Annotated in this window: 53 protein-coding genes, 1 tRNA gene and 1 CRISPR repeat array (1 of these 55 only partly in view); of the genes, 45 read left to right on the top strand and 9 right to left on the bottom strand. The window is 63.1% G+C overall.

Annotation, left to right across the window (positions count from 1 at the left end):
* The 3 genes from glgX to BLW40_RS01725 form a co-directional block, all read left to right on the top strand.
* Positions 1-300 carry the end of a glycogen debranching protein GlgX gene (gene glgX / locus BLW40_RS01735; RefSeq protein WP_074764868.1) on the top strand. It extends 1863 nt beyond the left edge of the window, so 300 of the gene's 2163 nt are visible here — the last part of the coding sequence; its start codon lies off the left edge, out of view; it ends in the stop codon at positions 298-300.
* Entirely contained in the window at positions 297-2504 is a 2208-nt protein-coding gene (malQ, locus tag BLW40_RS01730; RefSeq protein WP_074764866.1) for a 4-alpha-glucanotransferase, read from the top strand. Before glgX ends, malQ begins: the two co-directional genes overlap by 4 nt.
* Positions 2505-2579: 75 nt before the next feature.
* Complete coding sequence (locus BLW40_RS01725) at positions 2580-5036, top strand: glycogen/starch/alpha-glucan phosphorylase (protein WP_074765098.1); 2457 nt, start codon at positions 2580-2582, stop codon at positions 5034-5036.
* A 102-nt stretch (positions 5037-5138) separates the two neighbouring features.
* Here BLW40_RS01725 and BLW40_RS01720 read toward each other — a convergent pair whose 3' ends face one another.
* The gene (locus BLW40_RS01720; RefSeq protein ID WP_083386572.1) at positions 5139-6656 is read right to left on the bottom strand and encodes a TolC family outer membrane protein; all 1518 of its coding nucleotides are present in this window, start codon (positions 6654-6656) and stop codon (positions 5139-5141) included.
* 217 nt (positions 6657-6873) lie between these two features.
* On the opposite strand from BLW40_RS01720, the gene BLW40_RS17840 reads away from it, so the two are divergent.
* Positions 6874-8901 carry a 3'-5' exonuclease gene (locus tag BLW40_RS17840; RefSeq protein WP_244511019.1) on the top strand — a complete coding sequence of 676 codons (2028 nt, stop codon included), beginning with the start codon at positions 6874-6876 and terminating at the stop codon, positions 8899-8901.
* 34 nt (positions 8902-8935) lie between these two features.
* Here BLW40_RS17840 and BLW40_RS01710 read toward each other — a convergent pair whose 3' ends face one another.
* Complete coding sequence (locus tag BLW40_RS01710) at positions 8936-9520, bottom strand: PqiC family protein (RefSeq protein ID WP_139305452.1); 585 nt, start codon at positions 9518-9520, stop codon at positions 8936-8938.
* Positions 9521-9996: 476 nt separating this feature from the next.
* Between BLW40_RS01710 and BLW40_RS01705 the strand changes: the two genes are divergently transcribed.
* The 9 genes from BLW40_RS01705 (at position 9997) to BLW40_RS01665 (ending at position 15511) form a co-directional block, all read left to right on the top strand.
* The gene (locus BLW40_RS01705) at positions 9997-10167 is read left to right on the top strand and encodes a CsbD family protein (RefSeq protein WP_074764861.1); all 171 of its coding nucleotides are present in this window, start codon (positions 9997-9999) and stop codon (positions 10165-10167) included.
* A gap of 142 nt (positions 10168-10309) precedes the next feature.
* On the top strand, positions 10310-11344 hold the full coding sequence (locus BLW40_RS01700; protein ID WP_074764859.1) for a lipid A deacylase LpxR family protein: 1035 nt from the start codon (positions 10310-10312) through the stop codon (positions 11342-11344).
* 47 nt (positions 11345-11391) lie between these two features.
* On the top strand, positions 11392-11880 hold the full coding sequence (locus BLW40_RS01695) for a hypothetical protein (RefSeq protein WP_074764857.1): 489 nt from the start codon (positions 11392-11394) through the stop codon (positions 11878-11880).
* Between the two features lie 369 nt (positions 11881-12249).
* Positions 12250-12567: a BON domain-containing protein gene (locus tag BLW40_RS01690; RefSeq protein ID WP_170834508.1), complete on the top strand. Its 318-nt coding sequence runs from the start codon at positions 12250-12252 to the stop codon at positions 12565-12567.
* Positions 12568-12594: 27 nt separating this feature from the next.
* The gene (locus tag BLW40_RS01685) at positions 12595-12885 is read left to right on the top strand and encodes a hypothetical protein (protein ID WP_074764853.1); all 291 of its coding nucleotides are present in this window, start codon (positions 12595-12597) and stop codon (positions 12883-12885) included.
* Between the two features lie 312 nt (positions 12886-13197).
* Positions 13198-13347 (top strand): DUF3096 domain-containing protein, encoded by a 150-nt coding sequence (locus BLW40_RS01680; protein ID WP_074764851.1) that lies wholly within the window; start codon positions 13198-13200, stop codon positions 13345-13347.
* A 282-nt stretch (positions 13348-13629) separates the two neighbouring features.
* Entirely contained in the window at positions 13630-14052 is a 423-nt protein-coding gene (locus BLW40_RS01675) for an RrF2 family transcriptional regulator (protein ID WP_074765092.1), read from the top strand.
* Between the two features lie 73 nt (positions 14053-14125).
* Complete coding sequence (locus BLW40_RS01670) at positions 14126-14908, top strand: response regulator (RefSeq protein WP_074764849.1); 783 nt, start codon at positions 14126-14128, stop codon at positions 14906-14908.
* A 144-nt stretch (positions 14909-15052) separates the two neighbouring features.
* A complete protein-coding gene (locus BLW40_RS01665) occupies positions 15053-15511 on the top strand; it encodes an Hsp20 family protein (RefSeq protein WP_074765090.1) in 459 nt (152 codons plus the stop codon).
* Positions 15512-15594: 83 nt separating this feature from the next.
* Here the strand turns inward: BLW40_RS01665 and BLW40_RS17570 are convergent, their stop codons facing one another.
* A complete protein-coding gene (locus BLW40_RS17570) occupies positions 15595-15744 on the bottom strand; it encodes a hypothetical protein (protein ID WP_170834507.1) in 150 nt (49 codons plus the stop codon).
* A 338-nt stretch (positions 15745-16082) separates the two neighbouring features.
* Complete coding sequence (locus BLW40_RS01655) at positions 16083-24722, bottom strand: glycoside hydrolase family 94 protein (RefSeq protein ID WP_244511018.1); 8640 nt, start codon at positions 24720-24722, stop codon at positions 16083-16085.
* A gap of 536 nt (positions 24723-25258) precedes the next feature.
* On the opposite strand from BLW40_RS01655, the gene BLW40_RS01650 reads away from it, so the two are divergent.
* Positions 25259-25453: a DUF6898 family protein gene (locus tag BLW40_RS01650; protein WP_074764845.1), complete on the top strand. Its 195-nt coding sequence runs from the start codon at positions 25259-25261 to the stop codon at positions 25451-25453.
* 57 nt (positions 25454-25510) lie between these two features.
* On the opposite strand, the gene BLW40_RS01645 is transcribed toward BLW40_RS01650, so the two are convergent.
* Positions 25511-25972: a Ros/MucR family transcriptional regulator gene (locus BLW40_RS01645; protein ID WP_074765086.1), complete on the bottom strand. Its 462-nt coding sequence runs from the start codon at positions 25970-25972 to the stop codon at positions 25511-25513.
* A gap of 332 nt (positions 25973-26304) precedes the next feature.
* On the opposite strand from BLW40_RS01645, the gene rpiB reads away from it, so the two are divergent.
* From rpiB to BLW40_RS01590, 11 genes are all read left to right on the top strand, one after another.
* Positions 26305-26754 carry a ribose 5-phosphate isomerase B gene (gene rpiB, locus BLW40_RS01640; RefSeq protein WP_074764844.1) on the top strand — a complete coding sequence of 150 codons (450 nt, stop codon included), beginning with the start codon at positions 26305-26307 and terminating at the stop codon, positions 26752-26754.
* Positions 26755-26811: 57 nt separating this feature from the next.
* Complete coding sequence (glyA, locus tag BLW40_RS01635) at positions 26812-28095, top strand: serine hydroxymethyltransferase (protein ID WP_074764842.1); 1284 nt, start codon at positions 26812-26814, stop codon at positions 28093-28095.
* A gap of 60 nt (positions 28096-28155) precedes the next feature.
* Positions 28156-28617, top strand: coding sequence for a transcriptional regulator NrdR (gene nrdR / locus BLW40_RS01630; RefSeq protein ID WP_074764840.1), 462 nt, complete (start codon positions 28156-28158; stop codon positions 28615-28617).
* Positions 28618-28648: 31 nt separating this feature from the next.
* Positions 28649-29725: a bifunctional diaminohydroxyphosphoribosylaminopyrimidine deaminase/5-amino-6-(5-phosphoribosylamino)uracil reductase RibD gene (gene ribD, locus BLW40_RS01625; RefSeq protein ID WP_074765084.1), complete on the top strand. Its 1077-nt coding sequence runs from the start codon at positions 28649-28651 to the stop codon at positions 29723-29725.
* 16 nt (positions 29726-29741) lie between these two features.
* A complete protein-coding gene (locus BLW40_RS01620) occupies positions 29742-30335 on the top strand; it encodes a riboflavin synthase (RefSeq protein WP_074764838.1) in 594 nt (197 codons plus the stop codon).
* Positions 30307-31455: a 3,4-dihydroxy-2-butanone-4-phosphate synthase gene (ribB, locus tag BLW40_RS01615; protein WP_074764836.1), complete on the top strand. Its 1149-nt coding sequence runs from the start codon at positions 30307-30309 to the stop codon at positions 31453-31455. Before BLW40_RS01620 ends, ribB begins: the two co-directional genes overlap by 29 nt.
* A 37-nt stretch (positions 31456-31492) precedes the next feature.
* Positions 31493-31945 (top strand): 6,7-dimethyl-8-ribityllumazine synthase, encoded by a 453-nt coding sequence (gene ribH / locus BLW40_RS01610; RefSeq protein ID WP_074764834.1) that lies wholly within the window; start codon positions 31493-31495, stop codon positions 31943-31945.
* On the top strand, positions 31942-32409 hold the full coding sequence (gene nusB / locus BLW40_RS01605; protein ID WP_074764832.1) for a transcription antitermination factor NusB: 468 nt from the start codon (positions 31942-31944) through the stop codon (positions 32407-32409). The genes ribH and nusB overlap by 4 nt, the downstream gene beginning before the upstream one ends.
* A 7-nt stretch (positions 32410-32416) precedes the next feature.
* Positions 32417-33415 carry a thiamine-phosphate kinase gene (gene thiL / locus BLW40_RS01600; protein WP_074764830.1) on the top strand — a complete coding sequence of 333 codons (999 nt, stop codon included), beginning with the start codon at positions 32417-32419 and terminating at the stop codon, positions 33413-33415.
* Between the two features lie 42 nt (positions 33416-33457).
* Positions 33458-33925 carry a flagellar basal body-associated protein FliL gene (locus tag BLW40_RS01595; protein WP_074764828.1) on the top strand — a complete coding sequence of 156 codons (468 nt, stop codon included), beginning with the start codon at positions 33458-33460 and terminating at the stop codon, positions 33923-33925.
* A 159-nt stretch (positions 33926-34084) separates the two neighbouring features.
* The gene (locus BLW40_RS01590; RefSeq protein ID WP_074764826.1) at positions 34085-36169 is read left to right on the top strand and encodes a sodium-translocating pyrophosphatase; all 2085 of its coding nucleotides are present in this window, start codon (positions 34085-34087) and stop codon (positions 36167-36169) included.
* Positions 36170-36256: 87 nt separating this feature from the next.
* Here the strand turns inward: BLW40_RS01590 and BLW40_RS01585 are convergent, their stop codons facing one another.
* Positions 36257-36712, bottom strand: a complete 456-nt coding sequence (locus BLW40_RS01585; protein ID WP_074764824.1) for an outer membrane protein assembly factor BamE — start codon at positions 36710-36712, stop codon at positions 36257-36259.
* A gap of 129 nt (positions 36713-36841) precedes the next feature.
* Here BLW40_RS01585 and BLW40_RS01580 point away from each other — a divergent pair, with 129 nt between their 5' ends.
* The 10 genes from BLW40_RS01580 (at position 36842) to BLW40_RS01535 (ending at position 43185) form a co-directional block, all read left to right on the top strand.
* Positions 36842-37405 (top strand): ubiquinol-cytochrome C chaperone family protein, encoded by a 564-nt coding sequence (locus BLW40_RS01580; RefSeq protein WP_244511017.1) that lies wholly within the window; start codon positions 36842-36844, stop codon positions 37403-37405.
* On the top strand, positions 37402-37944 hold the full coding sequence (locus BLW40_RS01575) for a YceD family protein (RefSeq protein WP_074764822.1): 543 nt from the start codon (positions 37402-37404) through the stop codon (positions 37942-37944). Before BLW40_RS01580 ends, BLW40_RS01575 begins: the two co-directional genes overlap by 4 nt.
* A gap of 82 nt (positions 37945-38026) precedes the next feature.
* Complete coding sequence (gene rpmF / locus BLW40_RS01570; protein WP_074764820.1) at positions 38027-38209, top strand: 50S ribosomal protein L32; 183 nt, start codon at positions 38027-38029, stop codon at positions 38207-38209.
* Between the two features lie 36 nt (positions 38210-38245).
* Entirely contained in the window at positions 38246-39301 is a 1056-nt protein-coding gene (gene plsX, locus BLW40_RS01565; protein WP_074764818.1) for a phosphate acyltransferase PlsX, read from the top strand.
* Positions 39302-39308: 7 nt separating this feature from the next.
* A complete protein-coding gene (locus BLW40_RS01560) occupies positions 39309-40280 on the top strand; it encodes a beta-ketoacyl-ACP synthase III (protein WP_170834511.1) in 972 nt (323 codons plus the stop codon).
* Between the two features lie 123 nt (positions 40281-40403).
* Positions 40404-40721 carry an integration host factor subunit alpha gene (locus BLW40_RS01555; RefSeq protein WP_002729778.1) on the top strand — a complete coding sequence of 106 codons (318 nt, stop codon included), beginning with the start codon at positions 40404-40406 and terminating at the stop codon, positions 40719-40721.
* Positions 40721-41344, top strand: a complete 624-nt coding sequence (locus BLW40_RS01550; RefSeq protein WP_074764816.1) for a MerR family transcriptional regulator — start codon at positions 40721-40723, stop codon at positions 41342-41344. Before BLW40_RS01555 ends, BLW40_RS01550 begins: the two co-directional genes overlap by 1 nt.
* Before the next feature lie 163 nt (positions 41345-41507).
* Positions 41508-41584 (top strand) — tRNA-Pro (locus BLW40_RS01545).
* 112 nt (positions 41585-41696) lie between these two features.
* Positions 41697-42599 carry a DMT family transporter gene (locus BLW40_RS01540; RefSeq protein WP_074764814.1) on the top strand — a complete coding sequence of 301 codons (903 nt, stop codon included), beginning with the start codon at positions 41697-41699 and terminating at the stop codon, positions 42597-42599.
* A 73-nt stretch (positions 42600-42672) separates the two neighbouring features.
* Positions 42673-43185, top strand: a complete 513-nt coding sequence (locus BLW40_RS01535) for an outer membrane lipoprotein (protein WP_244511016.1) — start codon at positions 42673-42675, stop codon at positions 43183-43185.
* Positions 43186-43217: 32 nt separating this feature from the next.
* Here the strand turns inward: BLW40_RS01535 and BLW40_RS01530 are convergent, their stop codons facing one another.
* On the bottom strand, positions 43218-43811 hold the full coding sequence (locus tag BLW40_RS01530; RefSeq protein WP_074764812.1) for a YajG family lipoprotein: 594 nt from the start codon (positions 43809-43811) through the stop codon (positions 43218-43220).
* 119 nt (positions 43812-43930) lie between these two features.
* The gene (locus tag BLW40_RS01525) at positions 43931-44944 is read right to left on the bottom strand and encodes a class I SAM-dependent methyltransferase (RefSeq protein ID WP_074764810.1); all 1014 of its coding nucleotides are present in this window, start codon (positions 44942-44944) and stop codon (positions 43931-43933) included.
* A 135-nt stretch (positions 44945-45079) separates the two neighbouring features.
* Here BLW40_RS01525 and BLW40_RS01520 point away from each other — a divergent pair, with 135 nt between their 5' ends.
* Together BLW40_RS01520 and BLW40_RS01515 are read left to right on the top strand one after the other, a co-directional pair.
* A complete protein-coding gene (locus BLW40_RS01520) occupies positions 45080-45781 on the top strand; it encodes a pseudouridine synthase (RefSeq protein WP_074764808.1) in 702 nt (233 codons plus the stop codon).
* A 107-nt stretch (positions 45782-45888) separates the two neighbouring features.
* Positions 45889-46590 (top strand): hypothetical protein, encoded by a 702-nt coding sequence (locus BLW40_RS01515; protein WP_139305451.1) that lies wholly within the window; start codon positions 45889-45891, stop codon positions 46588-46590.
* A 100-nt stretch (positions 46591-46690) separates the two neighbouring features.
* Here BLW40_RS01515 and BLW40_RS01510 read toward each other — a convergent pair.
* Positions 46691-47778, bottom strand: a protein-coding gene (locus tag BLW40_RS01510) for an IS3 family transposase (RefSeq protein WP_139305450.1) whose coding sequence is annotated in 2 segments (ribosomal slippage) — positions 46691-47523 and positions 47523-47778 — 1089 coding nt in all. Because the reading frame shifts where the segments join, the coding sequence is not laid out codon by codon here.
* A gap of 222 nt (positions 47779-48000) precedes the next feature.
* Here BLW40_RS01510 and BLW40_RS01500 point away from each other — a divergent pair.
* The 8 genes from BLW40_RS01500 to cas2e all read left to right on the top strand — a co-directional run bounded on the left by BLW40_RS01500 (position 48001) and on the right by cas2e (position 56842).
* Positions 48001-50598 (top strand): CRISPR-associated helicase/endonuclease Cas3, encoded by a 2598-nt coding sequence (locus tag BLW40_RS01500; RefSeq protein WP_074764801.1) that lies wholly within the window; start codon positions 48001-48003, stop codon positions 50596-50598.
* 284 nt (positions 50599-50882) lie between these two features.
* The gene (locus tag BLW40_RS17835; RefSeq protein ID WP_074764797.1) at positions 50883-52472 is read left to right on the top strand and encodes a CRISPR-associated protein Cse1; all 1590 of its coding nucleotides are present in this window, start codon (positions 50883-50885) and stop codon (positions 52470-52472) included.
* Complete coding sequence (locus BLW40_RS01485) at positions 52462-53040, top strand: hypothetical protein (protein ID WP_074764795.1); 579 nt, start codon at positions 52462-52464, stop codon at positions 53038-53040. The genes BLW40_RS17835 and BLW40_RS01485 overlap by 11 nt, the downstream gene beginning before the upstream one ends.
* The gene (gene cas7e / locus BLW40_RS01480) at positions 53037-54176 is read left to right on the top strand and encodes a type I-E CRISPR-associated protein Cas7/Cse4/CasC (RefSeq protein WP_074764793.1); all 1140 of its coding nucleotides are present in this window, start codon (positions 53037-53039) and stop codon (positions 54174-54176) included. Before BLW40_RS01485 ends, cas7e begins: the two co-directional genes overlap by 4 nt.
* On the top strand, positions 54169-54915 hold the full coding sequence (cas5e, locus tag BLW40_RS01475) for a type I-E CRISPR-associated protein Cas5/CasD (RefSeq protein ID WP_074765076.1): 747 nt from the start codon (positions 54169-54171) through the stop codon (positions 54913-54915). The genes cas7e and cas5e overlap by 8 nt, the downstream gene beginning before the upstream one ends.
* Positions 54912-55631 carry a type I-E CRISPR-associated protein Cas6/Cse3/CasE gene (gene cas6e, locus BLW40_RS01470; RefSeq protein ID WP_074764791.1) on the top strand — a complete coding sequence of 240 codons (720 nt, stop codon included), beginning with the start codon at positions 54912-54914 and terminating at the stop codon, positions 55629-55631. Before cas5e ends, cas6e begins: the two co-directional genes overlap by 4 nt.
* A gap of 11 nt (positions 55632-55642) precedes the next feature.
* The gene (cas1e, locus tag BLW40_RS01465) at positions 55643-56521 is read left to right on the top strand and encodes a type I-E CRISPR-associated endonuclease Cas1e (protein WP_074764789.1); all 879 of its coding nucleotides are present in this window, start codon (positions 55643-55645) and stop codon (positions 56519-56521) included.
* 3 nt (positions 56522-56524) lie between these two features.
* The gene (gene cas2e / locus BLW40_RS01460) at positions 56525-56842 is read left to right on the top strand and encodes a type I-E CRISPR-associated endoribonuclease Cas2e (RefSeq protein ID WP_074764787.1); all 318 of its coding nucleotides are present in this window, start codon (positions 56525-56527) and stop codon (positions 56840-56842) included.
* Positions 56843-56900: 58 nt separating this feature from the next.
* A CRISPR array of direct repeats spans positions 56901-57234; the repeat unit is 29 nt; unit sequence GGCTCCCCCGCAGGCGCGGGGATAGACCC.
* Positions 57235-57236 lie beyond the last annotated feature (2 nt).

The following is a 57236-nucleotide window of genomic DNA, read 5'->3' as shown; positions in this document are numbered from 1 at the left end:
GTCCTGGGCGGTGGCGTGGCCGGGATCGACGAGCCCAAGGGGCTGGAAGAGGCGGGCGACACCTTCCTGGTCCTGATGAACGCCTATCACGAATCGGTTCCCTATATCCTGCCGCCCGCGACGCTGGGGCAGGCGTGGGAGGTGGTGTTCGACACCGCCGAGACTCAGACCGGATTGCCGTCCGGAACCTGGGCCGCTGGAATCACCTATGCGCTGAGGCCGCGGTCGCTTGCCGTGCTGCGCGGCGTCAGCGGCGGACGGGGTTTCGTCCGCGACATACAGGAAGGAAACGGGCCATGACCGGGATTTCAGCCCTCGACCGGCTGGCAAATCTTGCCGGCATCGAGGACGGATGGTGGGACTTCTTCGGTCAGTGGCGGGTGGTTCCGCCCGAGACAAAGCGGGTGTTCCTGGCGGCGATGGGCTTTCCCGCCGCCGACGAGTCCGAGGTCAAAGCCAGCCTGTCCGTGCTGGAAACCCGGCCGTGGCGGCGCTGGATCGACCCGGTCCGGGTGCTGGAGGAAGGCTCGGGCGCGCCATCGCTCGCGGTGGTTCTGCCGGTCGCGGCCGATGGGCAGGTCTTTTCCTGGCGGCTCGAAGAAGAATTGGGGATCGTCCATAGCGGCAGCTTCCGTCCCGCCGACCTCGGCGACGGCGAGGTGCGAAGCGTCGATGGCGTCGTCTTGTGCCGCCGTTTCCTCGCTTTGCCCGCTTTGCCGCCGTCCGGCTATCACCGTCTGGTTCTGACCGGGCCGGAGGGGGCGCGGGCCGAGCAATCGCTGATCGTCGCGCCGTCGCGGGCCTATGTTCCCCCGGTGCTGGCGCAGGCGCCGGGAGCCTGGGGCATCGCCACCCAGATCTACGCTCTGCGCTCGCCGCGCGATTGGGGGTTGGGCGGCTACGAATCGCTGGCCGAACTGGCCGAGGGGGCGGCGAAGCTGGGGGCGTCCTGCATCGGGGTCAATCCGCTCCACGCCCTGTTTCCCAGCCAGCCCGAGCGCTTTAGCCCCTATGCGCCGTCGAGCCGGATGTTCCTCAACACCGCCTATATCGACATCGAATCGATTCCCGAATTCGCCACCTGCCGCGAGGCGCGACGGCTGTATGCCGCCCCGGCGTTCCAGGCGATGCTGGGTCGGGCGCGCGAGCCCGGACTGGTCGATTACGACGCGGCGGCGCGGCTGGCCCGACCGATCCTGGAGGCGCTGTTCCGCGCTTTTCGCCAATCGGACGATCAGGCCGCGTTCGAGGCGTTTCGCCACGCTGGGGGCGAGCGCGCCCGTCAGTTCGCCCTGTTCGAGGCGCTGCACGAGACAATGATCGCGGCGGGGACGCCTTATTGGCGGACGTGGCCCGAGGATCTGCGCCGTCCCGGCGCGGCCGGGGTGGTTCGCTTTGCCGCCGAGCATGAGGACCGGATCGCGTTCTATCACTGGCTGCAATTCGTTGCCGACCGGCAGTTGGAGCGGGCGCATCGCGCCGGAACCGATGCCGGGGCGGCGATCGGGCTCTATCGCGATCTGGCGGTCGGCATCGCCGGAGATGGCGGCGAATCCTGGCTGGAACAAGACAGTCTGGCGCTGGGCGTCTCGGTCGGTGCCCCGCCCGATCCGCTGGCGCTCAAGGGCCAGGATTGGGGCCTGCTGCCGTTCAACCCGCTGGCGCTGCCCGAACGGGCCTATGCCCCGTTCATCGCGGTGATGCGGGCCAACATGCGTCATGCCGGGGCGTTGCGGCTGGACCATGCGATGGCGTTGCAGCGTCTTTATTGGGTGCCGCCGGGCCTCTCCGCCGATCAGGGGGCCTATGTCCGCTATCCGGTCGAGGATCTGTTCCGGTTGGTGGCGCTGGAAAGCCGCCGCAACCGCTGCCTGGTGATCGGCGAGGATCTCGGCACCGTTCCCGACGGATTTCGCGAACGGATGGTGCAGGCTGGCATCTTCGCCTATCGGGTGATGGTGTTCGAGAAGGAAAACGCCGACCGCTTCCGCGCCTCGGATCGCTTCGACGAGCAGGCGCTGGCGATCTTCGCCACGCACGATCTGCCCTCGGCGCGGGCATGGTGGTCGGGTCACGATATCGACCGGCGCGAGGCGCTCGACCTCTATCCCCGTCCGGGGCAGGCCGATGAGGAGCGGGGGCAGCGCGCCCATGACCGCGTCGCCCTGGTCCGGACACTGGCGGGCGAAGGCGTTCTGTCGGGCGATTTTCCGATCGCGGGGGATCTTGCTGACGATCGGGCGGTCGAACTGGCCGCCGCCGCTCACGCCTTTCTCGGGCGGTCGCGGTCGCGGCTCGCGATGGTTCAGATCGAGGACGTCCTCGGACTCGATCTCCAAATGAATTTGCCGGGCACCACGACGGAACATCCGAACTGGCGGCACCGCTATCCGCACGACACCGCCGAGATTCTGGCCGACGAGCATATCCGTTCGTTGGCTCGGGGCTTCGCGGCACGCGACGGACGGCGGCCCCTGTTCCAACCGGGCGGGGACAGCGTATAACCACTCTTGCTCAAATCCGCGATTTCGTGAAGGAATGGCGGGAAAGAGGTTTTTATGGCGGGCGGGAAAAAATCGATGAATAAAGCAGAGCCTGCGGCGGCACATTCGTCACGCGACGATGTCGAGGGGCTGAAGACGGCGATCAGCAGCCATCTTCTCTATACCGTTGGCAAGGAAGCGGTCACCGCGACCGCGCGCGACTGGTTTCTGGCGGCGGCCCATGCGGTGCGCGACCGCGTTACCCAGGGCTGGATGCCGACCCTGAATGGCTATTACCGAGCGGATTCGAAGCGGGTTTATTACCTGTCGATGGAATTCCTGATCGGTCGCACCCTGGTCAACAGCCTGATCAATCTTGGGCTGTACGATGCTGTGCGCGAGGCGCTCGGCGAATTGGGACAGGATTTCGAGGAAGTCGCGGCCTGGGAGGTCGAAGCGGCGCTGGGCAATGGCGGCCTTGGCCGTCTTGCCGCCTGCCTGCTCGATTCGATGGCGACGCTGGGTGTGGCCGGGTTCGGCTATGGCATCCGGTACGATTACGGCATGTTCACCCAGCATATCGAGCATGGCTGGCAGGTCGAAAGCCCGGAAAACTGGCTGCGCTACGGCAATCCATGGGAATTCCCCCGTCCGGGCGTGATCTTCCCGGTCCGCTTCGGCGGTCGGGTGATTCATTTCCGCGATAGCCGGGGCTATAATTGCTCGCAATGGGTCGATGCCGAAGAAGTGATGGCGATGGCCTATGACGTGCCGGTTCCCGGCTTCGGCGGCAAGAGCGTCAACAATCTGCGGCTGTGGTCGGCGAAATCGACCCGCGAGTTCGATCTCAAATACTTCAATGCCGGTAATTATATCGAGGCCGTTCGCGACAAGAACGAGTCCGAGACGCTGTCGAAGGTGCTCTATCCCTCCGACATGACCGAGCGCGGCAAGGAACTGCGGTTCAAGCAGGAATATTTCTTCGTCGCCGCGTCGATCCAGGACATTCTGGCTCGCTTCCGCAAAAGCCATTCCGATTGGGAAAAGCTGCCCGACAAGGTGGCGATCCAGCTCAACGACACCCACCCGGCGATGGTGGTGGCCGAATTGATGCGGGTGCTGGTCGATGAGCACGAACTGCCGTGGGAACGGGCGTGGGAGATCACCCGGGGCTGCTGCGCCTACACCAACCACACCTTGTTGCCCGAGGCGCTGGAGACCTGGTCGGTCGATCTGTTCTCGCGGGTTCTGCCGCGCCATCTCGAAATCGTCTATCAGCTCAATCACGAGTTCCTGCAAGGCGTTCGCTATCGCCATCCCGGCGATGCCGAATTGCTGAACCGGGTGTCGCTGATCGCCGAAGGGGGAGATCGCCGGGTGCGGATGGCCCACTTGGCCGTGATCGGCAGCCACAAGGTCAACGGCGTCGCCGCGATCCATACCGGACTGATGAAGAGCACGATCTTTTCCGATTTCGAGCATCTGTCGCCCGGCAAGATCATCAACCTGACCAACGGCGTCACGCCCCGGCGCTGGATGCTAGCCTCCAATCCGCGTCTGTCGGCGCTGATCACCCAGAAGATCGGCGATGGCTGGTACACCGATCTCGACCAGTTGCGCCGTCTCGAACCCTTTGCCGACGATCCCGAGTTCTGCGCCGCCTTCGCCGAGATCAAGAACGCCAACAAGCGCGATGTCGCGGTGATGATCTCGCAGCGTTTGGGCATCGGGGTCGATCCCACCTCGCTGTTCGACGTTCAGGTCAAGCGTATCCACGAATACAAGCGTCAGCTGCTTAACCTGCTGCACGTCGTGGTCCGCTATTCCCGCATTCGAGCCAATCCGTTGCTGGAATCCCAACCCCGCACCGTGATTATCGGCGGCAAGGCGGCTCCCGGCTATCACCTTGCCAAGCTGATCATCAAGCTGGTCAACGACATCTCCGAAGTGGTCAACAACGACCCGCTGGTCGGTCGGCGGCTGCGGTTGGTGTTCTTGCCCAATTACAACGTCTCGACCGCCGAACTGGTGATGCCCGCGGCCGATCTGTCCGAGCAGATTTCGACCGCCGGAACCGAGGCGTCGGGCACCGGCAACATGAAGATGGCGATGAACGGGGCCTTGACCATCGGCACCTGGGACGGCGCCAATGTCGAGATCTGCGAAGAGGTCGGCGAGGAAAACATGTTCCTGTTCGGGCTGACCGCGCAGGAAGTCGCTCGTTACCGTGTCGATGGCTATGACGCCTGCGCTGCGGTGCGGGCCGACAAGGAACTGGCCTCGGCGCTCGACATGATCGGAACCGGGTTCTTCTCTCCCGACGAGCCCGACCGCTATCGCGCCCTGATCGACACCCTGACGGTGGGCGGCGATCATTATCTGCTCACCGCCGATTTCGCACAGTATCTCGCGGCGCAGGAACGGGCCGACCGTACCTTTGCCGATCCCGATCTGTGGGTTCGCAAGGCGATTTTGAACGTCGCCCGGATGGGGAAATTCTCGTCTGACCGGACTGTTGCGGAATATGCCCGCCAGATCTGGGGAGCCTTGTAGGCGAAAGGTTCGACCGGTCGGGAGGCGAGGCGTTGCCTCTTCTCCCGACCGGAGCCTTCGATCCGGGCGGTCGTCCTGTGAGACTGGGATCGACCGCTTTTTTTATTCCCCGCTATGCCGGAGCATCAGGGTGCGGACCCGCTCCAGCATCGCGGTATTGGCCTCGTTGGCTTGGGCCGTGATCGCTTCGGTGTCGGGAGTAGGCTGCGGCGCTGCGGTCGGACGGGCCAACGGGGCGGTCGTCCGGGGGGCGGGAACCGGAGAGGGCCGGGGCGCGGTCATCGAGGTTCGTTCCAGCGAGGGCGGCAGCGTGTCGCGTTTCAGGCTGTCGATCTCCAGCCGTCCCATCACCGCCAGCAATTCATAGGCGGCCTGATACATGTCGAAATAGGCCCCGGTATAATTGATCCGGGCGTCGTTGATGCGGGTTTCCTCGTCCATCACTTCCTGGACGGTGGCCTTCCCGGCCTCGCGCTTGCGCTTTTGCGCTTCCCACACTTCCTCGGCGATGTTGGCGGCGTTTTCGAGCAGGTCGAGACGCTGGCGGGCGGTTTCCAGCTTGTGCCAGGCGGTGCGGGCCGCCTCGGAGATCTTACGGCTGGTCTGAAGACGGTTGTCGCGGCTGGCGGCGTGGTCCCATGAGGCCTGGGCGACCTGAGCGTTGGTCTTGAAGCCCGAGAACAATTCCCAATTGGCGACCAGCAGCACCGACCAGTCGCGGCGGACCCCGATCACCGCGTTCTTGCCGTTTTCGTAATCGGCCTTGCCGACCAGATCGAGGGTCGGCCAATAGCCTGCCTCGGCCCCGCGCCGCCGCTCGTCGGTCAGTTCGATGCTGCGCGTCGCCGAATCCAGGGTCGGGTTGCCCTTTTCGGCGGCGGCGAGGACGTCGTCGATGCTGTCCGGGATCTGGTCGAGCGGCATCGGCGGATCGGTCAGGGCGGCGACGTCGGGAGCATGGCCGAACACCTGGGTATAGCGGGCGACGGCGGTGTGAAACCCGCCTTCGAAATTGACCCGGCGCTCTTTGGCGATCTGGAGCCGCTGCTTCGCCGCCAGCACGTCCGAGGTGATGCCCGATCCCTTGCGGACCCGTTCGTCTTCGAGATTGAGCTGCTCGGCGACCTTGCGCTCGTTCTCGCGCGACAGCGCGACCAGCCGGGTCTGGCGCAGGATGTCGAGATAGGCGGTGGTCCCTTCAAGCAGGGTGGTCTGGCGGGTGGCGTTCAAGTCCGACGTCGAGATGTCGCGGCCGATCTTGGCCGCATCGACGGCGGATTCCGTCGCGAACCCGTCGAAAATCTTCTGGGTGACGGTCAGGTTGGCAGTCTGGCGCTGGTCGTTGAACGGGCGTCCCTGGACCGAGCGACGATCCGGGCTGTCGATATATTCGTTGCCCTGGTCGCCGCCAGCCCGCACCGTGGGGTAATAGCCCGCCCGCGCGGCACGGATTCCTTCCGTGGCGGAATTGACCGCCTTGGTCTTGGCCTGGATCTGCGGGTGATTGGAGATGATTTCGCTTAACTCATCCTCTAAGGTTGCCGCTCCAGCGGACCACGCGCCTATAAAGAAAAAAAAGGCTAAAAGGGAAATTGACCCCCGACTGCATCCAATAGCCATTGCCCCCCGCCCGGCTAAACCCTTAAACAGGTGGGAATCTATAGCATTCATCGAGACGAAGTCGATAGATATGTCCATGAATCCGTTTATCTATGCGGTTCGGAGATAGGGCGAAGACCCGGTTCGCGGTTATCAACGGGGTTGACGCCGCCGTCTGTAATCGGCGTGATAGAAGAACAGAGATTTCGTTCGCCATCGTTACGAGGAGACGCTGTCGGTGCCGGTCAAGTGGCGGGGCCCCTTTCCTTGGCTTGCAGCGGCTTTTGCCGTCAATGTCGTGGTGATCGTCACCGCGGGGGCGATGCTGTCGCGCGGCCCGCTGGTTTCCGAATCCTTCACCGCGCTGATTCTGGTCACGCTGGCCGGGGCCGCCACCCTGTTCGCGGTATCTTGGAAAATCATCGACTTTCTGGTGATGCGGAGCATCTGCAAGATGGCGGCCGAGGTGCGGGCGATCGCCTATGGCGGTGAGCGGTCCGGTATTGATCCCGAACGCTTCGCGATGATTTCGCCCCTGCCCGAGGCGGTTAACGAGATTTGTGCCCGGATGGTTCGGGCCAGGTCGGACCTGGCCGCCGGTTTGTCGGCCGCCACCCGCCGGTCCGAGGAAAATTCCAACCGGCTGGCGGCGATCCTCAACGATCTGCACGAAGGCGTTCTGGTCTGCAATCAGCGGCATCAATTGGTGCTGTATAACGAAGTCGCCTTCGACCAACTCCGCGCCACCGCCGAATTGGGGCTGGGGCGTTCGCTGTTCGAGACCTTGTCGCGCGAGCCGGTGGTTCACATCTTCGACCGTCTGTGCGGCCATCTCGACCGGTCGGCCCGGGGTGTTCCATTTCTGGCCGGGACGGTCGATGACCGGATGCTGTTCCAGGCCCGGATGAGCCTGGTCCGCACCGGCGCCGGTCCGGTGACCGGCTATGTCGTCACCCTGGTCGATGCCGCCCCGCAATTGGCCGGGCTGGCCGGGCGGGCCGAGTTGCTGCGCGAGGCGGCCCAGACGATCGAGGCTCCGCTGGCCCGGATCGCCGCCGCCGCCAGCGAGGCCCCCCAGACGCACCGCGATTGCCTCGACGTCAGCCGCTCGGTGCGGCGACTGACCGAAGGCTATGACCGCCTGTTGTCCTCGTGGTGGCCGATGGCCGATATCGTCTCGACCGAATTGTTGTCGTTCGTCTGTTCGCGCCTGAACGGCGATATTTCCGCCACCGTGATCGGGTTGCCGGTGTGGCTGCACGGCGACTCGCACTCGCTGGTCCTCGCGATCGAAACGCTGGTCCGCCGCACCGCCGAGCAGGTGGGCATCGCTGCGGTCGATCTGTCCGCCGGGGCCGACGAAGAGGCGGGCTGGGTCGAATTCAGTTGGGTCGGCGAAATGATCGAGCTTGCCGATCTGGAGCGTTGGCTGGGGCGGCCGCTGTCGGCGCTGGGAGGGATCACCCTGCGCGACGTGCTGCTCCACCATGCCGGAGCGACACCGGACATGCGTCGGACCCACAGCGGTGGTGCCGTCCGTCTGCCCGTTCCCAAGGCGATCGAGCAGCGGCGGCACGACCGTCCGGCCCTGCCGGCCCGACCGGAATTCCACGATCTTGCTTTGCTGGAGCAAGCTCGCGAGACCGGCGCGTTGGGATCACGACCGCTGAAATCGCTCAGTTTCGTCGTGTTCGACACCGAGACAACCGGCCTGCAACCATCCCAGGGCGACCGAATCGTCTCGATCGCCGGGGTGCGGATCGTCAATGGACGCATTCTGTCGGGGGAAAGCTTTAACCGCGTCGTCAATCCCGGACGGCCGATTCCAGTTGAATCGATCCGCTTTCACGGCATCACCGACGCGACGGTCAAGGACAAGCCGCCCGCCGAGGTGGTGTTGCCGCAATTTCGCGCCTATATCGCGGATTCGGTCCTGGTCGCCCACAACGCCGCCTTTGACCTTAAATTCCTGCGGATGAACGAGCGGGCGATCGGGCTCAGTTTCGATAATCCGGTGCTCGACACGATGATTCTGTCCAGCTATCTCGACGGGCCGGAAGCGGGCCATTCGCTCGACGTGATCTGCGAGCGCTATGGGATCGTTATCACCGACCGCCACACCGCGCTGGGCGACGCGATGGTGACGGCGGCGGTGCTGCTGTGCCAGATCGACGCCCTGGAAGGGCGCGGGATCGTCACCCTGGACCAAGCGGTCAAGACCCTGGACATCATCCGCATTCTGCACGACCGCCAGCGGGTGTTGTGATCCTCGCAATGGACCGAGGCCATGGGGCGGTCGGTCAGCGGTAAAGCTCGGCGACGATCCGATCGGCCAGATCGTTGACGATTTTGGTCATCGCGGCAGCGATCGCCGGATCGTCCATCGTCGCAGCGCTCTCGCTGAAGGTGGCGTGTTCCCAGGAGGATTTCTTCGCGTTCTCCTGTCCGGTGATCGACCAACGCGCCGACAGAACGCAAATCGTGTCATGGATATCAATCCGCTCGACATCGACGGCGATGCGCCACAAGGGCGCGGCGATCGGGTGGTTCGTCACCATGCGGTTGGGCAATTGCCGTGACACGGCGGCGGTCAGGGCATCGGTCAGCCCGAGCGAAAGGCGTTCTCCCCACCGTCCGCTTGGGCTGGGGGTCAGTTCGTGGGGACCGATGCGGCGAAGGATATCGGTCGAATCGAGATAATCCGGCACCGTTACTTTTTTCAGTTCGATGGTGGCAAATCCGGTCTGGGAATGCCGAGCCGGATTAGATGGCGGCGGGTCGCCAATCACAAATGTTCGGGGGGGAGGGTGCAGGCCGCATCCCGCCAGCGCCAAGCTTCCCATCACCGCCGCAATCGCCAGCCATCGCCGGGAGAAACGGGTCAACGGCTTGTGTCCTTCCCTAACTGAAGTGCGCTTTGGCCCTGATGGCAGACTGCGGTGCCGCTTTGTGCAGCGACGAGGCACCCGGCCTTGTTCGAGGCGTCCAATCTCTGGAGCTAGATTTGGTCTGCTTCGCTGCCAATAAAACTAAGTTTAGTAATTTATTGACTAAAATCAAGCTACGGAATATACTCCCTTCGTCAATATTATTTGAATGTAAATATTCACCTATTTCAAGATTGTCATCCTCGAATGAGGATGTCCGTCTGATTCGAGGTTGAGTTTGATGTGATCCTACATTGAGTGCCGGATCGTGCCGAACGTCCTTCGACGGAATTCTTATGGCTTCTGCTCTAAGTATTAATCGAGGCGTGAGTACATTCCGATACTATCTATCGCCCAATGAAATCGGCAATGCTACGTCAGAAAATAATTGAAACGGGCAAGATGTAGTTGCCCAGTTAAGAAAAGGGAGAGTCATGAATAGAGACCGCATTGTCGGATCGGCCAAACAGGTCAAGGGTGCGATCGAGCAGGTGACCGGTCGGATTCTTGGTGACAGCAAGCTTTGTGCCGACGGCATGAAGGACGAGGCCGACGGAAAGGTTCAGAATAGCATCGGTGGGCTGAAAGATGCTTTGAAGAAGTAATAATATGCCCAAGTCCAGGGATATCCCCTCTATTCCTGGTTATTTATACCCCATGCTGGCGCCCCTCTCCGCCGGCATGGGAGTTTTTTAGGGTAATTATTTATTTTATAATAGTTAATATTATCAATGACGTGGGGTGGCTATGTCGCGAAAGTTATTTTCGGTGGCGATCGGATCAATCGCGGCGATTGGCGTCTCTCTTCCTATTGATGCCAAGGCCGACGAGTTTGGCCGGTTGAGTCTGCTGGAGGAGAACGATTCTCTCTACGATACGTCTGACAAGCACTTTACGCAGGGGCTGCGGCTGAGTTTCCTCTCTCCCGACATCGCATCGAACAGTGCCTGGAACGGTCCGTTCGATTTCGTCGGTGCCTTGGCGCCGCTCTTTTCATCCGCCCCGAAGGCGGGGGATCGGTCCCGTCGCTACGCGATGTTTGTCGGGCAGAGCATCTTCACGCCAACCGACAAGACAACGACGACGCCCGATCCGACGGATCGCCCCTATGCCGGCTGGGCCTATGTGGGGGTCAGTTTGCTTCAGGAAACCAACCGCAGCACGCTCGATCACCTCGAAGTGACGATCGGCCTGGTCGGACCGGGAGCCTTGGGCAAGCAGGCCCAGAACGATTTCCATCAGTTCATTGGAGCCGCTCCGGCTCATGGCTGGAGCTACCAGCTTCGCAATGAGCTGGCGGGGATGGTCAGCTATGAGCGGCTTTGGCGGGTGCCTCTGTTCAGTGCCGCCGGTCTTAGTTTCGATATTGTGCCGCAAGCGGGGGCGACGATCGGTACCGTTGCCACCTATGGGGCTGCGGGCGGAATGATCCGGTTCGGTCGAAACCTCCAGGCCGATTACGGCCCGGCGCGCATCCGCCCCGCTTTGTCGGGCACCGACTATTTCGACGCCGATCACCTCGACGGCAATTTCGGGTTCTATGTCTTTGCCGGGACGCAGGGCCGGATCGTCGGGCGGAACATCTTTCTTGACGGCAATACGTTCCGCTCCGGGCCAAGCGTCGATAAGAAGCTGTTTGTCGGAGATCTCCAGGCCGGGTTGTCCCTGTTCTGGTCGAACGACATCCAGGCCGTGTTCAGTGCGGTTCGCCGCACGCGCGAATACGACAACCAGCCCACGCCCGACGTCATCGGAACCGCATCGCTCTCGTTCGCGCTGTGATGCGGATTCCGTCCGGCGGGTTTCTCTCTCTAGGAAAGGATCGTCTGATGATTGCCTTTACCTCTCAGGTGCGGGGATTGATCCCGCTGGCGACGACGATCATGGTCGGAATGCTGGTGGCCTCGTGTGCTCCGGTTGCGACCGCGCCGCAACAGGTGCAATCGAATCTGCCGAACGTGACCTATCGCTATTCCGCCGACCAGGATCTGGTCCAGGCCAACCAGAGCGCGGCGTCCTATTGCACGCCCTATCAGTCCGTGCCGCGGGCCAAGATGTTTTCCACCGATCCGGATGGCAGCAAGACCGTCGTTTTCGAATGTGTCCGTGTCGCGATAGTCCCGGTTCCGCTGCCGGTTTCTCCTCAGACCTACAATCCTAACCTGATCTACAGCTTCCGCTCTGACCAGGAGTTGGTCGATGCGTCGCGAAGTGCGCAGAGCTATTGCCTGAGCAATGGGGCCGAGCAGGTTATCTCCACCATCGGCACCAGTGCCAGCGGGCTTCGCACCATTACGTTTCAGTGCGTACCGCATTGATCCAGGGGCCGTGATGCCGCCTCTGGCGGCAGACGGCTAAACCGGCAGATGCCCGCGCCAAGGCAGAGAGGCGAGACGGCGGCGCAGACGCGCCACTCGGGCATCTGTAATTCTCGTGAGTATATTCCGTCTCTTTTACTTCATTTGGCTGACATCCCATATTCAGGATAGATGTCTTCTGATGTGGGGGAGATGGATCTGATCGCTATTCTAGAGCCTTTTCCATTCAAATGGAATCGGCTCTAGGATTTTGCCGAAGGCCGCAGCCCCTCCGGGGCTAGCGTGGCTCAAGCGCCGCTCGGGCTTGTCGCGCATTTCATTCTGACTTCGTTTGAGTGGAATGCGCTCTAGATAGCTAAAGGAAAGATCATGAATACCAGATATCGATATGTCGGCAGGGCCTTGATGGTATTTGCCGTATCGGGCGTTATCGCGGGCTGTACCGTTTTTTCGGGCCGTGAAACCGCCGGCGAATATGTGGATGATGCGACGGTCACAACCAAGGTCAATGCACAAATCGTGAACGATGCGTCGTTGAAGTCTTCTCAGATTAATGTGGAGACAATGCAGGATATCGTTCAGTTGAGCGGATTTGTCGATTCGGCCAGGGCCAAGGAGCGTGCTGGAGAAATCGCGAGAAATGTTGATGGGGTTCGTTCGGTAAGAAACAATATTATTGTGAGATAGCCGTTTTTAAAAAGGCGGGCCGCAGCAATGAAGATAATCAACCTCTCCCTAATGGCGGTGGCTCTGTCGTGTGTCTTTGCCTGGGGCGTCCTTCAGATATCGGCGCCTGCTGATGCGTCTGAATGCCTTGGCGGGGATAAAATCGACGGATCCACAATACAGTCAGCTCGGCTGAAAATGAAAAAAGCGGGCTTTGAAAACATTCGCGACCTCAAGAAGGGGTGTGACAATTTCTGGCATGGATGGGCTCTCAAGGACGGGAAGGTCGTCCATATTGCTTTATCCCCTCAGGGTCTTGTCATGGTTGAGGGGAATTGACGGCGTTTGCCGTTTGGGTGGCCACGGGCTGGAAATATGAATACGGGAAAATCTAAGATAATTATCGAATTGTAATCCCGTCAGCTGAATTACTCTTTACCAAAAGGAGCTTGGCCATGTTTTTCGAAATAGTGGTTATCGTCGTAACGTCTATTGTGTTTCCGATTATCGGAGTCAGGCGTGGCGGCTTGTGCGGTCGGTTGTAAGCGATCAAAAATACCGCCGTCAACGGTGGCTTATTTTGCCGCTTAATCGTGCAAAATATCTCCGATACATCTTTCCGAATCAACACGTCTATCTGGGGTGATATCCATGAATATTCAGGCAATCCCAGTAGAGCCGATCATCGCTTTGGTGGCTGGAGTTGTGATTCTGATTAGTCCAGGATTGCTGAATTATATCGTCGCGATCTATCTGATCGTCATTGGTCTGATCGGAATTTCGCAACGCCTGATCTCGTAGGTGTGATCGGTGACGGCATCGGGTCGTCGTCCGAATGATCGAGGCGATTCCGCCAAGGCCGACCCGCGCGGCCAGACACACCTTGAGATTGTTCCGAATTCAGAATGTCCTCATTCTCTCGCCAGGTCGCGACCCGTTTCACGCGGCGCGGCCTGGGACAGGATGTCCGCCTCGCGTTAAAAATCAACAGGCTCTGGGCAAAAACTCCGGTTCGACGGCTTGACCGGGCTCTGACATTCCTCCAGCATGGCGCCGCAATTCCACGACGCAGAAAGCGGGGCCATGCGCCTTACCTTGCACACCGATTACGCGCTTAGAGTGATGATCCATGTCGGAATGCGCGACGGCGATCTGGTGACGATCACCGAGATTGCCGAATGCCACGGCATATCGAAGAATCATCTGACCAAAGTGGTCCATCACCTGGGGCGGGTCGGGTATCTGGAAACCGTCCGGGGCAAGCATGGCGGAGTCCGGCTGCTGAAGCGGCCGGACCAAGTCCGTCTGGGCGAGTTCATCCGCGCCACCGAGGAAGATTTCGCCCTGGTCCGTTGCATGCGGTGCGACAGTGAGGAGGGCTGCCTGCTGGAAGGGCATTGCCTTGCCAACCGCGCCTTGTCGGCTGGACTTGACGCCTTCTTCCACGAACTCGATCGGTATACTCTGGCCGACATGCTTGAGCGCGAACGGGAGGCGGCGCAATAGCGTCTGGTAGTTCCGCTCGAACGCGATTCGGTGTATCTCTGGAAAGATTACAGACCCTGGAGGTTCCCCCCCGATGTCCACCTTCACCGGCGCCGATAACGAAAACGAACTCAGGGTCATCAACGAATTCCTCGACGAACTGCGCGATACCGCCAGCCAGCTCCAGGTTTTGCTCGGCAATCTGCGCTCGCGCAGCGTCCCTCTGACCGAGGGACTGGCCACCTTGAAGCGCGAGGCGAGCAATCTGCGCAGCCACGCCCACGGCCTGAACCTGCCGATGATCAAGCTGGTCACTCATCGTCTTGACGAATATGTCGGCGAGTTGAAGGGGCTGGGCGATTCCGAGATCGACGAGATTCAGGTCTTTATCGACCGGATCGAAAAGCTGGCCGATGGCGAGGCGGTCGATGAGGCCGACGCTCCGGCGGTGGTCCGTGCCTTGCCCGCCAAACGCTCCTCCGATGTCGATTTCGGCAAGATCGAGAAGAAGAACGTCGAAATCCTGCTGGTTCTGCCGGAAAAGGCGATGGCCCGGATCGTCGAGCGCGAATTGGCCAATTGCGGCTATCGCACCTCGGTCGTCCGCGACGCTTTTGCCGCGGTCGAAACGGTGGTGCGGACCCGTCCCGACATGGTGCTGGCGGCGATGGAACTGGGGCTGTTGACCGGGACCGATCTCGGCTGCGCCTTGGCGGCGATGCCTGCGACCGAAAGCATTCCCTATGCCGTGCTGACCAGCTACGAGTGGGGCAGTCCCAAGCTGAAAGGTTTGCCGCCGCGAGCCGCCCTGGTGCGCAAAGGCCCCCAATTCTCCGACGATCTGGCGGAAACCCTGGCCCGGTTCGACATCACCTGAGCGACTGATTTTCCTGTTTCTCCTCCCCTTGACGATTTTGGCTGCGCCCCTAAATCAAAGATGCGCGGTCGCCGATCTTGGGGCCGACGCGGCGGTGCCGACGGCACCGTCCCGATCTGGTTGCTTCGCAAAGGAGAACTGGCCATGCGTACCTTCGATCTTTCCCCCCTGTTCCGGTCCACCGTTGGGTTCGACCATCTCAACCGGGTGCTGGATGCCGCGACGCGCATCGACGACGCGGCGCTGTCCTATCCTCCCTACAACATCGAGAAGCTGGGCGAGGATCGTTACCGCATCACGATGGCGGTTGCCGGGTTCGGCGAAAACGATCTTGAGCTGACGGCGAAGGGCAACAGCCTGCTGATCGCCGGCAAGGCCCGCAAGGAAGAGCCGCAGGCTCAGTATCTGCACCGCGGCATCGCCGGTCGCTCGTTCGAGCGCCGCTTCGAACTGGCCGACCATATCCGGGTCGATCAGGCGTCGCTGGTCAACGGGATGCTGTCGGTCGATCTGGTCCGCGAGATCCCCGAGGCGATGAAGCCCCGGACGATCAAGATCGAGACTCCGGCCGAGCCGCAGCTGATCGAAACTCAGGCGGCGTAACCCGCCGTCGGGCGGCACCTCTGTCCCTGGCCTGCGGAACAAGCCGGGCAGAGGTGCCGCTATATCCCTCGGCATTGATCCGCTCAGGCGCGCGACGCTTTGGGAGTCTTCTCGAAGCCCTTCTTGGCGGGCAGTCGGCTCGCGTCGAACAGCGACGGAGGGGGCGCGACCGCCTTCACCGCCGTCTTTGGCTTTTTGGGCTCGCGACCGGTGCGCTTTTGTCCTTTGGCCATGTCTATGATCCTGTCAACGGAGAGGGGGGCGGAGATTTTAGTCCTGGCCGGGCGTCGGGTCGTCTTGGTGCGGGTATCGAGGCGACATGTCCGTCGCTCCATCCTGCGGGTCGGCGAGACGCTATCCCAGACGATCCTTGATCATGGTCCAGATGATAATGCCGATTGCGAGAATGAAGGGGACCGCGATCGGAGGCGTCAGTAAGTCCTTTGAGGAAAAGGGTCGATCATTTTCTTCTCTTTCCATTGGTTTTTCCGATTCAGCGATGTGTTTTCTCGCAATTAATATGCGACTTATATTTTCATAATTACAGACAATATCGTCAATCTTAAGATTATTATTTATTTATTTTTGTGTCGCAGCCGAGGCTGACCAGGATCCGATGCACGGCCCCATCGTCGAGGAGAGGAAACCGCAGCGGCCTCATCCCGATGGCGACGTCGTCAAGAAGAGCACTGGCGATGCCGCAGCCGACCCCGTTCGGATTGACAACCTGGATATCGTAGCGGGTTGTGCCATGCAGCCATGTCGCCCCAAAACCGCTCCAGGTCCGGGGGATGCAGGGATCGAGGCAGAGATGCTCGCCCTCGCGGCGCAGACCCAGGATCGCTTCGATCCCGGCGCGCTGCATCCAGGCGGCCGACCCGCTGTACCAACTCCACCCGCCGCGACCGACATGAGGCGAGACGGCATAGATGTCGGCGGCGACGACATAGGGTTCGAGTCTGTAGCGTTGCAGGCTGGCGCGGGTGCGGGCGTGGTTGATCGGGTTCAACAGCGCGAACAGACCGGCCGCCTTGTCGCCCTGGCCCAGCGCGGCGAAAGCCATCACCGACCACAATGCGGCATGGGTGTATTGCCCGCCATTCTCGCGGATGCCGGGCGGATAGCCCTTGATGTAGCCGGGATCAAGCGGGGTGAGGTCGAACGGAGGCGTGAACAGCAGAGCGAGTTGGTCGGTGGGCCGGATCAACTCGCGCTCCACCGCCACCATCGCGGTCGAGGCCCGCTCGGGATCGGCCGCGCCCGACAGCACCGCCCAGGATTGGGCGATCGAATCGATGCGGCATTCCTGACTTTCGGCCGCGCCGAGTTTGGTGCCGTCATCGAAGAAGCCGCGCAGATACCACCCGCCGTCCCAGGCTTCGCGGTCAAGCGACGCGCGCAAGGTGGCGGCATAGCCTCGCCAGGCGACGGCACGGACGGTTTCGTCCCGCGCCTCGGCCAAGGGAGCGAAGGCGATAAGAGCGGTATAGAGCAACCAGCCCAGCCAGACGCTTTCGCCTCGTCCGTCTTCGCCGACGCGGTTCATCCCGTCGTTCCAGTCGCCGGTGCCGATCAGCGGCAGACCGTGAACGCCGAGCGACAGACTGTAATCGAGGGCAAGAGCGCAATGTTCGAACAGCGGTGCGGCGCGTTCGGACAAGGTGGGGTGGAAGAAGCTGTCATGCGCTCCCGGAGCCAGGGGCGGACCTTCGAGGAAGGGCACTTGAACATCGAGAACCGCCCGGTCGGCGCTGGTCGTGACGTAATGGCCGACGGCGACGGCAAGCCAGACCCGGTCGTCCGAGATCCGGGTACGGACGCCCTGGCCGGAATGGGGCAGCCACCAATGCTGGACATCGCCTTCGATGAATTGCCGCGCCGCCGCCCGCAGCAAATGCTCGCGGGTTATCTCGGGACGTGTCGCGGCCAGCGCCATTCCGTCTTGGAGCTGATCGCGGAAACCATAGGCGCCGCTGGCCTGATAAAAGCCCGACCGCGCCCACAGGCGGCAGGCGACGGTCTGATAGAGCAGCCAGCCGTTGAGCATGATGTCCATTGCCCGATCCGGCGTTTTGACTTGGACCGCGCCCAAGAGAGTGTCCCAGAACCCGGCGACGGCCGTTCGCACGGTTTCGGGGGTGGCGGCGCGGCTGCGGGCGATCAGGCTGCGCACCTCTTCGATGCCGGCGGCTTCGCCGAGCAGGGCGACGATTTCGATGCTGGCACCGGGGGCAAGATCGACCGTGACGCGGAGCGCGCCGCACGGGTCGAGCCCGGCACCGGTCTTTCCCGACAGCGGGCCGAATCCGGTCAGCGCCGCCGGAGCCGACAAGGCCCGGTTCCGCCCGATGAAGTCGCGGCGATCGCCGGTCCATTCGGTCTGGCGTCCGCCGAGATCGAAGAAGGCGATGCGCTCGCCAAAGGCGGTGCGCCAGGAATTGCGGGCCAGCATCGCGCCGGTAACGGGATCGATCTCGGTGGCGATAAACGGCAGCGAGGCCGCGCGCGAGGGGCCAAGAACCCATTCGACATAGGCGGTTACGCTGAGCCGACGCGGGTGGCCCGACAGGTTGCGCAGGACCAGCCGCGAGATCTTGACCGGATCGTCGAGCGGGACGGTCTGGACCAGATCGGCGGTAATCCCGTGCAGCGACACTTCGAATTCGCTGTATCCCCGGCCATGGCGGGCGATATAGGTCGCGGTTTCGTCGCGGATCGGCAGCGCGGTCGGACTCCAGACTGCGCCACTTTCTTCGTCGCGAAGATAGATGACCTCGCCCGGACGGTCGCTGACCGGGTCGTTCGACCAGGGGGTTAACTGGTTCTCGCGGCTGTTGATCGACCATGTATGGCCGCCACCCTCGACCGAAGCCAGAAAGCCGAAGGACGGGTTGGCAACGACGTTGATCCAGGGGGCCGGAGTCGATTGCCCCGGTCCCAGCGTCGTTACATATTCTGTTCCTTCTTTTGCGAATCCGCCCAGACCGTTGAAGAATTCGAGGCCGGGTGGCGGTGTGGTCCGTGCTCCGGGCGTGGCGGATTTCGCCGGGGCAAACAGTCTGGCTGGGAGCAGCGGAACGGGTCGGGACGAGCGCGGTTTGCCCGGATCGCGGATTTCCGCGCGGCGGTCGAGCTGTTCGAACAGGCTGCCGCGTTGGGCGGACAGAACCACCCGCGCCACCGCGAGCAGCAGCGCCTTGGTCGCGGCCGGGATCAAATCGGCCCGCAACACGAAGACCCGGCCGGGCGAGGCGGCTTCGCTTTCGCCGTGGTGGCGCGGTTGGCTGGCGCGGACCAGGGAGTCCAACGCGGTCTGGAGGTCCTGGATATACGAGGCCGAATGTTCGTTCAGGATCACCAGATCGACGGCCAGCCGCTTCATCCGCCAATATTCATGCGCCAGCAGGATTTCGCGGGCGAGGCCGATCGTGTCGGTTTCGGTGATGCGCAGCAAGATGATCGGCAAGTCGCCGGAAATTCCCTGCGGCCACAATCCCGCCTGAGCCCCCGTGCCGCGCCGGATGACGTCGGACGACGGGCGCAGGGTCGGCGCAACATGAATCAAATGTCCGGCCAGACGCTGGAACAGACTGGCTTCGGCGGCGGTGATGCCGAGATGGTGAAGCTGCACCTGCGCCTGGGTCCAGGCCAGCGTTGCCGCGCGGGTAAAGGCGGTGCTGTCGCGATGCTTATCGACGCAATCGAGCACGTCGGCACGACTGGCGGCGACCATGGTCCAGAACGCGATCCGCACCGTTTCGCCCGGCGCAACCCGGACCCGGCGCCGCAGCGAGAAGATCGGATCGAGCACAATCCCGACGCTGTTGGTCAGCGGGCGGCCATCGAACACGCCGAGCGCGGTGCGGATCGTTTGTCCCCGGCCGATAAATCTGGCCCGGTCGGTTTCATACGTCTGCGCGCCGACGGCGCCCTTTTCGATCACGGCAAGATGGGCGGCCCAGACCTCCGCTTCCTCCGGTCCCCGTCTGCGCCGGGTGGCGAGCAGAACACCGGCGGAAGCGAGATATTCGGTCTCGACGAACAGTTTGGAAAAGGCCGGGTGGGCGATATCGGCGGCCTGGGGCGCCAGCGCCAACTCGGCATAGGACGTGATTTCGATCTCGTGCATCCGGGGGCCGCTATTGACGATCGAGATCCGGCGCACCTCGGAATTGTCCTCGGCGGAAACCAGCACGGTCATCGTCGTCGAGAGCGAGCCGTCGTGGCGGGAGAATTCGGCTCGATCCTCGTGAAACGCGATTTCGGATTGGTCCGGCTCGGTTCCGCTCGGCTGTAACCCGGCCGACCAGACAAGATTGCTGCGGACGTCGCGGAGGAAGACATAGGAGCCGCAATCGTCGCAGGTGGAATCCTCGCGCCAGCGGGTGACGGCAAGCTCGTCCCAGCGGATCTGGCCCGATCCCGACGCGGTTATCATCGTGGTGAGGTGGCCGTTCGAAAGCAGAAGGGTGGCCGGAGTCGCCTGATGGGCATAGGCGACGCTCCGCCCGCCCAACAAGGCATTGTCGAGAGGCGCGACGGAATTGACCTCCGCTGCCCACGGATGCGCCACCGACACGTCGCGCGGCATCCGTTCCTGCAACAGCAATTCGGTCGCCTGGATAATCGGCTCGGCGTGAAACCGTGTCCGCATTGTCCCGTCGAACAGGGTGTCGGCGATGGCGACGATGCTCATTCCCTGGTGATGAGCCATATAGGCGCGAACGATTGTAACCTGCTCGCCCTCGGGCAGCCGGGACGGCGTGAAGTCGAGCGCCTCGTAAAAGCCGAAGCGGCCCCGCGCCCCCAGCCGTTCCAGCCGGGCCAGATTGACCACGGCGGCGCCGGGATCGACCATCGTCGCCAGCATGGTGGCATAGGGGGCGACGACCCGGTTTTTGCCGAGACCGCGCTTCAGCCCCAGGCCGGGAATGCCGAAATTGGAATATTGATAGGTCAGATCGAGGTCGCGGGCGTTATAGGCGGATTCCGAGATTCCCCATGGCAGATCCTGCCCGGCGGCATAATCGATCTGGCGGCGGACCACGAGGCGACTGGTCTGTTCGATCAGGCTTCCGGCCGGAGCCCGCATCACCAGCGAGGGCATCAGATATTCGAACATCGAGCCCGACCACGACACCAGAGCGGCGCTGTGGGCGACTGGTGTCACGGTGCGGCCAAGATGGAACCAGTGCCGGGCGGGAATATCACCTTTGGCGATCGCGAAAAAGCTGGCCAACCGGGCCTCCGACGCCAGCAGATCGTAACAATTGGTGTCGAGAGTGCCTTCCGGCAGCAGATAGCCGATCGACAGCAGCATCCGTTGGCGATCGAGCAGAAAGCCGAAATCCATCGCCAACGCCATCGACCGGGCGGTTTCTTCCACTGCGGCAAGTCGGGTGGCGATCGTTGCCGCCGAGCCCATCCCGAGATCGCGGCGGTGGCTCTCAATCGCGTCGAGGCTGGCCTGGACCCAGAACAGCAGATCGGCCTCGCCCGCGCCGTCGCGGTCGGTCACCAGGGCGCGGGCGATGTCTTGCATCGTCTCGGCTTCGTTGGCCAGTCGCGGCAAGAGCCGGGCGAACCCGTCGAGGTCGGTTGCGCCGTGGCGCAATTCGGTGACGATGGCCGCCAGCGCGTCGTCGAACTGACGCCATGTCACCGTCTGGGTCCAGGGGCCGTCGCGCAGGCTGGCCGCCGTTTCATGGGCCAGATCAAGCGCGTCGGCCAGTCCGGCGAGGCGCAATGTCGGGTCGATCGACCGCGATCGCCATTCCCGGCAGGCATTGGCCAGGGTGATCAGGTGACCGGCGAGATTGCCGCTATCGACCGAGGAAACGTATTTGGGGTCGAGCGGGCGCAGATCGCCCGTATCGTACCAATTATAGAAATGGCCGCGAAAGCGCGTCAGCGCGTTCATCGTCGCCAGCGTCGTCTCCAGACGTCTTGCGGCCTCGTCGGTCCCGATCCAGCCGAAATCGCGCGCGCTGGCCACCGACAGCAGGTATAGCCCGAGATTGGTCGGCGAGGTCCGCCGCGCCAGCACCGGCGAAGGGTCTTCCTGGAAATTGTCCGGGGGCAGCCAATGGTCGGCGGCGGTGACGTAGCATTCGAAGTAGCGCCAGGTCCGTCGCGCCGTCAGCCTCAGGGTGTGGGCCTCGGACTCCGTAATCGCCATCCGACCGGCGACCGAGGGCGACCGGCTGACCCATTGCGCCACCAGCGGCGAGACCAGCCACAGCGCCGCGATCGGGCCTGCGATCATCCACGAGCCATGGCCGAGCAGAACGGCACCGCCCATCGTCGCGACGGCGATCGTCGGCCCGCCCGCCATCCGACGCAGGGTGCACAGGCGGCCGGGCCGGGGGGCGACCGAGGATTGCGCCGCCGTCACCCATTCGAGCAGATGTTTGCGGGAGACGAACAGCCGCCACAGGGTTCGGATGATCGCGTCGCTCATCAACCAAGCCTGATGGGCGCGGAAGGTGACGATCAGGCCCGACAAAGCCAGGGCAAGACGAAACTCGCGGCCGAGGGTCCGCAGATGACTGGCCAGCGTAATGCCGGGGCGACGGGGCGGGATCGCGGCGACCACTGGGATCAGGGTCGGCACGACGATCGTCGCCAAGACGAATCCGGTCCAGATCAGGGCGGCGTCGAATGACAGCGTCCATCCGGCCAGCAGGGCCAGAATCGTTGCTGGTGCCGACAGGGTACCGCGAAGATTGTCGAGCATCTTCCAGCGCCCGATCGCGGGAAGCAGATCGACTTTGCGGTCGCGTCCGGCTGGCATCAGGGCGATTCCCAGAATCCAGGGCAGCAACTGCCAGTCGCCGCGAGCCCAGCGATGGTGGCGCAGGGCATCGACGTCGTAGCGGGCTGGAAACTCCTCGACCACCTCGATATCGGAGGCCAGCCCGGCGCGGGCGAACACGCCTTCGAACAAATCGTGGCTGAGCAGCGTCGAATCCGGCACCCGCCCGGCCAGAGCCGCCTCGAACGCATCGAGGTCATAGATGCCCTTGCCGACATAGGACCCTTCGCCGAACAGATCCTGATAGACGTCGGACACCGCCGCGACATAGGGATTGATCCCGCTCAGGCTGGAAAAGATGCGCTGGAAGGGCGAGCCTTCAAGGCCGACCGGCAGGGACGGCGTCACCCGGGGTTGCAGCAGGGCATAGCCTTCGACCACCCGCCCGGTGTCGGCGTCGAAACGCGGACGGTTGAGCGGATGGGCCATTTTTCCGATCAGACGTCGCGCGCTGTCGCGTGGTAACCGGGTGTCGGAATCCAGGGTGATGACATAGCGGATATCGGGCGGCGGTGGAGCGGATTCTGCGCCGGGGACGATAAAGGTGGTGTCGGTGGCACCGCGCAGCGCCCGATTGAGTTCATGCAGCTTGCCGCGCTTGCGCTCCCAGCCCATCCATTGTCCGTTGCTTTCGTTCCAGACCCGGCGGCGGTGGAACAACAGGAAGCGGGGGCCGCTGGCCGTCGGCGGATGACACCGGTTGAGGCGCTCGATTCCCGCGATCGCGACGTTTAACAAGACGTCGTCGCCTTCGGCATGCTCGGTCGCGGCATCGGCCCAGTCCGACAGCAGGGCGTAGTAAAGCTCGCCGTCGGGACTGGCGAGATGGTGGACTTCCAACCGTTCGACCTGCTCTTCGATCGACTTCGCCGAGGTCAGCAGGGTCGGTACGACGACGATCGTTCGCAGCGACGCCGGAACGCCGTGCTCCAACTCCAATCCCGGCAGCAGAATCGCCCCGAATCCGAACGTGACAGCGCGATTGACCAGGGCCACCGCCGCATCGACGGCCGGGATCAGACCGACCAGGGCGAGCAGGGTAAGGCTTTCGAGTGAGTAACCCGACAGGTCGAGCAGCAGCAGCGGCAGGGCCAGCAGCAGTAACGCGACCGTTCCGGTGGCAGCGGCATAGCCACCGATGCCAAAGATACGGATCAGCCGGGCCGGCCATCGCCGCCACGGCGGGCGATAACCGATTTTCGCCTCGAAGGCAAAGCGTCCCCCGGCGAGAAGATGGTAGCCGGGGTCGCCCCGCCGTTCCATCTGATCGTCGGGCGCGGGCTCGCTCTGAGATTGGGCGGTCTGGATCGCGGCGTGGGTGACGTCGAGTTCCTTCCATCCCGACCGGCGCGCCAGATCCTCGATTGCACTGCGATAGAGATTGCGGGTCGAGAAATTCATCAGGCGGAAATCGCCATCGGCGGCCAGGGCATCATCGACCAGGCTGACGCTCTCGACGATCTCGTTCCAATCGACGTCGGCGATCAGCCGCAGCGAGGTGATGATGTTGCGGACCGTGACATTGGCGGCACCCAGGCGGCGGTGACCGTCATGCACCACGGACTCGACCGTCATGCCCTGTTCGGCCAGACGCTGGTCGAGCCAGGTCAGCGCCGGGGTGATGCGGGGGTCCTGGTCGCGTAGCCGGTGGACAAGTTGCACCGCGAAGGCTTCGGCAAGCCGGGTGCCCTCGTTCTGGGGTAGAATCGTCTCGACCGGCTTGACGTCGTGCCCGGTCGCGTCCAACAAGCGGTCGGCCAGATCGTTGGCCTGCTGACGCGCGCTGCGATCTTCGAGAATCTGCTGTGCGACCCGCCGCAGATTCTCGATCAGAACGATTCTGAGCGTAGTCGAGACCGCCCACAATTCGCCGATCGTCAGCGGCTGAATGTCTTGATAGGCCCGCACATAGCGGATCAGCATGGCCGGATCGAACCGGCTGTCGCCATGGGCGACGTAGGCCCAGGTCATCCCGAACACCCGGGGATACCCGGCGAACGGTCCCCCGGCCAGTTTGGGCAATTGCCGGTAATATCCGGGGGGAAGGTTGGATAGGATTTCGCGGATCTGGCGCTCGATGACGAAATAATTGTCGATCAGCCATTCCGCCGCCGGGGTGATTGCCCCGCCTTCTTCGATCACCGCCACCATGCCGCGATAGGCGGCCAGCAGGACCGCCCCGTTTTCGGCCAGCCGCTCCGCCAGCGGATGCCCCGGAATCAGCCGCTCGGTGACGGTCTGGGCGTTCGCCAGACTGCGGGCATGTTGCTCCATGCGCTCGACGCCGAACAATTCCTCGCGGATCGGCATGCCGCCATCCCAAGGCGATGGCGGCGGCGCCCGCCCCAGCACCCGGGACAGCAGAGAGATCGATCGAGCAAAGAAGGGTGTTCGCACCAACATTGTCATCCTTAACCATTGGGCATTTCGTGATCCCGCCCGGCGTAGGAGACATCATCGTCTCGTCCTGAAATGACCCATCATTTCATCGGCGGGATATCTGGCATGGTGGCGGTTGTGCAAAACCATGCCGCTCGCTTCAGAAGGGCAAGCTTCGTCGAGTGAAGTTAGACCAGAGTGAGTATAAATACGCAGAAATCTGTGCCATTAAAAAAGTAAATCTGCCGAATTTAATGGCTATGTTTTGCGGGCAATTTCAAAAACATTATCCATCTAGGCTTAACTGTAGACCACATTGGTCGCGCCTTGGTGATTAAATTAAAGCGTTCCCATAAAATTTAATCTGGATAAGCTCAAGGAGGTGGATGAGGCGCAGGGGGTGTTGCGGCACCATCTCCGGGGATCTCACGTCCATAACCGACTCGTGACACCCCTTACGCGGCGGCAAGATCAGGGATCGTTTTCGTCGAGAGATTGGAGTATCTCGGTGTCATCGCTCCGGCAGTGCCGGGACGGGCAGAAGGAGTGCCGCGATGAGTGTTTCCGGAGAGGTTCTGTTCGAGTTTCGCCGGGTCGGCACTCTGGTCAAGGTCACGGCGTTTCACGTTCCCTCGATGACCGAGATTTCGATTTCCGGCCCGGTCAATGCGGGCGAGACGATGCTGCGGACCCAGGCGTTGCGGCGGCTGGAATACGTTCTGGCCAAGAAGGCGGCGGAAAAGGCATGAAAAACCCCGGAGCCAAGCCGGGCTCCGGGGTTTTCGACGGCTCGAAAGCGAAATGGGTCAGCGACGTCCGCGGCGGGCTGGCGGGGTGTCGTCAACCGGTTCGGCGGCCTTGCGGCCCAGCCCGATCTTCTTGGCGAAGTCGGACCGCTGGGCGGCGTAATTGGGGGCGACCATCGGGTAATCGGGGGGAAGGCCCCATTTAGCCCGGTATTCGTCCGGGGTGATGTTGTAGGTGGTGCGAAGATGCCGCTTCAGCATCTTCAGCTTCTTCCCGTCCTCAAGGCAGATGATGTAATCGGGCGTTACCGAGCGCTTGATCGCGATCGCGGGCTTTGGCGTTTCCGGCTTTGCTTCGGGCTGGCCGCCGTCGAGAGAGGATAGCGAGCCATACACGGTATTGATGAGGTCCGGCAATTGTCCAGCCGGGACCGGGTTCTTGCCGACATAGGCCGCGACCACGTCGACGGCCATGCGCAGCAGATCATCGCGATTGGTCTTTTCCTGGCTTGTGTCGCTCATCTTTTTATCCAACCAGATATCGTTGGTACGTTGATGCCATTGAATGCATGATGTTCCACTTATGTCAATTCGAAACTGTTGGGTACGAGTAACGAATTCTTATGATGTGCCTCTCATTCAGTAATGGCGACTCCGCCTAACTGAGAATTGGTCAGAGTCTCTGTCCGTTTTGATGTTTCTATTGCGGCGGAAGTGTGGCGGAGTCCGACGCGGACAATTCCGGGGCCGCCAGCCCCCACCCCCGCGCATTCCCCAGCGGCTGGTGGCGCATTGGCAAATCGTTGCGACATATGGTATCTAGCCCAATCCATAGGATTGTCAGGATCGGTTCCATGACCCAGCGCACCCTCGCTCTCGCTTCGGACCATGGCGGCGTCGAGTTGAAGACGCTGCTGTCGGCTGATCTGGCCGGTCTCGGCTGGCGCGGTCTCGACCTCGGCACCGACGGTCCCGCCTCGGTCGATTATCCCGAATTCGCGCTGAAACTGGCCCGCGCCCTGAAGGCGGGCGAGGCCGATTTCGGCCTCTTGATCTGCGGTTCGGGCATCGGTATTTCGATCGCCGCCAACCGCCATGCCCATATCCGCGCCGCCCTGGTCCATGATGGCTATGGGGCAAGGATGTGCCGCCAGCACAATGACGCCAACGTCCTGGTGCTGGGCGGACGGGCGATCGGCCCCGAAATCGCCCGCGACTGTCTGAAGATTTTCCTGGAGACTCCGTTCGAAGGTGGCCGTCATGCTCGCCGGGTGGCGATGCTGTCCGAATACGGCGAGAAATAGTCTCCGCGATTCCGTTCGTTCCCGCGTCCAAACCTTCTTCTGCTCGAAAGAGAACCGATGTCCAGCCTTTCCCCCTCCGCTTTCTTTTCCGCTTCCCTGGCCAGCAGCGATCCCGCTATCGCCGCCGCCGTCGCTCATGAGCTTGAGCGCCAGCAGGGGCAGATCGAACTGATCGCCTCGGAAAACATCGTTTCCCGCGCCGTTCTCGAGGCTCAGGGGACCGTCCTGACCAACAAGTACGCCGAAGGCTATCCCGGTAAGCGGTATTACGGCGGCTGCGAGTTTGTCGATGTCGTCGAGCGTCTGGCGATCGAGCGCGCCTGTGCCCTGTTCGGCTGCACCTATGCCAACGTCCAGCCCAATTCCGGCTCGCAGGCCAATCAGGGCGTGTTCATGGCCCTGGTCCAGCCGGGCGACACCATCATGGGGATGTCGCTGGCCGCGGGCGGTCACCTCACCCACGGGGCCGGTCCCAACCAGTCGGGCAAGTGGTTCAAGGCGGTGCAGTACGGCGTGCGCCAGCAAGACGCCCAGATCGATTATTCCGAGGTCGAGGCGCTGGCTCGCACCCATCGGCCGAAGCTGATTATCGCCGGTGGCTCGGCCTATCCGCGTGAGATCGACTTCGCCCGCTTCCGCGCCATCGCCGACGAGGTCGGGGCCTATTTCATGGTCGATATGGCCCACTTCGCCGGTCTGGTCGCCGGTGGTGCCTATCCCAACCCGCTGCCCCACGCCCATGTCGTCACGACCACGACCCACAAGACCCTGCGCGGCCCGCGCGGCGGCATGATCCTGTCCAACGATGCCGAACTGGGCAAGAAGATCAATTCGGCGATCTTCCCCGGCATCCAGGGTGGCCCGCTGATGCATGTGATCGCGGCCAAGGCGGTCGCGTTCGGCGAGGCGCTGACCCCCGAGTTCAAGCTGTATGCCCGTCAGGTTGTCGATAACGCCCGCGTTCTGGCCGACACCCTGGTCCGTCGCGGCCTCGACATCGTCTCGGGCGGTACCGATTCGCACCTGATGCTGGTCGATCTGCGTCCGAAGAAGCTGACCGGCAAGGCGGCCGAAGCCAGCCTGGAGCGGGCAGGGATGACCTGCAACAAGAACGGCATTCCCTTCGACCCGGAAAAGCCGATGATCACCTCGGGCGTGCGGCTCGGCACCCCGGCGGCGACCACCCGCGGCTTTGGCATCGAAGAGTTCCGTCAGGTCGGTGAACTGATCGGCGACGTGCTCGACGGTCTGGCGCTGAACCCCGACAACAATGCGGACGCCGAGGGGCGGGCGCGTGCCGAAGTGACGGCGCTGTGCCGTCGTTTCCCGATCTATAGCTGATCTGTCCTGACATCGGGCGGGGGCCATCCGGCTCCCGCCCAGCCTTGCGCGGAGAATCCCATGCGTTGCCCGTTTTGTGGACACGACGACACTCAGGTAAAGGATTCCCGCCCAACCGAGGATAATTCAGCAATCCGCCGCCGTCGCTCCTGTCCGGCCTGCGGGTCGCGTTTCACCACCTTTGAACGGGTGCAGATCCGCGATCTGGTGGTGATCAAGAAGGATGGCGACCGGGTTCCCTTCGACCGTGACAAGCTGCTCCGCTCGATCGGGATCGCTCTGCGCAAGCGTCCGGTCGATGAGGATCAGATCGAGCGGATCGTCAACGGCATTCATCGCCGGTTGGAAAGCATCGGCGAGAACGAAGTCCCCTCCAAATTCATCGGCGAACTGGTGATGGAGGTGTTGATGGACCTCGACAAGGTCGCCTATGTCCGCTACGCCTCGGTGTATCGCAATTTCCGCGAAGCCAAGGACTTCGAGGAATTCCTGGGGAAGATGATTGGCCCACCCGCCGACTGAGCCCGATCGGGCCGAGACCGACCGCGCCCACATGCGCGCCGCGCTGGCCCTGGCCCGGCGCGGTCTGGGCGAAGTGTGGCCCAATCCCGCCGTCGGCTGCATCATTGTCGCTGGCGACCGCGTCGTCGGCCGGGGCTGCACCGCTGCCGGGGGACGCCCCCACGCCGAGACCGAGGCGTTGGCGATGGCGGGCGACGCGGCCCGTGGCGGTACCGCCTATGTCACCCTGGAGCCCTGTGCCCATCATGGCAAGACGCCGCCCTGTGCCGAGGCGCTGATCGCGGCGGGAATTGTCCGGGTGGTGTCGGCCTTACGCGATCCCGATCCCCGTGTGTCGGGCCGTGGCATCGACATCCTCCGCCGCGCCGGGGTGACCGTCGTCGAAGGTGTGCTGGAGGCCGAAGCCCGCGACCTCAACGCCGGGTTCCTCTCCCGGATCGAGCGGGGACGTCCGCTGGTGACGCTGAAGCTGGCCAGCACGCTGGACGGCCGCATCGCCACCCATACCGGCGAAAGCCGCTGGATCACCGGTCCCGCCGCCCGCGCCCACGCCCATCTGCTGCGGGCCGAGAACGACGCGGTGATGATCGGCAGCGGCACCGCGCTGGCCGACGATCCCGAATTGACCTGCCGTCTGCCCGGCTTAAGCTCCCGCTCGCCGGTGCGGATCGTGTTCGACGGCCGCTTGCGGATGCCGCTGACCCACCGTCTTGCCGCCACTGCCGACGATGTGCCGACCTGGGTGGTGACCCTGGCCGGGGGCGAGCGCAACCGTGCCCGCGCCTTCGCCGCCGCCGGGATCGAACTGTTCGAATGCCCGCCCGGTCCCGATGGCGCGGTCGATCCCGCTGCGGCGCTGGCGGCGCTGGGCTCGGCCGGGCTGACCCGGATTCTGGTCGAGGGTGGCGCGCATCTTGCCGCCGCGCTGGTGCGGGCCGATCTGGTCGATCGGCTGATCTGGTTCCGCGCCGCTCGGATCGTCGGCGGCGACGGTCTGGCCGCGCTGGTCGGCTTTGGCGTCGATCGTCTGTCGCAGACGCCGCGCTTTGGCCGAGTTGACGTCAGGGCGATCGGCGACGACCTGATGGAAACCTATTCCCGCATCTAACACGAAGGACGGACCCATGTTCACCGGCATCGTCACCGCGCTTGGCGAGGTGAGGCGGGTGGTTCGCGGCGAGGGCCGCGAGACCCGCTTTGAAATTACCAGCGGTTTCGATTCCGCAGGCATCGCCATCGGCGCGTCGATCGCCCATAACGGCGTCTGCCTGACCGTGGTCGAAACCGGCCCGGACTGGCATGCCGTCGAGGTCTCGGGCGAGACCCTGTCGAAGACCACCCTGGGCGGGTGGGTCACCGGCAGCCGGGTCAATCTTGAACGCTCGCTCAAGATGGGCGACGAAATGGGCGGCCACATCGTGTCGGGCCATGTCGATGGCGTCGCCCGCGTCGCCGACATCCGTCCCGACGGCCAGTCGATGCGCTTCGTGTTCGAGACGCCGTCCGCCTTGTCGTGCTTCATCGCGTCGAAGGGCTCGGTGGCGCTGGACGGTGTCTCGCTGACCGTCAACGAGGTTGAAGGCGACCGCTTCGGGGTCAATATCATCCCCCATACCCAATCGGTGACAACCTTCGGTCTGTACCGGCCGGGGGATTCGGTCAATCTGGAAATCGACATGCTTGCGCGCTATGTTGCGCGCCTGCTGCAAAGGGATTAGCTCCGTGGTTTCGGCATATCGTGATTATCTGTCGAACATCGAGGACATTGTCGAGGATGCTCGGCAAGGCCGGATGTTCATCCTGATCGATGACGAAGATCGTGAAAATGAAGGCGATCTGATCGTTCCGGCGCAATTCGCCACCGCCGAATCGATCAATTTCATGGTGAAGCATTGCCGGGGATTGGTCTGTCTGGCCATGACTCGTGAGCGGATCGACCATCTCGGCCTCAAGCTGATGAATTCGGACAATCGCTCGCGGCTCCAGACCGCCTTCACCGTTTCGATCGAAGCGCGCGACGGGGTCACCACCGGCATCTCCGCCGCCGACCGCGCCCGCACCATCGAGGTGGCGATCGACCCGGCGCTGGGGGCGGGCGACATCGTTTCGCCCGGCCACATCTTCCCGCTGGTGGCGCGCGAAGGCGGCGTGCTGGTCCGCGCCGGTCATACCGAGGCGGCGGTCGATATCTCGCGTCTGGCCGGGCTGAACCCGTCCGGCGTGATCTGCGAGATCATGAACGACGACGGCACGATGGCGCGGCTGCCCGATCTGGTCCAGTTCGCCCAGTATCATGGGGTGCGGATCGGCACCATCGCCGACCTGATCTCGTATCGGCGCCGTAACGAACGCACCGTCGAGCGCTCGCTCGAATCGCCGTTCCACTCGACCTGGGGCGGCGACTGGCGGATGCTGGTGTATGTCAACACCGTCGATTACGCCGAGCATATCGCCCTGGTCAAAGGCGACATCGTTCCCGACCGTCCGGTGATGGTGCGGGTCCATGCCGTTAACGTGTTGGACGACGTGCTGGGCGACCAGGGGTCGGGCAAGGCGGGCGAGCTTCATTCCGCGATGGAAATGATTGCGGCGCATGGCAGCGGGGCGGTGGTCCTGGTGCGCGAGCCGCGCCCGAACAGCCTGTCCGAGCGGATCCGCGCCCAGCTCGAAGGCCGCCAGCCCGCGCCGGAATTGCGCGATTACGGCGTGGGCGCTCAGATCCTGCTCGATCTTGGCGTCCACGAAATGATTCTGCTGTCCAACACGCGGCGCTGCATCGTCGGGTTGGACGGATACGGCCTGAAGGTGGTCGAACAGCGGCCGATCTCGATCGGTTGAGACCCTGCCGACCGAGGCTCAAGACAAGGAGGACCGCATGGCCCGCATTCTGATTATCGAGGCCCGTTTCTACGATCATATCGCCGATGGCCTGTTGGCCGGGGCGCAGGAGGTGCTGGACGCCGCCGGGGTCAGCCACGATCTGTTGACCGTTCCCGGCATCTTCGAACTGCCCGGCGCGCTCAACCTGGTGCTGGCCGCCGCCGATCGCAGCACCGAATCCGCCCGCTATGACGGCTTCGTCGCGCTGGGCTGCGCCATCCGTGGCGAGACCGACCATTACCATCATGTCGGAACCGAATGCATGCGCGGGCTGGCCGATCTGTCGGTCGCCCATCGGCTGGCGTTCGGCAATGGCGTGCTGACCTGCCACGACGAAGCGCAGTCGCTGAACCGCGCCGATCCCAAGCGGAAGAATCTGGGCGGGCAGGCGGCCCGCGCCTGCCTGCGTATGTTGGCGATCAAGCGCGAGCTGGGGTTGGCGGAATGACGGTCAATCCCTCGGTCGCCCGCCGCAGCGCCGCCCGCCTTGTCGCGGTGCAGGTGCTGTATCAGATGGAGATGACCGCGACCTCGGCCGAGCAGGCGCTCGTCGATGATCGCGACCGCCGCGCCGAGGGCAAGCGCGGTCCGATCGCCGAACCGGATGCGTCGCTGCTGGGCCGGATCGTCCGTGGCGTTTCCGCCGATACCGCGCCGCTGGACCAGCGGATCGGCGAGGCTCTGACCGGCGATTGGACGGTCGAGCGGCTGGAGGCGGTTCTGCGCGCGATCCTGCGCGCCGGAGCCTGGGAACTGGAAGCCCGCCCGCAGACCCCGGCGCGGGTGTGCATCTCGGAATGGGTCGATGTCGCCCACGCGTTTTATTCCGGACCCGAACCGGGTTTGGTGAATGCGGTGCTCGACCGGATGGGGCAGGTGATCCGCCCCGGAGAGATGGGGCGGGGGGGCTGAGGCGAGGGTGGCCGAACCGCCGGTTGACGAATTCGCCCTGATCGCCGAGTTGTTCGTGCCGCTGACCGGAGGCCATCCGGCGGCGCGCGGACTGAGCGACGATGCCGCGTTCCTGGCCGACCAGCCGGGGTGCGATACCGTTCTGACCGTCGATGCGATGGTCGCCGGGGTGCATTTCCTCCCCGACGACCCGCCCGATTTGATCGCCCGCAAGCTGGTGCGGGTCAATCTGTCCGATCTCGCCGCCAAGGGAGCGGAGCCGGTGGCTTTGCTGCTGGCCGCCGCTTTTCCCCAGGACGTCACCGCCCCCTGGCTGCGCGCTTTCGCCGCCGGGCTGGGGCAGGATCTGGCAACCTATCGCACGGTTCTGATCGGGGGGGACACCGTCGCCACCCCAGGGCCGCTGACCTTGTCGTTGACCGCGATCGGGCGGGTGGCGGCGGGGCAGGGGCTGGCCCGCTCGGGGGCGTCGGTCGGCGACGATATCTGGATTTCGGGGACGATCGGCGACGGCTCGCTGGGCCTGCGGGCGGCGCGGGGCGAACTGAGCGCGCTGTCGGACAGCGATGTTGCGTTTCTTGCCGACCGCTATCGACTGCCGCGTCCCCGGGTCGCCCTGGGGCCGCGTTTGATCGGGCTGGCCGGGGCGTCGATGGATGTCTCGGACGGGCTCGTTCAGGATCTGGGCCATCTCTGCCGGGCCTCGGGGGTCGGGGCTCGGATCGAGGCGGGGCTTGTCCCGCTGTCGGACTCGGCAAAGCGCGCCGTCGCGGCCGGGCTCGTAACGCTTGCCAGTCTGCTAAGCGGGGGCGATGATTACGAAGTGCTGTTCACCGCTTCGCCCGAGGCGGCTTTTGCCGTTGCGGCGCTGTCTGCCGAACTCGACCTGCCGCTGAGCAAAATCGGCTCGATCGGTGCGGGCACGGGGGTGGTGGCGATCGGCTCCGATGGCCAAACGCTCGATCCCGCCCAGGGCGGCTGGCGGCATTTCCGCGCCGGGTCGTGACAGGATGGGTAACGCCCTTTGGGGCCGTGGAGGATTCATCGGGTGATCCGGGTGATTTTCATCGTGATCTCTCTGCTGCTGCTGCTCGCGGGCGTTGTCGGCGGTCTGTATTTCTGGGGGATTGACCCGCTGGCCAAGCTGGGGATCGACAATCCGCTGTCGCAACACGACACGCCGCCCCCGCCGCCACCCCCGCCGCCGCCGCCGTCTTATGTCGATTTCGGGCTGTTGATGGTGCCGGTGATCCAAAATCGCGAAGTCCGCAAGCAGGCCGAAATGATCGTCCGGCTTGAGGTCGATGTCCGCAACAAGGAGATCGTCGCCCGCAACCTGCCTCGGTTGCAGAACGCCTTCCTTGAGGACATGATTAATTTTCTCAGCACCAATCTACAGCCGGGTGAGTCTCTCGACACCCAGGCGATCAGCCGTCGGTTGATGGTCGTCGCCGACCGTACCCTGGGGCCGGGCTATCTGCGCAACGTCGTCATCGAGAATCCCAGCCTGAAATAGTCTGTCCCGGAGCGGGCGATTTCAGCAACTTATTGCATCACTCTGGGTCTTCTGGCAGGGTCTTTCCCGCCTGCGGCGCGGCTCCCGACGCACTGGCCCCCGATCGCCCGTGACTGGGATATTCGGCGCCGCTGGCTTCATCAGGGGGATTCAAGCCAAATGAACATCAACCTATTCGTGATCGCATGCGGCGTCCTGGCGCTGCTGTACGGGGGGTACGCTGTACGCTCCGTATTGGCAGCATCGGCCGGGACCGACCGGATGCAGCAGATCGCCGCAGCGGTGCAGGAGGGTGCCGCCGCTTACCTCAACCGCCAATACACTACCATCGCCATGGTCGGTCTGGTCGTTGCCGTCGTTCTCGGCTACTACCTGGGCACCTACCAGGCGGTTGGTTTCGTCATCGGTGCCGTGCTGTCGGGCGCCGCGGGCTATGTCGGCATGAATGTTTCGGTGCGCGCCAACGTGCGGACCGCCGAAGCCGCCCGGTCTGGGGGCATGCAGCAGGCCCTTGACGTCGCCTTCAAGTCGGGCGCGATCACCGGTCTGCTGGTGGTCGGCCTGGGTCTGATCGGCGTCGCTGGCTATTACACCATTCTGCAAAACGCCGGGATCGAGTCGCGCGAGCTGCTCGAAGCGCTGGTGGCGTTGTCGTTCGGTGCGTCGCTGATTTCGATCTTCGCCCGTCTGGGTGGCGGCATTTTCACCAAGGGTGCCGACGTCGGCGCCGATCTGGTGGGTAAGGTCGAGGCCGGCATTCCCGAGGACGATCCCCGCAACCCCGCCGTCATCGCCGACAATGTCGGCGACAATGTCGGCGATTGCGCGGGCATGGCCGCCGATCTGTTCGAGACCTATGCGGTGACCATCGTCGGCACCATGCTGTTGGGCTCGATCTTCTTTGCAGATCCGGCTGAAAAGCTGCTGATGATGCAGCTTCCGCTGGTGATCTGTGGCGTGTGCATCTTCGCCTCGGTGGTCGGAACCTTCTTCGTGAAGCTCGACGCCTCGGGCAAAATCATGAAGGCCCTGTATAAGGGTCTGCTCGTCACCGGCATTTTGTCGGCGGCGCTGATTGCCGCGGTTCTGGTCTATGGCTTCGGCGGCTTCGACGCCACCTACAGCTCGACCGGCGGGATCATCACCGGGACCAAGCTTTATCTGTGCGCCATCATCGGTCTGGTCGTCACCGGCCTGCTGGTGTGGATCACCGAATATTACACCGGCACCGATTTCCGTCCGGTTCAGTCGGTCGCCAAGGCTTCGGTTACCGGTCACGGCACCAACGTGATCCAGGGTCTGGCCGTGTCGATGGAAGCCACCGCGCTTCCGGTGCTGGTGATCTCGGTCGCCATCATTGCCGCCTATTCGGTCGCTGGTCTGTTCGGCATCTCGATCGCCGCCACCACGATGCTGGCCCTGGCTGGCATGGTTGTCGCGCTCGACGCCTACGGCCCGGTCACCGACAATGCCGGTGGCATCGCCGAGATGGCCAACCTGCCCAAGGACGTCCGCAAGATCACCGATGCGCTCGACGCCGTCGGCAATACCACCAAGGCGGTCACCAAGGGCTATGCGATCGGTTCCGCCGGTCTGGCCTCGCTGGTGCTGTTCTCGGCCTATACCGAGGATCTGAAGCATTACTTCCCCAACCTCAACGTCCAGTTCAGCCTTGAAGACCCCTATGTGGTGATCGGGTTGTTCCTTGGCGGCATGCTGCCCTATCTGTTCGGGGCGCTCGGCATGCAGGCGGTTGGTCGCGCCGCCGGTTCGGTGGTGATCGAGGTCCGCCGTCAGTTCAAGGAAATCCCCGGGATCATGGAAGGCACCGGTAAGCCGGATTACGGCCGCGCCGTCGATCTGCTGACCAAGGCCGCGATCAAGGAAATGATCGTCCCCAGCATGCTGCCGGTGCTGTCGCCGGTTGTGCTGTACTTCGTGATCCTGTTCTCCGCCAATCAGAAGGCGGCGTTCACCGCTCTCGGCGCGATGCTGCTCGGCACCATCGTCACCGGCCTGTTCGTGGCCATTTCGATGACCTCGGGCGGTGGAGCCTGGGATAACGCCAAGAAGTACATCGAAGACGGCCACCATGGTGGCAAGGGGTCCGACGCCCACAAGGCGGCGGTCACCGGCGACACCGTCGGCGATCCCTACAAGGACACCGCCGGTCCGGCGGTGAACCCGATGATCAAGATCATCAACATCGTCGCCATTCTGTTGCTGGCGATCGTTGCGGGCTGATCTCGATTGAGCAAAAAAGACCCCCGGTCGCGATCAGCGGCCGGGGGTTTTGTTTGTGTGGGGCGCGGAGGGGGGGGGCAGGAAAGCCTATTGCCCCTGGGCCGGTTTCGAGAAGCGGCCGAGATTGCCCATCAATTGCTTTAGAATCGTCATCTCCTGGCCCGCCGTCGGCGTTTCGCGCCCGACCGGGATGACGTCGTGACCTTCGGCCAGCCCCTTGGTCTCCAGCGCGCGGACGGTTCCACTGCGGTCGAACAGGACGGCGATGACCTTGCGTTCCTTGATGTCGGGTTCGAAGAACGAGACCCGCTCGGTGACGGTCGAAACGTAGTACCACGCATCGTCGTCGAACGGGCTGATGTTGGAGGGGGTGCCCAGCAGCGACTGGACGTCGTCGCGCGAGCTTTTGCCGACGACGACCTGAGACAATTGCTCGGGCGGCGGCAGGTTGCCGCGCAATTCGACGATCGGGGTGCAGGCGCTTGCGGCCACGGCAGCAGCAAGGGCGGCCAGGGCAAACCGGGCGGGGCGGGGCTTTTTCATGCGCAGAGGTCGGCGGAGCATTGACGGAAACGGCCTCCGAGGCCAATGTGGGGGGGAAGAGTGCACTCCGTCTCCTGGCCTTGTCAACGACGTCGCCTGCGGAGTGTCGTGTTATGCCCGGGAATTCCAATGATGCCGCTTCGTCGTTTCCTCGACGGCCGCCGTCGCCGACGCGCCGCCCATAGTCTTTACACTACGATCATCGAGCAGGCACGCCAGCCGGATTTCTATCTCCATCGGCACGTGCCGGACAGCCTGGACGGGCGGTTCGACCTGATCGTGCTGCATGCCTTTCTGGTGATGCGCGGCCTGGGCCGGATCGACGGGGCCGGACGCGATGAGGCGCGCGAAGTGTCACAGGAATTGTTCGATCTGATGTTTGCCGACATGGAACAGAACCTGCGCGAACTGGGCGTCAGCGACATGGCGGTGGGCAAGCGGGTCAAGCATATGGCCCAGGCGTTTTATGGCCGCGTTGCCGCCTATGACAAGGGGCTGGGCGAGGACGGCGCGGCGCTGGAAGACGCGTTGCTGCGAAACCTATTCGGAACCGCCGATGCCGCTCCCCCCCAGGCCGTGCTGGCGGAGATGGCTGCCTATCTGCGTCGGCAGGATGGCGCAATGGCCGATGCCGGAGCCGGATTAGTCGAGGGCCGGGTCAGATTCGCCCCGCTGGCGGAGGCGGCGCAATGATTCCCGCCGACAGCGTTCCCGAATTCTCCCGCCCGATCCGGATCGACCAATTGCCGTCCAAGCTCAGCCGTCACCGGCTGGAAGCCGACCCGGCCGAACTGGCCGCGCTGGCGATCCGCTTCGGGCTGGAGGCGCTGGAGAGCCTGACCGCCGAGATCGAGATCAATCCCCCCACCCGTCGCGGTCTGGTGCGGCTCCAGGGCCGGATTCATGCCCGGGTGGTGCAGACCTGCGTGGTGACGCTTGTGCCGCTGGCGGCCGTCGTCGAGGCGCCGTTCAGCCTGACCTTCGGTCCGGCTCCCGAGGACGAGGATGAGGAAATCGACCTGATCTGGGACGGCGAGGATCCGCCCGACCCGATCGAGGATGGCCGGATCGACCTTGGCGAAGTCGTCGCCGAACATCTGGCGCTGTCGCTCGACCCGTTTCCCCGGGCTCCGGGGGCGACCTTCGAGCCGCCCCCCGTTGCTGACGAGCCTCCCGCGCCAAAGGCAAGCCCATTCTCGGCATTGGCTGCCTTGCGGCAAAAAAAAGGGTGAGTGGAAAGCAATCCTTGCCCTGGCCGAGGTTTTTGGATAAGAAACCTCCCTTTCCCATCGTGGGTCGAAGTGAGCAATTGAAATGGCTGTTCCGAAGAAGAAGACCTCCAAGTCCCGCCGCGACATGCGTCGGTCCCATCACGCTCTGACCAACGTGATTGGTGCCGAGTGCCCGAATTGCGGCGAGCCCAAGCTTCCGCATCATGTTTGCAGCGCCTGCGGTCATTATGATGGCCGCGAGGTGGTCGTCCAGGCCGAAGCCTGATCCGTCTATAGCCTCTAAGCAGCGGAGCATCGGCCAGTGAGCGTCCCCGTTACCATTTCCATTGATGCCATGGGGGGCGACTCTGCCCCTGAAATCGTCGTGGAAGGGGTGCGAATGGCTCATGAGCGTCTGCCCCACGTCCGCTACCTGTTGTTTGGCGACGAGGCCCGTCTGGCCCCCCTTCTGGCCCCGTATCCCGGGATCGCGGGGGTCTGTTCGGTCCGTCATACTGACGAGGCCGTCAGTAACGACGCCAAACCGGGACAGGTCTTGCGGACGGGGCGGCGGTCGAGCATGTGGCTGGCCATCGACGCCGTCAAAAAAGGCGAAGCCGCCGGAATCGTTTCCGCCGGCAACACCGGCGCGTTGATGGCGGTGTCGAAATTCGTGCTGCGGACGTTGCCGGGGATCGACCGTCCGGCGATTGCCGCTCTGTTCCCGACCATCCGGGGTGAAACCCTGATGCTCGATCTGGGCGCGAACATCGACTGTAACGCCAACAATCTGGTCGAATTCGCGGTGATGGGTGAAGTTTATGCCCGCGCCGTGTTGGGGCTGGAAACGCCCGCGATCGGGCTGCTGAATGTCGGCTCCGAGGATATGAAGGGCAGCGACGTCGTCAAGACGGCGGCGGCGACCCTGCGCGAAAGCCATCTGCCGATCAATTTCTACGGCTTCGTCGAAGGCAACGATATTTGTGCCGGAACCGTCGATGTCGTGGTGACCGACGGGTTCAGCGGCAATATCTCGCTGAAGACCGCCGAGGGAACGGTGAAGCTGTACTCGACCTTCCTGCGGGAAGCGTTCCAGAGTTCGCTGATGTCGAAGATCGGGTTCCTGTTCGCCCGTCGTGCCCTCAACAAAGTCAAGGTCCGCACCGATCCCCGTCGCTATAACGGGGCGATGTTCCTGGGCCTCAACGGCATTGCGGTCAAGAGTCATGGCGGCACCGATGCGTTCGGCTTTGCCAATGCCATCGGCGTCGCGGTCGAACTGGTTACCCATGGATATAACGAGCGGATTCGCAAGGAATTCGATCGTTTGAAGCCGGCCAACGTCCCGTCTCCCCAACTTGCCGCCGGAACTCGCTAAACTGATGCTGCGCCGCTCCCAGATCATCGGCTGCGGGGCATATCTGCCCGCGCGGGTCGTCACCAACGCCGAATTGGCGACCCGGGTCGATACGTCCGACGAATGGATCGTCGAACGCAGCGGCATCCATCAGCGCCACATCGCCGCCGAAGGCGAACTGACCTCCGATCTGGCGATTGCCGCCGCGCGGGCCGCGATCGCCCATGCCGGGATTGATCCCGACGAGATCGATCTGATCGTCCTTGCCACCGCGACGCCCGACCGCACCTTTCCCGCCACCGCGACCCGGGTCCAGGCGGCGTTGGGGCTGACCAGGGGCTTTGCCTTCGACGTTCAGGCGGTGTGCTCCGGCTTCCTCTACGCCCTGACCGTCGCCGATAATTTCATTCGCGCCGGGCAGGTGAAGACCGCCCTGGTGATTGGGGCCGAGACCTTCTCGCGTATCCTCGACTGGACCGATCGCACCACCTGCGTTCTGTTCGGCGACGGGGCTGGCGCGGTGCTGCTGCGTGCCGGAGACGGCGAGGGAAATACGGCCGATCGCGGCATCCTTTCGACCCATCTGCATTCCGACGGTCGCCATAGCGATCTGCTCTATGTCGATGGCGGTGCGTCCAGTTCGTCTCTGGTCGGCCATGTCCGGATGGAAGGGCGCGAAGTGTTCCGTCACGCCGTCGTCAATCTGGCCTCGGTGGTTCAAGAGGCGCTGGTCGCCAACAATCTGACCGCCGCCGACATTGATTGGGTGGTGCCGCATCAGGCCAACCGCCGCATCATCGAAGGCACCGCGCGCAAGCTCGGCTTCCCGATGGAGCGAATGGTGATGACGGTTGGCGAGCACGCCAACACCTCGGCGGCTTCGGTGCCGCTGGCGTTGGCCCAGGCGGTCGGCGATGGTCGTATCCGTCCCGGCCAACTGGTTCTGCTCGAAGCGATGGGCGGCGGATTCACCTGGGGCTCGGCCCTGGTGCGGATGTAGCCTGCCGCCATCCTCCTTGTTGCAGGACGGCAAACAAGCGGCGCATCCCTCTGATATTGACGGATTTATCGTAAGGGTCTAGGGTCTGACGCATCTTTAGCTCTGGGATGGGCATGGGGCGGCATGACGGAAAAGACCATCACGCGGGCACAATTGGGCGAAGCCGTCTATCAGGAAGTCGGGCTGTCGCGCAACGAATCCGCAGACCTTCTCGAAGCGGTGCTAGACGAAATCGCGGAAGCGCTCGGTCGGGGCGAAACCGTCAAGATTTCCTCGTTTGGCAGCTTCTCTGTGCGGTCCAAAGGACAGCGCATCGGACGTAACCCTAAGACTGGCGAGGAAGTGCCGATCCTGCCCCGCAGGGTTCTGGTGTTCCGGCCATCTCAGCTTTTGAAAAAGCAGATCAATGATGGCCGCACCGGCGGACATGGCGCCAAGTGATGAGTGAGGACGACGGCGATCTGTCTCAGGGGCGCCGGTCCGGCAAGTCGGAAACGGCGTTCCGGACCATCAGCGAGGTCGCTGACGATCTGGAAGTGCCGCAGCACGTTCTGCGGTTCTGGGAAGGGCGCTTTCCCCAGGTCCGCCCGTTAAAGCGGGGCGGCGGGCGGCGCTATTACCGGCCCGAGGACGTCGCCTTGCTGCGGCGCATCCGCGATCTGCTTTACCGCGAAGGCTACACCATCAAGGGCGTCCAGAAGCTGCTGAAGGAAAGCGGCGGCGGCGCTTCTGCCGATCCGTTGCCCGCCAGTTCTCGCCCGCTCGCTTTTGCCGCCGACGAAGAGGGCGAGATCGAGTTCGACGCCGACGCGGACGTCGTCCCCTCCGCCCTTCCGGAGCGTCGTCCGACCCCGGTGGTGTCGAGCGTGGCACCGCGGGCTCCGGCAACCGGAATCGTGTCCGGTCCTGCGATCGTGTCCGGCACGGCGCCGTCGTCGGTTCCTGCGGCTCCGTTTACCCCTGCCACGCCGCCTGTGCGCGGTCTGGGCGCCGATGCGCGCGTCGCTCTGCTCGATATCCTCGCCGAACTTGAGGTGCTTCGCGGCCTGCTGCATCGCCGCTGAGGCGTATCAAAGTTTCTGTCACAAAGGATGAAGAACGGTCTTGCATCCTGCCTGGGGTCTGACTATAGTTCGCCCCTCTCCACGGTGACCCATCACCGAGGAAGACTTCCAAAGTCCCTTGTGGCTTTGGTCGAAATATTCGGCGGCTTTAAACCGCCACGGTCGGAGCGTAGCGCAGCCCGGTAGCGCATCAGTCTGGGGGACTGGGGGTCGCAGGTTCGAATCCTGTCGCTCCGACCATTTTTCTTAAAAGACAGCCGCCTTCGGGCGGCTTTCTTTTTGCCCGGACCGGGCCTGTCGTCACGACAGCGAATCGGGCAGAGGCACCGCCTGAAGCACGGAGAGAAGCGATATGGAACGCGGGCTGTCCAAGATCCAGATCAGCGGCCTGCTGTTGCTGATTCCGCCGCCGCTGTTTTGGGCGGGGAATTTCATCGTCGGGCGGGCGATGCGGGGCGAAGTGCCGCCGATGACGCTCTCGCTGTGGCGCTGGGTCATCGCCTTCCTGTGCCTTCTGCCGCTGGCCTGGCGGCCGATGTGCCGCGATTGGCCCGCCTATTGGGCTCATCGCTGGCTGGTGCTGCGGCTGGCTTTGGTGGGCGTCGTCGCCTTCAATTCCATCGTCTATCTCGGCCTGCAATGGACCGCCGCCGAAAACGGTTTGCTGCTCAATTCCTTCATCCCGATCCTGATCCTGCTGTTCGGCGCCCTGTTCTATGGGCAGAGCCTGCATCGGTGGCAGGTGATCGGGCTGATTTTGTCCTTTGCCGGGGTTCTCACCATCATCTTGCATGGCGATTGGACCCGTCTCGCCCGGCTGGATTTTTCCGTCGGCGATCTTGTCGTGTTCAGCGCGATGGTGTCGTGGGCGTTCTACACATTGTGGCAGCGGGCGATCCCGCCCCAGATCGACCGCATCGGCTTGATGGGAATCCAGATCGCCGTCGCGATTCCCTTCCTGTTCGTGCTGTATCTGGGCGAGCGGTTGCTGGGCTACGTCCCGCACTGGTCGCCCGAGGCCTATGCCGCACTCGGCTATATCGGATTGTTTCCCTCGGTGATCGCCTATCTGCTTTATACGATCGGGGTGGCCCGGGTCGGTGCCGTCCGTGCCGGGATGTTCATCCACCTGATGCCGGTGTTCGGGGTGGCGCTGGCGGTGATCTTTCTGGGCGAGACGGTCCAGCCCTACCACCTTGTCGGAATTACCGCGATCCTGGTCGGGATCTGGTCGACTTCGCGCAAGGGCGGGTGAGGCGACGGAGGTCTTGCCTGTTCCTTTCGGCTGCGTCACCATAGGGAAGATGCAACCTTAGGAGTCCGGTTCGATGAGACGCTCTGTTCTGGTGCTGGTCGGTGTGTCGGTCCTTGCTGTGGCTGGCTGTGCCAATCCGAATCAGAGCCGATACAATTACAAGGATGTCGGTCAATCGACTTCCGTGGAGTTTGGCACCGTTGTCGCCAAGCGCGACGTCGAGATCACCGGAGAGAATACCGGGGCCGGAGGCTTGCTGGGAGCGGGGGCGGGTGCTGCGGCAGGGGCTCAGTTCGGTCGGGGAACGGGAAATCTTGCCGCGACCCTCGGCGGAATTGCCGCCGGTGCCATCATTGGTGTTGTCGCGGAGCAAGCGATTTCCGACCATGGCGGGGTCGAATATGTCGTGACCCTGTCGAATGGAAAAACCATCACGATCGTTCAAAACAAGGACGAAAAAGACCGGCCAATCAATCCAGGCGACCGCGTCATGGTGCAGGTCAGCGGCGGCTACCAGCGGGTTTTGCCTGCGAACGACCTTCCCGAGGAAATCAAACGGCCAAAGGGAATCAAGGTCGTCGATTGAAAGAGGGGTGGCAGCGCCACCCCAAATTTTATCTATTTCGCTGCTTGGGCGACGATGATCGCCGTCTGAAGATCCTTGTCGTTGATGATGGCGGCAACCAAGTTTCGCATTGCCTTGATGAGGGCTTGCCTGGCGTTGGATCCCATCGTCAATTGAATGTTTTCCTCGATTCCCCCAGCCTCGTAATGCTTGATGAACGCGTTCTTTCCATCTGGGCCGATGACTTTGACGATAGCGGAGGCATCGGCGATGGCATCCCCCGAAAACATCCCGATCTTGAAGTCGTTATAGAACCGGGTGACTTGCACCTCGACTTTGGAGCCGCCCGGTCCAATCGCATAGCCGAGAGAGGAAAGTTCCTTTTCAACGGCACTGGCGATTGTCTTGGGGATATCGTTGCTGGCAACGATATCGGCCATCTCCATTCCGTAGCCGTTCTTTTTAACGCTGACCCTGTCTTTATAGACGGTACGGCCTTCAATGCCGGAGACTTGTACCTTCGCGTCGCTCGCGCCCTCGACCACCGAAAGATTCGCCCCGGCCTGATACGGAACGTCGATGCTGTCAACCGTCAGTGCACAAGCGGAAAGGCCAAGGCTGGCCACCAAGATTGCCAATAGACGCATTTACCCCTCCAGGAAAAACAATCAAGAGAATGTCTCATTGAAGGGTGGGTGTGTCTATACCAAGAGGACATTTTTCTTCTTGGGTCTCGCCGGAACGATTGCGAAACCTGAGCCTCGTGTCAGACCCGAGCCTCGATCACCTTGTAGAGTCCGGTCTCGGCCCGGGTGGTCTGGCTGCGGAAATGGGCGGCGACGACTGGCTCGTAGGGAAGTTGGCGGTTGGCGACGAACAGCAACCGCCCGCCGGGAACCAGGGCGGCGGCGGCATTGGCGATAAAGGCGCGGCCGAGATCGATGTCGGTCGCCTTGCCCTGATGGAACGGCGGGTTCATCACCACCCACTCAAACGCGGCCCGGGGCAGCCCGGCGGCGACGTCGTGCCAGTGAAAGCCGAGCCGGGCCGAACCGGGCGGATGGGCGAGATTGGCTTTCGCGGCCTCAACCGCGTGCCATTCCGCCTCGAACAGATCGAGCGAGGCGATCTGGGGTGCCCGCGCCAGCAAGGCCAGCGACAGATAGCCCCATCCGGCCCCCAGATCGGCGACGCGGCCCGATAGGTCGGCGGGGAAATGCTCGACCAGCAGCGCCGATCCGGCATCGACCTTGTTCCAATTATAGAGGCCGGGGCGGGACCAGCAGCCGGTTTCGGTCCCCTGTTGCATCTGTCCTGCATCGGCCCAAGCGGCAAGGGCAGGGGGAACCGTATCGCCCCGTTCGGCCCAGAACACCTTGCAATGCGATTTCGACAGCGAGGACACCCCGCCGATCGCCGTTTTGAGCGCGCGTTCGATCGAGGCCGCGCCGACATCGTTGCCACCGGCGCAGACGAGAACGCCGCCCGGCCGCAACGCCGCCCAGGCGCGGCCAAGATTGGCCAGCGTCTCGGTCTTGTGCTTGGTCAGCAGGCACAGGCCAAGATCGTAGCCGTCGCCGGTCAGTTCGGGGACGACGGTGCCGCCGTCGCGGTGGAGTGCCTCATAGGCCGGTTTGAAGCTCTGCTCGCACAGCAGCGCGTTGCGCCAGTCGGGGTCGAGCGGGCCTTCGGCGCGGAGAAAGACGCCGCGCCCCGGCTGGGGACGGGGCAGGAGACCCTTGGCGAAAGGGTGGAACAGGGCGTTCAGAGCGTCGGACATCGGCCCGGCATAGCGGATCGGCGGCGCTTCTGTCCACCCCCGCCGTCGCCTCTCGACGCTGCGGCGGCAACGACCTATGCTTTTGCCGCAGCGGGTGGCGTGTTTGGCCACCGCACCATCATCATTCGAGGATCAATGCGGCTTATCAAGTTGGTGTCCAATCTCGGCTATGGCAGCCAGAAGGACGTTCGCGCCATGATTCGCGACGAGAGGCTGACGACGCGAGACGGCGTCCCGCTGGGGCTGGAGGCCCGCGTCGCTCACGCCGATGTCCTGCTCGACGGCGAACCGCTCGACCCGCCCCAGGGGCTGGTGCTGATGCTGAACAAGCCGTGCGGCTATACCTGTTCGACCAGCGATCCGGGACTGACAGTCTATTCGTTGCTGCCGCACCGCTTCCTGCTGCGCAAGCCGGTGGTGTCGTCGGTGGGGCGGCTTGATAGCGACAGTTCGGGGCTGTTGCTGCTGACCGACGACGGCCAGTTCCTCCATCATGTCATTTCGCCTCGCCGCGCCATCGCCAAGACCTACGAGGTGACGCTGGCCCGCCCCCTGCGGGGTGACGAGGGCGAGGTGTTCGCCAGCGGAACCCTGATGCTGCGCTCGGAGACCGAGCCGCTGCTGCCCGCTGGGTTCGAGGCCACAGGCGAGCAGGCCGCCCGCGTCACCATCACCGAGGGCCGCTATCATCAGGTCCGCCGGATGCTCGCGGCGGTCGGCAACCATGTCGAGACCTTGCGGCGGACCCGGATCGGCGGGCTGACCCTGGACGGGCTGGAAGAGGGCCGCTGGCGTTTTCTTGCCGCCAGCGAGATCGAGGCCGTTATCCGGACGTGACCGACTGTCCGGGATGAGGGTATAGCCCTTCATTGGTGGACACTTTTGGGAGAATGTGGCACGCTTTGATGGTGACGCAGAACGCGCCGCTATCAATGGAGAATGCCATGAGCGACTCGATCCCCGGATACGCAATAACCCCTATCGACATCAAGTTGCGGCTTGTCATCCAAGGCAAGGGGGCCACCAGCGACGGCAGCATCGCTTCGGTCAAAGATTTGCAGGATATTATGCTGAAGCTTTCAGCGGCCCCAGATTCGACCTTCAATATCGATAATCTCCCGAGCGAGAAAGAGATCGATCGGTTTTCCAAGCTTCATGAATTGCGTGGATTGGAAATGCAAAAGCAGATGCTTGATCAGATGGACTATCATTGGCGGCAGTCGATGGAACGCAGAGAGCAGGCTCTCGCTGTGCAGCCTGAACCGGCTCAGTCCGTCACGGGGGATGAGGCTAAGCGGGTGTGGGAGATGGGCCGCCAGAATGCCCGCGAAGGTGGACATTTCGGGTTTCCTCCGCCAGAAGACGCAACCTATATTTTGATCGCGGAGGGGTTCCAATACAACATTCGCGGCGATGGAAAGATAACCCGGCAAAAAGAAGGGGTTTCCACACCTGAGCAAGATGCGGCTATACGGGCCGAGATGAATGCATCGCGGGCAATGAGAGATATTTATGCCCCCGCTCGTGCCGCGCAGTACAACGAAATAGAGTCCAAGATGACGAGCCTGAAAGCCGAACTCGGGATCACGGACGAGTCCTGGCGGGACGAGTTGGAAACGAGAAATATTTTTTCTACTGCGGTATGAGTGTCGGCGGATGCGGGGAGCCGGTTTCGCGTGCTCGCGGAAACCCCGTTCCCCGCATCCGGGTAATCCGCCCATTTTTAGCGGGGGTTGGACATAGAACTCATGCGGCCAATTTCAGTTTCTGGGCGGGTGTGATGCCGCCAATGCCCATATTGGGGCGGTCGTTGTTGTAGGTCCAGAGCCATTCTGTCGCGTGATCCTGCACCTCCGCGATGGTTTCAAAGATGATTTGCCCCAGCCATTCATGCCGGACCGTCCGGTTGTAACGCTCGACATAGGCGTTCTGCTGAGGCTTGCCGGGTTGGATGTGTTGGAGGCCGATGCCGTGCGTCTCGGCCCATTTCATCAGCGTGCCGCTGATATATTCGGGACCGTTGTCGACCCGAATAGCGCCCGGCTTGCCGCGCCATTCGATGATCTGGTTCAGTACACGCACGACCCGTTCGGCGGGCAGAGAGAAATCGACTTCGATGCCGAGCCCTTCGCGGTTGAAGTCGTCGAGCACGTTGAGCAGTCGGAAAGCCCTGCCATCCTCCAGACGATCTGCCATGAAATCCATCGACCAGACCTGGTTGGGGGCGTCTGGCACCACCAGTTCGTCGGGCTTGTCGCGTTTGAGCCGTTTCCTGGGCTTGATCCGCAGGTTTGGTTCCAGCTCTTGATAGATCCGATAGACCCGCTTGTGGTTCCAGCCATGCCCCTGAATGTTGCGCAGATACAGGAAGCAGAGACCGAATCCCCAGGTCTTTCTGGCCTGGGTCAGCCCGATCAAAAGGTCGGCGATCTGCTCGTTCTCGTCGGAGAGCCTCGGGCTGTAGCGATAGCACGTCTCGCTGAGCCCAAACGTCCGGCACGCCAACGCGATACTGATCCCTCGTCGCGCCACTGCTGTCTCGGCCATCTCCCGGCGCTGGGATGGCCGGGTCATTTTTTTCCAAGAGCCTCGCGGAGCAGATCGTTTTGCATGCTGAGCTCGGCGAACATCTTCTTCAGCCGCCGGTTCTCGTCCTCCAGTCCCTTCATCTCCGAGATCATCGAGGCGTCCATCCCGCCGTATTTCGCACGCCATTTGTAGAACGTCGCGCTACTCATCTGGTGCTCGCGGCACAGCGTCAGGACCGGGATACCGTCCTCCGCCTGACGCAGGATTCCCATGATCTGGACGCCCGTGAACCGACTCGTCTTCATCCGAATCTCCTCGTTCGCAACGACCGAGAAAATTCTATGTCCCAATCCCCTTATTTCCAGGTGGGATTACCCTTTATCGACACTGGTCTCAATATGACAAAAATTGATTGCACTGAAAGTCAATCAATACGACTTTAAAGCCATAGATGTTGGCCGCGACAGCCTGCAATGGGGGATGGTGTGTTGTGGTTGTGTGCAGTGGTTTAGCTTCGGGCGGGGCCGGTGATCGGAATCAAGATAAACTCTGTGCCGTGGGGGAAAACCGGCGATGGGGATTCCCATCATCTGATTCATCATTGTGCGGATGTGGCCGCTTGCTTTGAGGTGATAGCGACATTGCCGGTCGTCCGCGCCCGGCTAGAGTGGGTGGCGGGGCGGGCCTTATCCGACACCGATATCTCCCGCCTTGCGGTGCTGGCCTTTCTCCATGATGTCGGCAAAGTGCATCCGGGCTTCCAGGCGAAAGGGTGGCCGGAAGGGTTGTGGAAGCGACCGCTCCATGGGCATGTGCAGGAAGGGGCGGCGATCTTCCTGGGCAACGGACAGGAAGAGATCGCCCGGAATCTAAATCTCGCGGAGATGATTGACTGGGGACTGGATTCGTCTTTGCTGTTGTCGGTGTTGGCCCATCATGGCCGCACCCTCCCGGCGAATCTGGACCCGTTCGCCGAGCGGCATTGGGAGACGGTACCAGACGCGGGTTATGACCCGGTCGCGGTCGCGGCGGACATCGGTGCAATGATTCTCCGCTGGTTTCCTTCTGCGTTCGTCGAAGACGGGCCTCTCCTCCCGACGCGGGCAGATTTCGCCCATCTTCTGTGCGGCTTTGTCTCGTTGGCGGACTGGCTGGGTTCGACCCGGAGCCTGTTCCCGTTCAGACCCGAGCTTGATGTCGATTATATCGGCACGGCTCGCGACAGGGCGCGCCGTGCGGTTAGGGCGGTTGGTCTCGATTGCCGGGCGTTCCAGGATCGGGCGCAGGGGCGCAGCGATTTCACCACCCTGACCGGGATCAAGCATCCCCGACCGCAACAGCGACTGGTCGGTGACACTCCGCTGGACGAAGCGCTGGTCATTCTTGAGGCCGAGACCGGCTCGGGCAAGACCGAGTCGGCGTTGTGGCGCTTCGTCCAATTGTTCGAAGCGGGACGAGTCGACAGCCTGTATTTCGCCTTGCCGACCCGGGCTGCCGCGATCCAGCTTCAGGGGCGGGTGAACCGGGCGATGCGGCGGATTTTCGGGGCCGACGCTCCGGAAGCGGTTCTGGCTGTTCCGGGATATCTGATCGCCGGAGAGGCGCACGGGCAGGCCCTGCCCGGGTGGGAGGTGCGCTGGGACGACGATCGGGGCCGCGATGAACAGCGGCTTCTGGCGCGCTGGGCGGCGGAAAGCGTCAAACGCTATCTGGCGGCAACGATAGCCGTCGGCACCGTCGATCAGGCCATGCTGGCCGCGTTGCAGGTCAAGCATGCCCATCTGCGCGGGGCGGCGCTGTCACGCAGCCTGCTGGTCATCGACGAAGTTCATGCATCAGATAGCTACCAAGTCGCGGTGCAGTCCCACCTGCTGAGGATTCATCTTGGCCGTGGCGGCTATGCGATGTTGATGTCCGCGACCCTGGGATCGGTGGCGCGGACGAAATGGCTGGGCCGCCGCGCCGCGCCGTCCTTTGCCGAGGCGGTGGCGACGCCCTATCCGGCGGTGTGGGGAAAGGGAGAGTCCGCGCCGCGTAGCGTGGACGTCGAGACAACACGCGGGAAGTCGGTCGCGATGACCTTGGTTCCGTCCTGGAGTGCGGAGCAGGCGGCGGCTTTGGCCCTGGCGGCAGCGCGAGAGGGGGCGAAGGTTCTGGTCGTCCGCAACACGGTGACGGCGGCGGTCGCGACCTTCGAGGCGATCCGGGCGTCAGGGGGCGAAGAGTGGCTGTTGTCGGTTGCTCATGGTCCGGCTCTGCATCACAGCCGGTTCGCCCCCGAAGATCGTAAGTTGCTCGATGCGGCGGTTGAGGCGGCCTTGTCGCCCGATCCAGCGGTGCGGGGCGTGGGCGGCCTGATCGTCGTCGGCACCCAGACGCTTGAACAAAGCCTCGACATCGATGCCGACCTGCTGATCACCGATCTTTGCCCCGTCGATGTGTTGCTGCAACGCATCGGGCGGCTGCACCGCCATGCCCTGCCGCGTCCCCCCGGATTCGAGGCACCCCGATGTCTGGTGCTTTCGCCCGAAGCGGGGCTGGCCCAATTTCTGGCTCCCACCTTCGAAAATGGCCTGGGCGGCTGGCGTGAGGCTGGGGTTCTCAATGGGATCTATCGCGATCTGTCTGTGGTTGAACTGACCAGACGCCTTGTTGTCGCACATCCCGATTGGATCATTCCGGCGATGAACCGCTTTCTGGTCGAAAGCGCGACCCATCCCGAGCCAATCGAGGCGTTGCATCGTGAGTTGGGGCCGACCTGGGAGACCTACCGTAACGAGGTCTATGGCAAGGACGTCGCCGAAGCCGGAGCCGCCGCCAACGTCGCCTTGCCGGTGACCCAGCCGTTCGCAGAACTCCGCTTTCCCGAAGACGAAACCAAAATCCGGACACGACTGGGCGGCGAGGGGGCCCGGATCGTCTTTGCCGCTCCGGTCGCTGGACCGTTCGGCGTCGCGATCAGCGGCGTGACCCTCCCCCCATACTGGTCGCACGGAATCGATCCCGACGAGCGGGTGACTCCGCTTGTCGGGGATGGGGTGATGACATTTCGGGTCAGTGGGGCTAATATTTTATACAGTAGGTCTGGATTACAAAAAAGACCTAACGGGTTTTCAGAAAAGTGATTGAACGCCCTTTGCGTGTTGGCGTATGTTTTTCTACATAAAATAAATGTGCGTTGTGGAGGTTTCCGTCATGGCCTTCAGTCTGCGAACTCGGGTAGAAGCGTTCTTCCATCGGCCTAATCTCACCCTCAAGGCCAGCTTTCAGGCTGCGATCATCTCGACCAAGGCCGATGTCGCCCAGGAACAGAACTCTTGGGATAGTCCTCCGTTGGGTCTGATTGGCAATCCAGACCGCTCCGTTTCCCCGCAAGTGCGGGGGTCTCTCGCGCCGCTGGGGAGGGGGGATGTATAACCTCCTCACGCAGCCCTTGCTTCAGGCGGCTCCCGGCGGGGCGATGACGCTTCCCGGTCTGATGGCGGCGCTGGCGCGGGACGATATCGAGTCCTTTCCCGCCCTGCGCCCGCATCAGGGTCCCGGCTGGCACATGTTCCTGGTCCAGTTGGCGGCGCTGGCGCTGCATCGGGCAGAAGCCTCCGACATCCCCACCGACGAGACGGAATGGACCCGCGCCTTGCGTGGCCTGACCCCCGGCTATGACGCCGACGAACCGTGGTGTCTGATCGTCAAGGATTGGGGCCAGCCCGCCTTTCTTCAGCCCCCGGTGCCGGATGGGGTTACCCTCGGCAACAGCCTTGCCACCCCCGATTCACTCGACCTGCTGATCACCGCGCGCAATCACGATCTGAAACAGGCGGTTGCCCGCCATGGCGCGGCAGAGGATTGGGTTTTTGCCCTTGTCTCGCTGCAAACCGGCGAAGGGTTTGGCGGCGCGGGCAATCAGGGGATCGCCCGGATGAATGGCGGGTCGTCGTCGCGGGCGATGCTGTCGCTTGCTCCGCTCCCACCCGTGACGGCGAAGGTGATGAGCCCCCGTCCGGGGGCCTGGTTCCGCCGCGATGTCGCGGTGTTGCTGGAAATGCGGGAGGCCGAGCTTGAGCGCTATCAGCACCTGGACTACCGCCCCACGGGCGGGCTGGGGCTGACCTGGCTGGCGCAATGGCGTGAAAGCGAACAGCTTCAGATCAAGGATCTCGACATCTGGTTCATCGATATCTGCCGCCGGATTCGTCTGGCGGCGGGACCGGATGGCCTGATCGGCTGGCGGGGTAATTCGAAAGCCACCCGCATCAATGCCAAGCATCTGAACGGCGCGGTCGGCGATCCGTTCGCCTTCGTTCATAAAACCGAGAATAAGAGTCTCACTCTGGGGGGACGGGATTTCGATTACCGCATCCTGTCCGATCTGGTTCTGGGGGATGATTGGGCACCCTCCTTATTGTCACAACCAGCGTCGTTCGAGCGGGAGAACGAGACGTTGGCTTTGGTCTGCGCCGCCTTGGCGCGCGGCAACAGCAAGACCGAGGGTTTCAAGTCCCGCATCCTGCCGATCGGCGGCAGGATTTCGCGAGCCTTGACGCTTGGTCCAAAACGGAAGGCGCTTCACCAATTGGCCCAGGCGCAGATGAAGGCGATCGAAATTTTCGACAAGGCGATGGGGTACGCGCTGGCTCTGGCTGCCGCCGGGGGCGACCGGGACAAGATCAAGAAAGAGCATTACGCCTATACGTCCGAGTCCCGCGCCCAGTTTGATCGCGCCGCCGATGATCTGTTCTTCGATCACCTGTGGGCACGCTATGACGCCCAGGAACGTGGGGCGGACGCCCTGAAACAGGAAGAGCTGCGCTTCGCCAAGGCTCTGTTCACCCCGGCGGATCGCTTGTTCCGGGCGGCGCTTCCCACCATTCCTTGCGCCGGGATTTACCGGCCCCGCGCCGAGGCTCGGGCCACCGACGCCTTCCGGGGCCGGGTCCATCATGCCTATCCGGAGCTTTTCGAGCGCCAACAGCACAAGGAGGCGGGCAATGCCACTTGATCGGGACAGGTTCGATTACAAGGACGCCGTCAACACGGTGTCGGTTGCGATGAGCGAGCTTGGCACCGGACCCCTTGCCGAATTGCGGCGGATGGATATTGGCGGAGCGGGCTGTGCCGCGTTCTGGGATCTGGCGACCAAGGGCGGTTTGCTCGATCAGACCCGCTTTGATCCGTGGATGCGGCTGGTCAAGATCATGGCGATCCTGACCCCGAAGGGAGAGCGGAGCAAAGGCGTCGTTCTCCATAAACCGTCGCGCCGCCTGGGGGCCGTGCTCTGCGACGGCGGCGATCCCGGCTGGACGGACGAGCACCGTCCGTTCCTGTCGGAATCGCGGTTGGCGCGGTTCCTGGCCCAGCCAGCCGATCATCATGGTCCAGCGCTGGAGCGGATCGCCCGCGCGCTCGCGAACCATCTTATCCCCGAAAGTGGACTGGATTGCGTGGCCGTCGCTGCGTTGCTGCTGTTTCCCGACAGCGGCACGACCCGGCAAGCCCTTGCCCGTGATTATTACCGGCGGCTCGATTCCGCCAACCACCCTGCCAAGCCAGAGGAAGCCGACGCATGAGCTCGCCCCGTTTTCTGCAAATCCATACGTTGCATTCCTATACCGCCGCGCTGCTGAATCGCGACGACACCGGACTGGCCAAGCGCCTGACCTATGGCGGAGCCAGCCGTACCCGCATTTCCTCGCAATGCCTGAAGCGTCACTGGCGGATGGAGAAAGACGATCCCCACGCGTTGCGCCATCTGGCCGGATACGTTGACTCGTTCCGGTCGCGCGAATTGGTGACGTTGCGGGTGATCGATCCGCTTCGGGGCCACTATCCCGATGAGATCGTCAATGCCCTGGAACCGGAATTCCAGATTCTGGTGTATGGCGACAAGGCGGACAAGGGCAAGAAAAGCCGCCAGACCCTGCTGCTGGGCGAGCCGGAACTGACTTGGCTGGCACAGGAGGCGGCAGCGCTGGCCCAAGCATCCAGCGATGCGGATTCGGCCAAGAAAGCCGCCGCCGAATGGCGCAAGAGCAAGAATTACAAGACGATGAGCGAGAATGCGGCCCTGCCCGGAGGGCTTGCCGCCGCATTGTTTGGTCGGATGGTGACTTCCGATCCCGCCGCCAATATCGACGCGCCGGTGCATGTCGCCCACGCCTTTACCGTTCACGAGGAAGAGGCCGAGGGCGATTACTTCACCGCCGTCGATGATCTGAAGACGGACGAGGATGACGGGGGTGCCGACACGATCCAGGAAACCGAACTGACCTCCGGCCTGTTCTATGGCTATGTGGTGATCGATCTGCCCGGCCTGATCGCCAATTGCAGCGGGGACAAAGAGATCGCCGCGCGCGTCGTGCATAATCTTGTCCATTTGATTGCCGAAGTGTCGCCTGGGGCCAAGCTGGGGTCGACCGCGCCCTATGGCCGGGCCGACCTGATGCTGATCGAGGCGGGCGACCGTCAGCCCCGGTCCCTGGCCGGGGCCTTCCGCCGGGCGATTCCCCACGATCTTGACCATGCGGTAACCGAATTGGACCGGCATCTTGCCCGGCTCGACCAGACCTACGAGACCGGCGAGGCGCGCCGCTATCTGTCGCTGGCCGACACTGATCTTACGGCGGCGGGTGGTTTGGAAAAAACCTCGTTGAAGGCTTTGGCCGAATGGTCGGCGGAGCGGGTGAAGGATGCCCCCGATGCCTGACCCTCGCTGGCTGATCCTGCATCTGGAAGCGCCGCTGTTGGCCTTTGGCGGGGTGACGATCGACCATGTCGGCGTGACCCGCGATTTTCCCGCTGCGTCGATGCTGACCGGGTTGCTGGCCAACGCCATGGGCTGGCGGCGAACCGAAGGTGACAAGCACCAGCGCCTGCAAGACCGGTTGATCTTTGCCGCCCGACGTGAGTGGGACGGCGGAACCGGGATTCTGACCGATACCCAGAATGCCCAATTGGCGAAGATAGATCGCGGGTGGACGAGTTGGGGTGAGCCGGAAGGCCGCAACGGTGCCAGCTATGGCGCTCCGCACCGGCGGCGGCGCGATTATCATCCCGATGCTTGCGTCGTCGTCGCCTTGCGGTTTGGCCTCCCGGACGATCCAGACCTCGATCTCGACCGGCTGGCCGCGTTTATGGATCGTCCGCTTCGTCCGCTATTTATCGGGCGGAAATCCTGTCTGCCGTCCGCGCCGGTGCGGCGGATGCGCGATTTTGTCGTGGCCCCGACCGCGTATCAGGCCCTGCGACAGGTGCCGCCGCTGCCCGACGTCAGTGCGGGCGCGGCCTTGCGGGCAATTTGGCCGACGGGCGAAGGCCCCATCGAGGGGGCGGAGGTCCACCGCATTCTCGATCTTCCGGACCTGCGCAACTGGCGCACCGGGTTGCATGGCGGAACCCGCCAGATCGTCGAGGGGGTCGTCGTACCGCAAGAGGTCGCCGCATGAGCCCGCTTCATCTCGTCAGTCTCCCGCTCGAGATGAGGGCGCTTCACCGCTGGGCTGCCCTGCGCAGCCTGGCCGCCGATGAGGGCAAGGCCCTGCACCATCTGCTTGGCGAGAGCTACGGCAAAGGTGCGCTCCAGCCGTTTCGTCTGATGGTCGCGCCGAACGCTACCGGTGCCACCCTCTATGCCTATACAAAGTCGGATCGCGATTCTTTGGTTCAGATCGCCCGGGACTGCGGTCTGCCCGATGCGCTTGCCGTCTGCGATCCTGCCCGGCTGGCGATCAAAACCATGCCGGAGACATGGAGCGAAGGCCGCCGTCTTGCCTTCGACCTGCGGGCTCGCCCAGTCCGACGGCTGATTAAGCCCGCCGGGGATTTCCCCAAGGGGGCAGAGGTCGATGCCTTTCTCGTCGAGTCCCTGCGCCGCGCCTCAGAGGACGCCCCCTCCGATGACGGTCCAGAGCGCGAAGCAACCTATGCCGAGTGGCTTGCCGCCCGGCTGGGCGGGGCGGCCCGTCTCGATCAAGTCCGGATGGTCCGTTTCGAACGACGCACCGTTCTGCGTGGGCATAAAAGCGTCGAAGGACCGGATGTCACCTTTCATGGTGAACTGACCATCTTGGATGGCGGGAAATTTTCCGATCATCTGGCTTCGGGGGTCGGCCGTCACTGCGCCTATGGCTACGGCATGATGTTGTTGCGTCCGGCTCGATAACAGGAGGCTCCATGCTGGCGGGACGGCTGGGACTTGAAAAAGCGCGCATCCCCCATGCCGACCGTCACGGGCTGGTCTGGCTCGATCGCGGGCGGCTGGAGGTCGAAGACGGGTGCCTGCGATTCGTCACCGCCGGAGGTGGCGAGCTTGCGGCGGGGGATTACCAAATCCCCCATCAGGCGGTGTCGATCGTTCTGTTGGGACCGGGATCAAGTGTAACCCACGATGCCTTGCGCCTGCTCGCCCGACACGGCTGCGCTCTGGCCGCGATCGGCGAAGGCGCGGTGCGCTTTTACACTGCGCCGCCGCTGATGCCCGACAGTTCGGCCGTGGCGCGAGCCCAGGTGACGCTGTGGGCCGATCCGAAAAGCCGGATGGAGGTCGCCCGCGCCATGTACGCGATCCGCTTTGGCGAGATTGTGCGGACCCGCGATATCGAGGTGTTGCGGGGGCAGGAAGGGGCGCGGATCAAGCGCAGCTATCAACTTGCGGCGGAGCGTTACGGCATTTCCTGGGGTGGCCGTAATTACGATCGCGCCAATCCGGACGGCGGCGATTTGCCCAATCAGGCCATCAACCACGCAGCCACAGCGATGACCGCCGCCGCCTCCGTTGCCGTGGCGGCAGTGGCGGCTATTCCCCAACTGGGCTTCGTCCATGAAGAGTCCGGCCAGTCCTTTGTCCTTGATATCGCCGATCTCTATCGCCATGACGTCACCTTGGACATCGCGTTCGGAGCGGTCAAGGAAGCCATGAAATCCGGGGACTCCATCGAGCGGCTGACACGCCAACGGGCGGCGAAACTGTTCCGCCAGCGGGGCGTTATCCCCTCGATGATTGACCGGATCAAAACGCTGCTTGGTCAGGATGCGGCAGAGGCGGAGACATAACCGATGCCGATGGTCGTGATCGTGACCCGTGCCGTCGAAGCCCGTTACCGTGGTTTCCTCGGTTCCGCGATGCTGGAACTGGCCCCGGGAGTCTATGCCCAACCCCGGATGAACGCAGGGGTGCGGCAACGGATTTGGACCGTGCTGTCCGAATGGTATGGACACTTGAATCAGGGCAGCATCGTCATGATTTGGGCCGATAGCATGGCGAACGGAGGGCTGGGCCTAGCCACTTTGGGCGAGCCGCCCAAGGACATCGTCGCTCATGATGCAATGCTGCTGGTTCGGCGGGCCTTGCCCGAAACAGAGGCCCGGATTTGAATCGATATTCAATCGCTCTTTGACATTGTGTATATAATCTAAGACCTTAGAAGCCAGAGGCTCCCCCGCAGGCGCGGGGATAGACCCCAACACCGCCAGTGACCGCATTTCGTCGTCAGGGCTCCCCCGCAGGCGCGGGGATAGACCCTGGCTCCGAGCCTCTATGCCCGCACCGATATCGGCTCCCCCGCAGGCGCGGGGATAGACCTTGCTGAGAACGGAAGCTCTTGTGATGTAGCGGGGCTCCCCCGCAGGCGCGGGGATAGACCCGACCAGCTTGCGGATTATCTTGACGTCAAAGCGGCTCCCCCGCAGGCGCGGGGATAGACCCACGCCGACAAGCGACCGATGCGTTGTCTACATGGCTCCCCCGCAGGCGCGGGGATAGACCCCC

The organism is Magnetospirillum fulvum (assembly GCF_900108475.1).
Classification (GTDB): domain Bacteria; phylum Pseudomonadota; class Alphaproteobacteria; order Rhodospirillales; family Magnetospirillaceae; genus Phaeospirillum; species Phaeospirillum fulvum_A.
The sequence above is the reverse complement of the archived record's forward strand: the minus strand, read 5'-3'. Positions and strand labels throughout refer to the sequence as shown.

Coding starts and splice junctions, on each gene's coding strand:
- malQ (WP_074764866.1), top strand. CDS start 297: ATGACCGGGATTTCAGCCCTCGACCGGCTGGCAAATCTTGCCGGCATC.
- BLW40_RS01725 (WP_074765098.1), top strand. CDS start 2,580: ATGAATAAAGCAGAGCCTGCGGCGGCACATTCGTCACGCGACGATGTC.
- BLW40_RS01720 (WP_083386572.1), bottom strand. CDS start 6,656: ATGGCTATTGGATGCAGTCGGGGGTCAATTTCCCTTTTAGCCTTTTTT.
- BLW40_RS01705 (WP_074764861.1), top strand. CDS start 9,997: ATGAATAGAGACCGCATTGTCGGATCGGCCAAACAGGTCAAGGGTGCG.
- BLW40_RS01700 (WP_074764859.1), top strand. CDS start 10,310: ATGTCGCGAAAGTTATTTTCGGTGGCGATCGGATCAATCGCGGCGATT.
- BLW40_RS01695 (WP_074764857.1), top strand. CDS start 11,392: ATGATTGCCTTTACCTCTCAGGTGCGGGGATTGATCCCGCTGGCGACG.
- BLW40_RS01690 (WP_170834508.1), top strand. CDS start 12,250: ATGAATACCAGATATCGATATGTCGGCAGGGCCTTGATGGTATTTGCC.
- BLW40_RS01685 (WP_074764853.1), top strand. CDS start 12,595: ATGAAGATAATCAACCTCTCCCTAATGGCGGTGGCTCTGTCGTGTGTC.
- BLW40_RS01680 (WP_074764851.1), top strand. CDS start 13,198: ATGAATATTCAGGCAATCCCAGTAGAGCCGATCATCGCTTTGGTGGCT.
- BLW40_RS01675 (WP_074765092.1), top strand. CDS start 13,630: ATGCGCCTTACCTTGCACACCGATTACGCGCTTAGAGTGATGATCCAT.
- BLW40_RS01670 (WP_074764849.1), top strand. CDS start 14,126: ATGTCCACCTTCACCGGCGCCGATAACGAAAACGAACTCAGGGTCATC.
- BLW40_RS01665 (WP_074765090.1), top strand. CDS start 15,053: ATGCGTACCTTCGATCTTTCCCCCCTGTTCCGGTCCACCGTTGGGTTC.
- BLW40_RS17570 (WP_170834507.1), bottom strand. CDS start 15,744: ATGGCCAAAGGACAAAAGCGCACCGGTCGCGAGCCCAAAAAGCCAAAG.
- BLW40_RS01650 (WP_074764845.1), top strand. CDS start 25,259: ATGAGTGTTTCCGGAGAGGTTCTGTTCGAGTTTCGCCGGGTCGGCACT.
- BLW40_RS01645 (WP_074765086.1), bottom strand. CDS start 25,972: ATGAGCGACACAAGCCAGGAAAAGACCAATCGCGATGATCTGCTGCGC.
- rpiB (WP_074764844.1), top strand. CDS start 26,305: ATGACCCAGCGCACCCTCGCTCTCGCTTCGGACCATGGCGGCGTCGAG.
- glyA (WP_074764842.1), top strand. CDS start 26,812: ATGTCCAGCCTTTCCCCCTCCGCTTTCTTTTCCGCTTCCCTGGCCAGC.
- nrdR (WP_074764840.1), top strand. CDS start 28,156: ATGCGTTGCCCGTTTTGTGGACACGACGACACTCAGGTAAAGGATTCC.
- ribD (WP_074765084.1), top strand. CDS start 28,649: ATGCGCGCCGCGCTGGCCCTGGCCCGGCGCGGTCTGGGCGAAGTGTGG.
- BLW40_RS01620 (WP_074764838.1), top strand. CDS start 29,742: ATGTTCACCGGCATCGTCACCGCGCTTGGCGAGGTGAGGCGGGTGGTT.
- ribB (WP_074764836.1), top strand. CDS start 30,307: ATGTTGCGCGCCTGCTGCAAAGGGATTAGCTCCGTGGTTTCGGCATAT.
- ribH (WP_074764834.1), top strand. CDS start 31,493: ATGGCCCGCATTCTGATTATCGAGGCCCGTTTCTACGATCATATCGCC.
- nusB (WP_074764832.1), top strand. CDS start 31,942: ATGACGGTCAATCCCTCGGTCGCCCGCCGCAGCGCCGCCCGCCTTGTC.
- BLW40_RS01590 (WP_074764826.1), top strand. CDS start 34,085: ATGAACATCAACCTATTCGTGATCGCATGCGGCGTCCTGGCGCTGCTG.
- BLW40_RS01585 (WP_074764824.1), bottom strand. CDS start 36,712: ATGAAAAAGCCCCGCCCCGCCCGGTTTGCCCTGGCCGCCCTTGCTGCT.
- BLW40_RS01580 (WP_244511017.1), top strand. CDS start 36,842: ATGATGCCGCTTCGTCGTTTCCTCGACGGCCGCCGTCGCCGACGCGCC.
- BLW40_RS01575 (WP_074764822.1), top strand. CDS start 37,402: ATGATTCCCGCCGACAGCGTTCCCGAATTCTCCCGCCCGATCCGGATC.
- rpmF (WP_074764820.1), top strand. CDS start 38,027: ATGGCTGTTCCGAAGAAGAAGACCTCCAAGTCCCGCCGCGACATGCGT.
- BLW40_RS01555 (WP_002729778.1), top strand. CDS start 40,404: ATGACGGAAAAGACCATCACGCGGGCACAATTGGGCGAAGCCGTCTAT.
- BLW40_RS01550 (WP_074764816.1), top strand. CDS start 40,721: ATGAGTGAGGACGACGGCGATCTGTCTCAGGGGCGCCGGTCCGGCAAG.
- BLW40_RS01540 (WP_074764814.1), top strand. CDS start 41,697: ATGGAACGCGGGCTGTCCAAGATCCAGATCAGCGGCCTGCTGTTGCTG.
- BLW40_RS01535 (WP_244511016.1), top strand. CDS start 42,673: ATGAGACGCTCTGTTCTGGTGCTGGTCGGTGTGTCGGTCCTTGCTGTG.
- BLW40_RS01530 (WP_074764812.1), bottom strand. CDS start 43,811: ATGCGTCTATTGGCAATCTTGGTGGCCAGCCTTGGCCTTTCCGCTTGT.
- BLW40_RS01525 (WP_074764810.1), bottom strand. CDS start 44,944: ATGTCCGACGCTCTGAACGCCCTGTTCCACCCTTTCGCCAAGGGTCTC.
- BLW40_RS01520 (WP_074764808.1), top strand. CDS start 45,080: ATGCGGCTTATCAAGTTGGTGTCCAATCTCGGCTATGGCAGCCAGAAG.
- BLW40_RS01515 (WP_139305451.1), top strand. CDS start 45,889: ATGAGCGACTCGATCCCCGGATACGCAATAACCCCTATCGACATCAAG.
- BLW40_RS17835 (WP_074764797.1), top strand. CDS start 50,883: ATGTATAACCTCCTCACGCAGCCCTTGCTTCAGGCGGCTCCCGGCGGG.
- BLW40_RS01485 (WP_074764795.1), top strand. CDS start 52,462: ATGCCACTTGATCGGGACAGGTTCGATTACAAGGACGCCGTCAACACG.
- cas7e (WP_074764793.1), top strand. CDS start 53,037: ATGAGCTCGCCCCGTTTTCTGCAAATCCATACGTTGCATTCCTATACC.
- cas5e (WP_074765076.1), top strand. CDS start 54,169: ATGCCTGACCCTCGCTGGCTGATCCTGCATCTGGAAGCGCCGCTGTTG.
- cas6e (WP_074764791.1), top strand. CDS start 54,912: ATGAGCCCGCTTCATCTCGTCAGTCTCCCGCTCGAGATGAGGGCGCTT.
- cas1e (WP_074764789.1), top strand. CDS start 55,643: ATGCTGGCGGGACGGCTGGGACTTGAAAAAGCGCGCATCCCCCATGCC.
- cas2e (WP_074764787.1), top strand. CDS start 56,525: ATGCCGATGGTCGTGATCGTGACCCGTGCCGTCGAAGCCCGTTACCGT.